The organism is Paenibacillus sp. Soil522, from assembly GCF_001428245.1.
Taxonomy (GTDB): Bacteria; Bacillota; Bacilli; order Paenibacillales; family Paenibacillaceae; genus Pristimantibacillus.
In genome coordinates, this window is record NZ_LMRV01000032.1 from 57,960 (window position 1) to 105,855 (window position 47,896).

The following is a 47,896-nucleotide window of genomic DNA, read 5'->3' on the forward strand; positions in this document are numbered from 1 at the left end:
TCTGACAATTCAGCCAAATCGACCTGCTGCTCGATAAGCGTACCGATCCAGGCGTTAGGCGGCTTTCTTGTCACCAAGGTAACTTCCTCCATCGGGCCTACGCTGCCTGCAGCAATGCGGTCCAGCCCTCCTATGGCAGCTGAAGGGACAATTACTTTTCTCCCGGTTTCACGCGCCTTCCCCGTAATTCGCAACAGCAGTTGCTCGTCCGCTAACGCGCCAACGCTAACCAAGATGAAATCGGCTCCTTGCTCCAGTGTTTTTTCCCCATATTTCATTACCGCCTCATGACCCGCACACTCCACAACAACATCTAGATCTTGGTCATAAAAGACGTCCTCACTTGATGTCATTATATATCCACGGGAACCCGTATCCGGATATTTAGTCTCATCACGGACCAAAATCGCTTTTAATTGAACCACCCCCGCTTCTCCTTGAAGTATAAATTGAGCTACATCCTCACCTATGGTTCCATAACCGATAATTCCAAGCTTTAGCATAAGCGATAAACCCTCCTGAAATGGTTTCAATTTAAGCAGTTAAGTCTCTCTCTATCATAACAAAAGTATTGTATTTGGTATACCATAAGCCAAATACATATGATATACTTGGTTTATTAGAAACGGGAGGGATGCCGAGTGCCATCAGTTACTTTTCAAACATCAGGCAAATCTATTGAAATTGACAAAGATTCCAATCTCCTAAGAATGTCTATCCGATATGAAGGGTCCATACCCTTTAAATGCGGCGGTGGCCTTTGCGGTACTTGCCGTGTGCAAATCATAGACGGGCAAGAGAATTTGAGCAAAATTATGAAGAAAGAGATCGACAGACTGGGTCAAGAAAGGCTGGACCAAGGCTACCGTCTCGCTTGTCAAACCTTCGTCACCGGGGATATTACGATCGCCTGGGGGGAAGAAGATCATAACCGATTGAACAAAATAGCTCAAAGACGAATTAATTCAGCCCAATAATGTACAAGCAGTCCGTACTTTCTGCGGGCTGCTTTTTATTTCTTTATAATTTGCCTTGCCTGCCGGAAAGTAAAAGCGCAAGCTCATATGAGCCTGCGCCTTTACTTTGCATTAATAAACTTTTACAATTTTACTGTCTTGATCAATATCCAATTCATTTATTTCCTTTTCAATCTCCGCGGTCGTTTCAAATTTAGGAAATACCTTGAGCGGAATACTGTTATCCGGGAATACCTCGGAAACGTATTGAATTAATATTCTCGTATCCGGATTAAGAATTTTACAAATTTCAAATGTTGTTTTTTTCTTCCCAAAGAAGTAATAATTATATTCAGCAACTTTCTCCAAATTCGGATTATCCGTTACCGTCTTGTAACGCTCTGTCGTAGATACTAAAATATATTCGCTCATTATCAAGCCCTCCACCCAAGTAGTTAAATTTTAAATAACCGCTTATTCATAACGCACAATCAATTCTACTTCGACAGCGGCCCCTCCGGGTAATGATGCAACGCCAATCGCCGACCGCGAGTGAAGCCCTTTGTCGCCGAACACTTCTATTAACAGGTCGGAAGCACCGTTCAAAACGTACGGAAGTTCGTAAAAATGAGGGTCTGAATTTATAAAACCTTCCATTTTCACAATGTTTGTGATTCGGTTCAAGTCTCCCAATATGAACTTTAATGTGCCCAGATGATTAATAATGCACTGCCTGGCAGCTTGATATCCTTCTTCTTTAGAGAAGTCTTGCCCTACCTTGCCTTTGAATTGAAGCTCTCCATTTACCTTCGGTGTCACTCCGCTTAAGTAAATTAAAGGCGTTATCATTGTATATGGCACGTAGTTTCCGCTAGGATTAGGCGGTGACTCCAGCAGGATGTTCAAATCTTCAAGCTTCGCTTCAGCTTGTCCGAGTATATTCACCAAGAATCATCCTCCAAATGCGCTAGGAGACCGGCTAAAACTGGATCCTATTCCTGACGCAGTTCAATATCTTCTGAAATATATAACTGACACGCTAAGCGAAATCCTTCGTCCAGTTTTTCACCGAGCATTTTGCTCTCTTTCCAATTCGGCTCCTGAAGTTTTTCACCGCCGGAAATGACTTTAACCATACATTTCGTGCACTTACCCATACCGCATCCATACTTCAAATGGGGAAATTTTCTCACTCCGGCTAAAACTACCAAGTTGCTGTTCTCACCGACTTCTTGTTGATAGACTTGGCCATTCTGGTGCAATATTACATTCGGCATATAATAAACCTCCATACAGCAGCATGAACTTAGCAAATAAGACGATCATTCTCTTTCCAGAGCTTCCATATAGGCCTTTTTGGAATTTTCTATATGAATTTTAGTTAAATTCTCAGCAAGCTCCGCTTCCCCGCCCATCACTGCTTGCGCTAAGTCCCGGTGTTCCTCCATCGCTTTGCGCAGACGACCTGGAAGTTCGTATCCGACATTTACGAATGCGCGGATATAATCCGATAATCCGTCCAGCATCTGCGTCAACCTTGGGCTTTTTGCGGCGCGGAAAATGACTTCGTTAATTTCAAAATGAAATTTCCAGTCCGATTGTTCAAAATTGGGTTTGGTTAATGCTTGCTCAATCTCTGAAATAATTTCTTTCAGTTCATTCCGGTGAACCTGCTCCGCTTTCTTCGCGGCCATCTTAACCGCCAAGCTCTCAAGAGCAGAGAGAATCGTGAATATTTCAATAATCTCCTCTGGGGAAAGCCTCGAGACGACTACGCCTTTACGCGGAAGTGTCTTGACGAATCCCTGTGACTCTAGCCGGAATAAAGCTTCACGGATGGGTGTACGGCTGACGTTTAATTGATCCGCCAATTCCCTCTCGATAATCCGGTCTCCAGATTTATAAACTCCTTGAACAATGGCCTGTTTAATATATTTATAAACTTTCTCCCGTATAGGGCTTAACTCTTCCTCTTTCCAAACAACTGGAGTGTCCGGCATATGGTATACCTCCGAATGCGTTTTCTTTTAGTGTAATCGATATATTATTACCAATCAACACATACATAACATGAAGGTATACACACCGGATCATTTCAGTACTAAGACTCCATAAATCATGGTCATTCGTTCTATTTTTTAATATCCGCCTGTGTCATAACTTCGTATCCGCTGCCCAAGTAATTTTGCAGAGCCTTTAACGACGCGGTTCCAACCGCAGTGTCCTGCTCACCATTACCGCCGCTGATGCCCACGCCTCCAACAACTTCCCCATTCACGACAATTGGAAATCCGCCTACAAAAATCGCAAATTTGCCTGGCATCATCACGTGAATCCCGAATGCCTCACCCGTTGTAGTTGCTGGACCTCCCGGTTGATTGAACAGGTGGGTCGAGCGCTTATGTCCGCTCGCGGTAAATGCTTTGGACGTTGCGATCTCGGGGCCCGTGATTCGTCCGCCGTTCATGCGTTCCATCGCAATGACATAACCGCCATCATCAACAATACAAATCGATTCCAATGCTTTTACTTCTTCGGCCGCTTTCTTTGCGGCTTCAATCATCACCTTCGCTTCTTCCAGTTCCAGCTTTAATACCGATTTCATATATGGCCCTCCTAAGTCAAGACGTTATGATTGCAATAAACAATAAATTAAAAGCCATGATAAACTGTTTTAATTTGCGTATAGAAATCGATTGCTGCACGTCCAGACTCGCGGTATGTCGCCGTACTGGACATTTTGACCCCACCGAACGGCGCGTTATACGCGTTACCGGTAGTCGGACGGTTTACTTTCACCATGCCAGTTTCAATATTTTGGATAAACTGTTGAATCCGGTTTGAATCGGAAGTGCATATCGCAGCCGACAATCCGAATTCCACATCATTAGCAATCTCCATCGCTTCTTCAAAGCTTGAAGCGCGAATAACCGAAATGACCGGACCAAAAATTTCTTCCTGTGCGATTCTCATCTTAGGTGTGACACCCACGAATACGGCCGGCCTTACGAAATACCCTTCTGAGTATTCGCCTTCTGTTATTCTTTCACCACCTATTGCCAATTCGGCACCCTCTTCTTTACCTATGGAGACGTAATTGAGTACATTGTGCAATTGGCTTTCGTTGGCGAGCGGACCGACTTCAATTCCTTTACTAAGACCGTTTCCTATGGTTAATAATTTGGTTTTTTCAATAAGCTTGTCAACAAACTCATCATGTACGGAATCCATTACGATGACTCTGCTCGTTCCCGTACAAGCCTGACCGGTTAATTCAAAGCCACCTTTGATTGCCAGTTCAACCGAGTGATCGATGTTCACATCATCCATAACAATCAGCGGGTTTTTACCACCGAGCTCCAGTTGGACACGGGTAGATAAACGAACGGAACGATTAATTTTCTCTCCGGCACCCGTCGAACCTGTGAATGTCACCGCTTTGACAGCCGGGTGAGTAACGAGCGAAACTCCCGTTTTGGAAGAGGATCCTGTCACGAAATTAATAACGCCTGCCGGCAACCCGGCTTGATGAAGCACCTCTACCAGACGATAGGCGATTAGCGGCGTATCTGATGCCGGTTTGAAAACAACGGTGTTGCCGGTAACCAAAGCTGGAGCTATCTTGCGCGCAGGAATGGAAATCGGAAAGTTCCACGGTGTGATAACGGAAATGACGCCTAATGGTTCTTTTCGTGTATATACCAAGGTGGTCGGATCATCGGAAGGAATCGTATCGCCGGTAACGTTTAATCCTTCCGAAGCGTAATAGCGCAGCGTCTGTGCGGAACGTTTCACTTCCAACCTGCTGCTGGCAAGCGTCTTTCCCTCTTCACGGGTAAGTTCTTCAGCGTATTGCTCCAAGCCAGCCTCCAGCAAATCTGCCGCTTTGTATAAGATTTCCGCCCGCTTGGTAGGAGCTACATTTCGCCAGAAATGGAACGCCCGCTCTGCGGACTCCATCGCTTGAACCACATCGGCCTCATTAGAAGCTTGAAATTTTCCTATTATATCGGTGACACAGGCCGGATTCCTGGTGGCGAAAGTCTCGCCGCTTGCCGTTTCGACCCATTCCCCGTTAATTAAGTTTTTGAACGTCTGTACCGCAGTCTCAGTAGCCATTTCGATCTCCTCTTTCTTCATAGGGCTTTTGGCTGCAATTTCGATTGGTTAACCCATACGGAATTGCAACTCGGTAAACCAAATCCCGAGAATAAAGCTTCCCGGGAACGATTTACGCTTCTATGCTTCGACTATTCCAAGCAGAATTCGCGGGAGATGGCTGCGATGTACATTCTGCGCATTTGGGTCGCTTCTTTTACGATCTTAATACAACGTTGTTGATCTTCCGGTGTTTTTGCATATTCCAATACGATCTGGTATCCACGCTCACCGTGAATTTCGTCGGACACGATGTGAAGGTCGAAAAACTCCACTTCTTCATCCGTAAATCCGTAATGATTGCGAAGTGTTGGTGTTTGTCTGCGATAGATTGCCGGTACTTGGGACTCAAGTCCAACAACCAGTGCCGCAGTGGCAAACAGGAAGTTTTCCTTTATCGCCATCCGGTAGCACCAGGATTGCAGGCCGATCGTTTCAGGAAGCAGGTGCTCCATTGATTCAATACGTTCTCTTGTTGTTCCGCAAGCTTCGCCGAAACGGATCAGCAGGTCTGTATGGCGGTCACCGCCTAGCTCTTCCTCCCACATGTTCTGCAATATGAAGTCTCTTGCATCTACATGTGGACAATTTGCATATATAGAAGCCAAATATTCCGCGAATGGACCTACATATGCGTAATGTTGTTCCACCCATCTGGCGAAATGTTCTTTCTTTAATTCACCGTTTGCCCACATTGTCGTGAAAGGAGCTTTAGAAACGGCATTTCCTTCAATAGCTTGCTCAAGTGCGTGGCGGAATTCCTCCTTGTTCATTAAGCGGGACTTCGTTGCGGTTTCTGTCATATTAAAATCTCCTCTCAAAATCAAAAATGTAGTAAACAGATCATTTCACTTTATTTTTGGTATATTGTATACCAAAAAACTTCTTGTCTTATTATGGCCTACATAAAGTCAACCTGTCAACTTACTTTTTCTAATATTAGCAGCAGCAGCGACAATAGCCGTTAATTCAATGGAAATACCTAACGATTGCGGGTTTAATGATGTCTGACGCAAGGAGAATGAAGCCTGAACTTAAGAAAATAGCACCCAATATCTGGACAAACAGCTTGATAGAACGAAAAACGATAACAACAATTACCAAGCAGAGCGCAGACACGATCCACTCGAGCACTCTACTCGGATAAATCTCTGAAATAAGATAGGCCGCTATGACAGTAATAAACAGTGCCTGCTTCATTGGCTTACAACACGTCTCTAACAGCTTGGGTCAAGCGCTCCAATGCCGTCTCAACAATCTCCTCCCCGATTTCACGACTGGCCTTTGTTGCATCGCCGATACATCCGTTGCGGGTCATTTCTTCATAATAATAAAATCCCTGCAGCGGATTGCCTGGTCGAAGCTTTCTCCATCTGCCTTCCTGAATGTCCCCTTTCTCAAGCTTATCTGGCCGGACCAGATGCGGCGCCAAATACATCGCTTCGGAAACCTCACGGTCGCAGCTGTGTCCGTATAGTTTCGATTCGATGCGTTTATCCATCACATCTTTGGCCGATGCCGTTGTTTTGGCATAATATAAGGAAACATTTAATTCCGATGTGAGCATCTCCACCGCCACACCCAATGTGGCCTGGTTACCGCCATGGGAGTTCAGCACTAGAAATTTGTCTACTCCTTGGTGCTTTAACGATTTGATCATGTCACGTAAAATAGCAATGAGCGTTGTCGGCTCCAAAGAAATCGTACCCGGAAAGTTAATATGATGCGGGGAAACCCCCATATTAATTATAGGTGTCAGCATCGCTTCAGGGTACAGTTTTTCGGTCAGCCTTTTGCCCATTTCCTCCGCCAAAACGGCATCGCAGCTTTCCACCATATGTGGGCCGTGCTGCTCATGAGCCCCCAACGGGATTATGGCGATTTTGACGGTTTTGAGGGCCTCTTCTACCTCTGGACAAGTCATTTGTGTTAAAATATACGCAGTAGGCATTGGCTTGAATCCCCCTTCATACGTTATATTGTGTATTGTATACCACGATTGTGTTATCATATAGACCTTAATATGATCTTTTTTTCATCATGCTGCCTTATATCAAACAGAAAGAGGTGCTTAGAAAGATGATGCGAGATATCCATTATCTTGATAAAAAATCTGTCGCTTATTTGTCTGAAGCTTTAATCAATCATTATTTCTCAAAACCGGAGTATACGGAAATTGTAATTGTATGTGTCGGCACCAATCGTTACACGTGGGATGCCCTTGGCCCCATGGTCGGTAGCAGATTATCCGAGCGGTTTGAAGGAAACCGTAATATTCAAATTTACGGAACATTGGAGAATCCCGTACATGCGCTCAATTTGCAAAAGACGATAGCCCATATTTCTAAACTTCACAGCAAGGCTTATATCATTGCCGTGGATGCCTGTCTAGGACAGTTCTATAAGATCGGAACGCTCCAATTGGTAGAGGAGCCGCTTTACCCTGGCAGTAGCTTGGATAAACAACTCCCCCCTATCGGACATATTCATGTGAAAGGGATTATTAATAACCATAGCGCTTTGAACCATAAAGTAATGGAGCATACCAGTCTGACGTTCGTTGGTGAAATGTCTGCGGTCATCAGCAGAATTCTGGTGAAGTCGAGCCAAAAAATTATTTCAGGGCTGGTACCGGTCCCGCAGTTGGATAACGAAGCGTCAAGTCATTTATCGTCTGCGACGTAAACGGCTTGACGCCCCTGATTCAAATCACCAAATTATTACAGCAATAATCGTAGAGACACTCAAGCCGATAATAACAGGAAAGAAGTTTTTACGTGCAAGTTCGATAGCGGACACACCGGCAAACCCGGCAACGGCCACAAGAGAAGACCATGCAATCAAAGTTCCTCCGCCAGACCATACAGATCCCATTTGGCCAATTGCCGCCAATGTAGAAGGCTCCATACCCACAGCAGGAGCCAGCGCGCCTGCTAGGGAGCCGGTTAACGGCAGACCTGAGAATCCCGATCCTTCCAAACCTGCGATCATCCCCATGATTAATAAACCGAAGGAAGTAAGAATTCCGCTTGATGGAATCAAGTTTTGAACCGACATAACAAGATCATAGAGAATAGCTGGAGCAGCGACACCTTCTCCAAGCGAAAGAATGCTTTTGGAGAAATCGGCATTGCCGAGAAAGAAAAATCCGGCAATTGGAATAACCGGTCCCATCGCTTTAAAGGCAAACAGGAAACCCTCAGTCAGATGATCGCTGATTTTGTCCAATGCTTTGACCTTTGAGAAAACAGTACAGGACAGGATTAACAAAATGACTGCCACCCCGCCGATAAAAGCAGCGCCGTCTCCGCCTTCAAATCCGCCCATTCCGGAACCGCCGAATTTACTGGCAGCCATAACAGCCATAACTATCAGCATGGATAGCGGAACAAGAACAGCGAACACCTTGCCCCATCTCACAACCGATGGATTAAGCGTCTCTAAAGCTGCGGCAGCTTCCGGATATTCCACAGTCGTAACGGAATGATTAATGGCTTGTACTTTTTCTTGTGTTTCCACTGGGGCGGTATCGGGTTTCCGGATCGCCTTTCTGTTCATCAGATAAGCTCCGAGAAGGGATACACCGCCTGTAATCAGAGATAATACCATCGCTTTATCTGCTACGGAAGCCGTATCGATTCCCGCACCCTTCGCGCTAAGCATTGGTGCTACTTGCATTACATAGTCAGAGGATAATGCCATCCCCTGCCCGGCAATGGCTATGGCCATTGCCGCCCCCATTGCCGGAAGTCCCGCGCGTATCGCCGCCGGAATCAGAAGCGCTCCTATTAACGGAACGGCTGGCGTCGGCCAGAAGAAGAGCGAAATCACATATGTAACTACCGTCAGTACTAAATAGGCGATGTGTCCATTAACCATTAGCTTTTGGATGGGTTGGATCATCCGTCGGTCTGCGCCGATATCCCGCAGAGAGGAAAGCAGTGCAACCATAAACGTAATAATTAAGAAAATCGTAAACAATTCTTTGGCCGCGGTTAGATTCGCATTGTAAACCGCTTTGAACCCGCTGATCACATCTCCTTTGTAAATCCATCCTATTAAGAAGGTACCAATCAGAGTGGGAATGACTACTCCGCGCTTAAACAGCATTACAATAATGACACTTAATGTTATCAAAGCATACATGTAGTGTGATAAAGTAATCATTCTCATCCCTCATTTTCATATTTTTTTGACCTTCGAGGAAATTGTAGCACATTTCCTCTCATATGAATAGAGTTTTGGTGCATTGTATACAAAAAGTGTTAGTACGGCGTCATGAAATCTAACATCTACTTGCATTTGCGGAATGTGATAAAAATTATACAGTATCAGACATTATACCCTTTTCCAAATCATGATAATAGTTTTAATCGAGTTTATCACCTCATTTCGTTAGTGACACCCTTATTATTCAATAACATTATGTAAGCGATTCCATAAAATGATTATAACTGCGGACAGGTTTATTGTATACTAAATTTTGCGCAAACAGCCTGTATCATATATTTGCATCCTCTAAAGTTAAACCATTTCAAGTGGACGCCTATCTCCAAATTAACCGGTAACTTTTCTACATCAACCTTATTATTATCTCGATAAATCACAGCAAACTGTACACCTTGATCATCTTTCGCTACAGTAATAAATGGCTTAGAAAAATAAGGGAATGGTTGAAGTTCCTTAAGCTCCATCTTTGTTAATTGTTCTTGATAACCTTCATGGATATAAAGTTTATTTCCAGCGGAAGGCTCTTTGCTATGATTTGGTTCATTGTTTGCTCCAAAGCCTGTCACAATGAAACATAGGACAACCACGGAAATTAGAATGAAATAATGTTTCAAAAGTCTATTCCTCCTTTTAAAGTAATAGACGAAAAAACTCCATAACTGTTGCTAAAAATTGCTGTTGGGGGATATAGTCTCCGCTTGATGGACTAACATGATAAGGAATTTGGAGAATGCGGGAGAAAAATTCAGAATAGTCCAACTTCTTCTGGATACATCGCAAATAAACCATTTATAACGGTTTTGCCTTCTCTAAAAAGATAATGATATGATAGTTTTGACTCGTCTCACATCTCGTTACACCCATATGCGGGCTCCTCATTTTTTCAAAAACAGTGAAGGAGGAACAATGATGAAGTGTAAACCTTGTGATGGAACCGGGAAGACAAAATGCACCGACTGTAATGGTGAAGGATTGGGCTACGGACATGGAAAGTGTATGGCCTGTGATGGAAGCGGTTTAATTGAATGCACGCAGTGTGATACAACCGGCAAAGTTAGCCTGTTCCGATGGATGAATCTCAAAAAGGCCGAGTAATCTCTATTATTCCCCTCTATAAAAAAACAGCGAGCGTATGATTGACATACACTCGCTAAGACTATTGATTAGGCCCCGTTATTCGGGGCTTTTGTTGTTTTCCTTAGTCGGCATTATCACACCAATTCCCGGATACCCGTGTTCGCTTTCACTAATATCTCGTCAAACTTGGCATCGTCCCGCTTAGAGGAGCAGTAAGTTCCGATAAACGCCCCCAAGAACCCTAATGGAATCGATATGATCCCCGGATTGGTCAGGCTAATGAGCGGTGTGCCGACGAAGATCGCTTTGCCTGCGACCGGATCCCAAACGTTAGGACTGACCGCTACAAGAGCGAGAGCGCCGATTAAACCGATCAGCATGCCCGTAACCGCTCCGGTTGTGTTAAACCGTTTCCAGAATACCGTAAATACGAGAACGGGCAGGTTGGCGCTGGCGGCCACGGCAAAGGCAAGAGCCACAAGGAACGCGACATTCAGCTTCTGCGCAAACAGAGCAAGCAGGATGGAAATAACGGCAACGCCCACGGAAGCCAGCCGGGCTGCCCGTACCTGCTCCTTCTCCCGTACGTTCCCTTTCCGAATGATATGTCCATAGAAATCGTGAGCGAAGGCGGAGGCGGCGGAGAGCACAAGACCGGCGACAACAGCCAGAATCGTTGCGAACGCCACAGCCGACACAAAGGCGAACAAGAATTCTCCGCCAAGAGCTCTGGCAAGAAGAGGAGCAGCCATATTGCCCGCGGCGTTCGCTTTCACAATCACGTCCTTGCCTACGAAAGCCGCCGCACCGAAGCCGAGAAATAGCGTCATGACGTAGAACAACCCGATGATCCATGTGGCGACGACAACGGATTTTCTTGCGGTAGGCGCGTCTTTAACGGTGAAGAAACGAATCAGAATATGCGGCAGGCCTGCCGTCCCCAGCACGAGAGCCAGGTTAAGAGAAAGAGTATCGAGTCCGTTCGCAAATTTGTTGCCCGGATTCAAGAACGCCTCCTTCAGGGGAGTTGCCGTCCGCATTTGGTCGAACATGTGCCCGATATTGAAATTGAATTTGGCGAAAACAATAAGCGAAATAATGAACGTACCGGCTATAAGCAGCACGCATTTGATGATTTGCACCCAACTCGTCGCCGTCATGCCGCCAAACACAACGTAGACGGTCATAAGCACTCCGACGATTAGCACGGAGGCCGTGTAATCGAGGCCGGGGATAAGAAGCGAGATGAGCGCTCCGGCGCCGACCAGCTGGGCGATCATGTAGAAGATGGAGATGACGATCGAATTGAGCGCTGCGACGCCGCGAATTTTTTTGTTATCGAAACGTGCCGCGATCATATCCGCCATCGTATACTTACCCAGATTCCGCAGCGGCTCCGCTACGAGATACAACACGACCAGATAGGCGACTAGGAACCCGATGCTGTAGAAAAATCCGTCAAAGCCGAACAAAGCGATCATTCCCGCAATCCCGAGGAAGGAAGCCGCTGACATGTAATCCCCGGCAATGGCAAGCCCATTCTGCCAGCCTGTCAATCCCCCGCCGGCGGTGTAAAATTCGTTCGCTGTTTTTGTTTTTTTTGCTGCATAATAGGTAATGACAAGCGTGCCCAGCACGATAATGAGAAACAGAAGAAAAGCCGTGTTCATAGGTCAACCCGCCTTTCTTTCGGCGGCTTGCACCTGATCTTTGATCTCTTCGCAAAGCGCGTCGAAAGTTACGGATTTCCTGGAATAGAGAGAGCATAAAACCCATGTCATAATAAACTGGGTGAACGCAAAGATCCACGCCCAGGAAATCGAGCCGACAGCCCTATTATTCAAGACCTCGGAGAATGACGTCAGGACCGGAAGAGTAAAGTAAAACGCCAGGAAGAACAGGGTCATCGGAATGATAAAACGTTTCTTCTTCGCCATCAGCTTGCGGAAAAGCTCCGAACGGACAATATCGCTGTACGTTAACTGGTTCTTTCTCAACGCGATTCCCTCCATTTGATGAATTGCGCCGATAAACGGTTTCGGTATAAACCACGTTGTAAGCGCTTCACATATTATAGTTTATATATTCCGCCATTGAACGATTTCGGTGCGAAACGTCGGAAATCGCTCCTTACATACCCAAATACCGTCCTGAACGTACACCAATAACGATTAATGCCCCTGCAGCAGCCGGATCATTTCCTTGGACGCTACACGGGAAACCGGTATTCGAGTCCGATTCGGATCTCTTAAAATAGCATTGTAGGCGCCGTTAAACCAAGGCTCAATCTCATAGATATAATCCAGATTGACCAGATAGCTCCGATGAGGACGGAAGAACGAAGGCCCAAGCCTCTCCTCGAGCTCTTGCAGCGTCTGTTTCGCCGCATAAGACCGGCCGTCCGCCATATGAATGCGGGTTACCTTATCCTCTTTAACCGCATAGAGGAACAGCTCCGCCTCCAGCACGACCATACGGGCGCCGTCATCCACAAGAAGCTTGCCGCTCTTGAAGAGGGGGCCCAGCGGCGCTTTCGTCCTCACATCGATTCCGGCTTCAGTCTTTCTCCCGCGGATGCGCTCCAGTGTCCTCCTAAGCCGCTCTTCATCGTAAGGTTTAAGCAGATAATCCACCGCTTCCAATTGAAAAGCCTCAAGCGCATACTGATCGTAGGCAGTCGTAAAGACCAGGAAAGGCCGGAGATCCATCTCAACCAGCCGATGAGCCGCCTGAATACCGTCCATCTCAGGCATTTCGATATCAAGAAAGACAACTTCAGGCTTATGCTTTTGCGCCAACTCCAATACTTCTACCCCGCTGGCGGCCGACGGTACCAGCTCAACGTCCGGATCCTTCGACAGCAGATAGATGAGCTCCTCCCTTGCCAGCCGTTCATCCTCCGCAATCATGATTCGAAGCTTCATTGACTTCTCCCCTCCATTCCCCGTTCCCCGTAAGGGACAACAAACGTTACCCGCGCCCCGCTCTCGTTACGGTTCCCATACGTAAGCGATGCTTCCGGGCCAAGTAAACTGATCAAACGCTGATTGACATTGTGCACGCCTAGGCCGGTGCTCCCGCTTCCGCTCATCGGGACCGTGCCCAGCTTGTCCAGGAGGCCGCCCGGAATTCCCACACCGTTGTCCTCTACGATGATCCGCACCGCATCCCCTTCCCGCTTTAATTCGATTCGAACCCATCCCCCGTTCGTTTTTTTCTTAAGCCCGTGCTGGATGCTGTTCTCAACAAGGGGCTGCAGCGTCGATGGCGGGATCAGAACCATCTCAAGATTCGGCTCCGAAACGCATTCCACCTTCAATTGATCGGCGAACCGAATCCGTATGATCTCCAAATAGGTGTTCAAATGCTCCATCTCCCGATAAAGGGGAACAAGCGGCGACTGGGTCATCGTCAAGTTCATCCGCATGAAATGCCCCAGCTGTACCGTCATATGGCGCGCATGGTCCGGATCGATCCGGATTAAGGTCACAATGGAATTTAACGTGTTAAACAGAAAATGCGGATTAATCTGCGCTTGCAGTACCCGGAGCTCCGCATCCTTCATCAGCGCTTCCAGCTTCTCGCCCATAGCGCTCGTTAACTGGCTGGAGATCAGCTTTCTCAAACCGTATGCAAATTCAACCTCCACCTTGCGGATCTGTTTGGGACTGTGAAAAAAAAGCTTGATTAAACCCGCCGTCCGGCCCGATTGGTCGAACGGTACGATGATGGCTGCTCCCAAATCGGAATGATGAGGCTGAATCTGTTCCCGGTTAGCGGCAATCTGAATCGTACCGGTACGAATCGCCTTTCTCGATAATTCCGTCACAATGGGCTCCCCGGGGACATGCCGTGAAGTGCCGATGCCGGCATGCGCAAGAATCCGTTCCGTGTCCGTTACGCCCACGGCGTCGGCCTGTAATTCCCGCAGCAGAATGGCTGCCGTCTCCCGTGCCGTCTCATAGGTTAGTCCCTGCTTGAGGTGAGGAAGCACCATTTCGGTAATGGTAAACGCCCTTTGGGTTTCGAGCGCCGCTGCCCGCTCCTCTTCTTTGAGAGCAACCTGAATCATCGCGACGAATATAGCGATACCGATGCTGTTCGTAATGACCATTGGAACACCCACCCGATTAACGAGCTCGATAGCCGTCTCCGAGGAGGTCGTGACAATCAATAGGACTCCCATCTGAAGGATAGGGGCAAATACCCCGATGAACATCGCTTTGATCGGGGCGATAATTCGCTCTTCATAGAAAAAACGAGCGACAAATCCCGCCAGAAGGCCGATGAGCGGAGAAGAAAAGGCATAGGAGACGCCGGCAAGTCCCCCCAAAGCATAAGCATGCAGGCCTGTCAGCAATCCCGCTCCGGCACCGACATAAACGCCTCCGAGCAATCCGGCCATTACAATGCCGATGAGCGCGGAATGAGCCATAATCTCATTAGGGGCAAGTGAGGTTACCCAGAACGCGGAACCCGTCTCCTCCGGACTCACAGCGACGCCCGCGTACGTCCCTACAATACCGATCAGGCCGAACAATACGGCAAAAGCGATTCCCGTTCGAAGATTGATATCCCGGTCCAATATATTTCGGAACAGCGGGATGCGGGTCAGTATAAACATAAGGATCAAGAGCATCCCCATTCGCTCGAACAAGACAAGCGTGAGCTGTTCCATAAGCACCCCTCCCGCCAATTAAAAGCCCGTTCATATAAAGCGGAAACAATTTACCATTTTAGGATAAATGGTTATTGTTGTTGGTGCAATCTAATTTCTACATCTGTTCATCCAGCCAATCCAATTCATTTAGTTCACTGTCCATCCGTTCGCCATTCCAATTCATCTTTTGAGCAACCGGGCTGCTTCTTTTCTGGTTTGCAGCTGGACTTCGATATCCGGAGCCTCTTTTGATAGTATGACTGGTTGATTTACGATTCTCGGCACCATTTATTTTTAGATTCGGGACCGGGCTTCTATCTCGTTTTATTATTCCGTCTCTTTGGCGGTGACGGCTGCGGTCCCGATTGAAGCTCGGTTTGCCATCATTCGACAAATAATTGTTAGTATAATACGGGGCTGACTTCCTTATTAGCATGCTGCAACACACCACCCTTACAAAAAATGGAATGCTTCAGCATATTCAAAAATTAAGTTAAATCTACCGACAACTAATAAAATGTATTTATACCTACGGGCCAGACTCAGCACACAATGAGCGGATGTGATGTAACAGGTAACAGATTCGGATTAAGATTCTAACTTCCCGCTTCAATCGTTTTGCGTTGAAGATATACGCCCAATCCCTAAAACCCCACTAGCAAGATCCACCTGACTATGATCAAGCTCAATCTTCACAGGCCCTAGTCGCCGCTGCTCGCGCCACTCTCGCAGATCCTCTTCCGTCTCCAGCTTCAGCTCCGCAATCTCAAGCGCACGGTCGAACACATACTTCGAGGTGTACAGCAGCGTATAAATCCCCCGTCCCCCAGGAACGATTGGCGTCTTCCGCTTCATCCACTCACCGACAATAAACTTCACGTACAGCTTTTCCTCTGTGCCAGGCCTTGCCGGTCGTTCAATAATCTCTTTGCGCCGCACGACCTTCCAGTCCACGATCTTGCCATACCAGTGAATGCCTATTTCTCCACGCGGCTCAAACTTCTTCATCGACTGATACAGCGCCACGTATTCCAGCTGAGTGAGCAGCTTGTGATCGGAAATATTTTCGAGCGGCACATGATAAAACTTAAACTGAAGCGCATCATCAAGCTGCTGCACTTCTCGTAGCGAGCCTACCAGAACATTTTTGCCGATAAGCTTATTTTCATAATAATGCTTCGTTCCCCGTGGACGGGTCGAGCGCTCATAGGCTTTCTCAGGACTGTCCATAATGATCTCATCTAAGAAAGCTTCCATCAACTTCGTAGATTCCGGCAAGAACGGTAGAGCACCCACATTGATCAGCTCAATACTCTTGTAAAATTTATGCTCGCGATACCGCTCCTCGTCATGATAAGGAAACAGCACATATGCCCCGAACATGCTGCGCTCCAGCTCTCTCCCGCTTCCCTCTGCGTACACAATAGCGTCACGGTAACGATGCATCGTGTTAATATCCGACTCCTCCGGTCCCGGAAGCTTGTAATCCCTTCGATAAGGGGTGCCCTCATACGCTGGATTGAGCCGATATTTCGCATCAAAAATATACTTATATTCCGCATCGGAATCATTTTTCTTCAACGTCAATACATTGTCAGGCTTCTGAGAAACTGTCGGCGTATGCTCGCCACTCGGCAAGGTATTGTAGTAAAGCGTAAAAACTTCGCCGTTCTTCTGATTACGGTAGACCATCTTCGCCTTCTGCGTTTTGTCCAGCGTAACAAACACACCGGTGCGGTTCGCCTTAATAATATCCTGCTTCAGCAGCTCATACTTACGGCTCAGCAAGTCATGAATTTTGAGAAAGCACCAGTACTCATATAGCAGCGCCAAGTCCTTCATCGATAATCGGAAAAGATCGCTCTGAATAGACAAGCCCTTCATCAGCATCAGATAGTTCCGATACACTTCTCGGTAACCTGGCGCCATCTGAAGCACAAGAGATACGGACAGCTGCCTCATTTCCTTAACGTTCAAAAAGTCCAGCTTCAGCAGCCTTTGCAGCTGCGATTGCATGTCGTTCAACTTCCGCGCCAGCAGCGGGTCCTGAAGGCGTCCCTTTTCCGTTAGGCGCGCCTTCAAGTCCTTGAGTTTCTTAGCTATACGGAGCAGAACCCAACGAATAAAACGATTCTCGTTCGTATCGTAATCCACATGCCGCTTCGTCTCAATCGCATGGCTCGGGTAATAGTGTTGACCATTCATTGGAATAAAACCAAGCTTATCATCCTGTACGAGCAGCTGCGGACGCTTAGTCAGATAGGCAATGCTCTCCTTGCCCGTCTTCTTCAAGCATCCTGCTTCTACAAATCGGTTCTCCACCAGATGCTTGAAGTGAGGCGAGCTATTGATCCGCTCCACCGCCTGCACGAGCTGAACGAATACATGCTGAAGGATCGTGAAGAACTCGGTCAGACTCTGATGGCGTGTTTCCTTGAGGCCCGTCAAATTGTACGTTTTGCGCAGAAAGTCAAATGACAGGTTATAAATCTGTTGGTTCACGTCAATCAAAATCATTTGGTAATCGTTTTTGTAATCCATTTTGGCAGGAAATATTTCGAGCTGTAGCTGCAAAATAGCTTGTCCGTTCAAACGCAGCTCCAGGTCCGTCAGCCCAACCTCATTCTGAAAGTTCAGAATGCCGGATAATATCCTACTACCCAGCGGCTTCACTGCTTGCCTCAAATAAACATTTTCATGGTAAAAGGTAATCGGAATGTCCTGCTTTTTCTCAATAACAATCTCGTAAGCCTGCGTCTCATAAAAGAGTGGAAAGCTCGGTGTACCCGACTGCCACTCTAATAGCTCCTTAGTCTCTGGATGAAATATATAAATTCTCTCTATTGTAAGAGCAGTCGAGGGTACAGATACTTGCAGTTGTGCCTCAATTAGCTGATTGTCATCCGTTCGATGCAGGTGCAAGGTGTCCACCGTAGGATGGAATGGCTTTCCCTGTATGTACAGATTAAAAAGGTTAGTCTCGATTCGAAGCAGCTCGACATTCTGATTAAGAGAGCCAATAGGAGGTGAAGCCATCTTCCTCTAACCTCCGTAGCATGAAGGCAATTTTTCGAGCGCTCAGCGGGTATTTCACCTTTTCTTCCGGCTCACTTGCACTCCACTTCATATATAAATCGGATGCATCGTCCATCATATCATTGACCGACAAAGCTTTGCCTAACGCTTCTTGCATAAGCAAAAGGAGTACGCGTTTAACTGAGGAGCTGCTGCCTTGGACGCGCGGCAATATTTTCTGCAATAGCTGTAAATCGAACGCAGCATCCTCGCTCATGAGGGAGAACCGTTCGTTATAGATCATATAGAAGCAAACCGCATCCCGTATACGGAATCCAACATGTGAATGGATCTGCTCCAAAATGCCATTTACCTTGACTAACTTCGACGTTACTTTCTTGGCAAGCTCTTGATATTCCCCGTAAGCATCAATGAGCTGCAAATACTCACTACGTAGAAAAGCGTTAGAGGCCTGTGCAGTAGCAGTCTCATCTCTTGCACCCGCTTGATCAGGGAACTGCTCAAGATTGATATAGTTAAATTCAATCGTGTTCGCACGGTCAAGAACCTTTTTGCTAAAAGGATGCGTCGTCTCGTCCATATTCACCGTACCGATTAAATAAACATTTTCCGGGAGTGATAGACTTCCGTAGATCGGTTGGTCTTCGGCAGCCAGAGTGTCCTTGTTAATAAGAGGCATCGTCACAATACGGTCGCCCTGCCACTCCTGCGTTTCAATAATGCTGAGAAGATCGCTAAAATAATGCTCCACCCTAGCTAGGTTCATTTCATCTAAACAGATAAAATATGGCTTGTTCCGATTGCTCTCCTTGGACGCATCAACTAGCACCTCCGCTAACCGTCCAGGACGAAAAGCACCCGATAAATCCTTGTAGCCCAGAAGATCCGACGGATCACTCCAATCCGGTCGCACGGGGATTAACGCAAATTGATGATTATGGCTTAGCGCGCCAAGCGCTTCTGCAAATAGTTTCACTAGCTTGGTCTTTCCCGTTCCGGAGACACCCGCGAGAATGACAAAAGGTTTCGTTTTGAGTGATAAGTATAGGTTCTCAATCAAGTCATCCGGAAAGTGAAAGCCTTTGTTACGAATGTAAGATTTGATGTAACTAAGCCGTTCCGAAACCGTCAATGTATCCAAAGGCTCTACCTCCTCGTCTACTTGGAAAATATACTGATCTCCCGACTTCCTCACATAGTGAAGTTCCTCTAACCAATTCAGCATAAAGCGAGACCTGTTCTCTTGGGTGACAGTTCTCCATTCTTCTTCAAGCCCCATAGCCAAAATAAACACAGTGTTGAAATCGTCTAGCGAGAATGTACCAAGCTCCTCTACTAATGAGATCGCTAGGTTCATTACTTTAGCAAGATTCGTTGCATGTTCACCGTTCGCTTCTCCCAGATACTCTCTGAGTATTTGAACCTGCTGCGGGCTCAATCTCCATTTATTCTGATCAAAAGCTAAATAATATTCTGTTCCTTGAGGAGTTAATGAGTAGTAACCATCCTCTACAGAAATCTGGCCTAGCTCCTGCAAGGCTCTCCCCACATGCTGAATACGTTCTTTAGGGTTCTTAACATCATCCCCCGAAATAAGAACGGTTGCTTGATTGGAGATCAGCTCATCAATAGGTATTGGTCGCGAATCGTTGTTTCCTAAGTAAGAAATAATGCCTTGACCCAAATAAAGATGTGCCATTGTGTATTTAAAAGTAGGAGGTTCTTTTGTAAAATTCCTATTTGCAATTTTAACCCTGTCAGCTCTTGTACTCTTATGTAAAAGCCTAGTATTATCATGATGCAACTGATCCCATATGGGAAAGAAAATATCAAAATAGTGAAACAACTTTTCCTCTAGATTAAAATCTTCGGTAAGCACTTCATGTTTATCAAAATAACGGGTTATTCCAGTCTTTGCTCCTGTTTTATTACTAATATGGGTTAAGTAACTATCAACATCCGGAAATCGATTATCAGTATTTAACCATTCTGCGGTTAAAACAAAATTTTCTTGATGTAGCAACCGCTCAATTATAGATTTATTTTCTTTCAACATGACTATTTTTATAAAAAGTTGTTCTATTGCTCGCATGCTACTTACCCTTTTTTCTTTAACAGTTGCGTCTATCTTTCCGGATGAAGAACCTCCTGACCCAAAACAAAAGGTTACCTCAAGAAGATCTTTTTGAAACACCCATGAGTATTGAAAACTATAGGATTTATCCTCATTGATCGAAATTCCAGACCATAGATATTCCTTAGGTTGGTTGCCATAAGGAGTTGGGCTACCAATTTTCGCCTCAATAACATGATCATTCAATTGATAACGTTTCAAAAATGAATGTGCAAAGCTTGAAGCAATTTTATTATAGTTATTTAGTTGGTTTTCATGCTGTTTACGAAGCTGACTCATTAAGCTTTTCTTATCTTCCATTTTTTTATCGCTTTTTTGAATTGCTTTAACATTAGTTGATATCTGATTATAAGTATCGAATAACTGAGATTCTATTATCACATTTAGACTCATTTCGTTTACGTGTCACCTCTATTATAAAACTGCTTACTTTTTCACCATTCAATTTTAATTCTATTTCTTTTCTTTTGTATAATGTTCCGCTTGAAATCTGGATCATATTACGTTCCCCTCATAATGTTCGGGGGTTAAGGTCATACTGTCCAAGTCTCCTAGGGGCTAAAAAGTTACAACAACGAACGATTCTAGAAAAAATTAGGCAACCTATCCCCGGTTTAATACCGAGAAGCGGTCGCCGCTTAAAAACTATCTTCTCTATTTACACTGTCTACGGGGCTATGACCAATAATGCGCTTTTTTATAGATGAGTTGTCAAATCTTTTGTACAGTACCTGTATAAATAAGTGCCTCAAGATGTCGTTCTAAATTTTCAGGAATGTGACCTCCTTCGACTAGGACTCCGAGTTCCATATTTCTTTCCATTGCAGCCGCAGTAAAATTCGCACTAGTAATAAAAGAAAGTTCTCCATCAGCAACAGCACATTTAGCATGCACTGACCCTACAGATTGACTTATCTTTTTCCAAACATAGATATTTGCTGTTGAGACTGCTTTTTTCATAGCCCCCACAGAATCGAAACTGACTGCTCCTCCGTGTTCAGTAGAGGATTCAAAAATTAAATTAATACTAACTCCTCTTCTCGCTGCATCACATAATTCACGAACAATTGTTTCGACTTTATGGGCGACATAGCTGACAATGTATAGTTTCTTGGTTGAAGACTTAATTACTTGACACAATACCTGCTCAGTATGTCTAACTGGCACTACACCAGTTAATGGGCCTGTCCATACCAATTCTACGGAACTCTTCATATTATGTAAGCTTGAAGTCCAAGATGCACTACGTAGTGCTATAGACAATTCAGTAGGTCCAATATGACTATAATTCTGCCAAGCACGTTCAAATCTCTGAATCAACATATTATCAACGTTAGGACCAAAACTAGATTTTGCTCTGGAAAAATCGTTGAAGGATCCTAAAGAAGCAATTTTCCCTGCAATTGCTTCTATCCGATCTGGGTGAAGCTTCATTCCTAGCTCTGCAACAATTTGAAAAATTTCATTCATCGATTATGCTTCCCTTTTTAAGAATGCAGCTTCACTACACTCTAATGTATTAACAAGGAGAGCTCTATCGAGATATCGATTTCCGCGTTCACAAGAAGTTTCGGCGACAAAAGCACATGCATGACATGATGCAGCATGAAGAGTTCTATCTTGTCTTGGATCATGCTCCGAACACAATGGATCTGATGAGCAAATCTCTGATCTTGCCAATGCTTGATCGATAAGTCGACCAAGGTTTTCTGTTTTCCCCAACTCTACGAGCCCTCCTAATGTGCCGTCAGAGTCGGCCGCTGCAGTATACAATAGAACTCCGGCCATTGACCGTTCCAAATCATCACTAGCATATATCCGTTCTCTAATACTAGCTGCATTATATCCACATTCAAGAGCAAGCTCACGAATTAACAGATGTGCGAAAGTATGTAACATTGCATACCTAATTCCCGGATATCCTTCAACGGGATCTAACTTCCTTGCATTACGCCATCCCTGATGTCCTAGTTCTAAATTTGAATCCCGTTCTTTAACAGCTTCCCTTCTTTCCCAATCCCTTACCTCTTCTTCATTAAACTGTATGAATATACCCTCTCCATGCACTTCACTTGCTGGCGCCCATTCCGGACGACCGCGGCATAAACCCGCCATAGTCGGTCGATCTTCTGTATCTATACTTTCCTCCGGGGCTTCCACCCTTGTATAACCAATTAGTGCATTTACTTCCCTAAGTCTCTCTAATAATAATACATTAGCTATTTTATCCCGATATCTTGCTGGAGGTTCTGTTCTACGGCTTAAGAATTGTGGCCAATCACTTGGAGGAGATGATGATGTTAGTACGCTCCACTCAGGTACCTTAATATCAAGTTCCGAAACATTCTCATCAAGAGCTTGTCCATTTTTCTTATTTTGAATTGATTGCCATACTTCCTGAGGATCATACTCGCTTATACCAGGCAAGCCCCCCCTTCTGGAGAGTATCCTGATGGTTCCCCTTAATTCCTCAAGACTTTCAACGTCGACAAAATCTTCCCAACCATCAACAATAAGTTGATTTAACAGGTTATTTTGAATTGGTATCGCTAGCACTGACAATGTTATAGGAAACCAGCTATTGGTAGCACCAAGCAATACAGCCCTAGGTTCTTCATCACATGATTCGTCGTATGTATCAAGATGGGGATGCCGCCCACGACAAGCTGGTAAATTCTCTTGAGCCTCTTTCCCAAAGGCATGAACTAGGGATCTTGAAGACTCACATGGACCATCACATTTTACCCACAGATTCTCAGTTTGCAACGATGCACCCGTTTCAAAGAACCTTAATGTTCCTCTACAATCTGACGGGCCTCCATGAACAAACCAGCGCCAAGGGAAATCATCAAGATGACCATTCCTACATGCTAACAAAAAGCGAGCCGGTACTGCATCCGATTTTTTACCTTTCTCACAATTTTCATGAATAAAGTGGGTTTGCTCGGGGCGATAAGGATTAGGCTTAATTTTAAATAACCCCGAATCATATTCTGAGAGAAGCCCACATCTTACACATCTTAACCATCGTGGAAAAGGTCTAACAGGTACACCTATCTTCCCTTCAGCAGACATAGGATCCGCATTCTCGTCTCTAAGGAATGGCGGGATACGTAAGCGTTCAACTTGCGGCCCTAGAATGCGTCTTACGGCAGCAAGTAGTCTAGCCTCTTCAATAGGAGCACAATTATCAACATTCCAACGATCTAATCCCATTGTTATGACTGATAAGTTAGGTAAGTCGATTAATGCCCCTGGTCCATAGGTCCATAATAACTGAGAAGGTCGAACTGCTCCAACTCGATAAGTACTCATCTTCTACTTCCTCCTTCACCGGCACTATCGTTTTCTTTTAGCCTCCAATTTGGGGGTTCAGGAAGATTTGCTACATCCATAATTAGTTGAACACCCGGTTCAACCTCTCGTAAAGACATAGGGACTGTTACATTATCCCATGCAAGGACACCTGGTTTCTTCAGAAGAGCGACAAGGTCACCCTGACCGTATTCTGTCTCGTACCCAAGTCGCCGTCCAGGTTTAGCTGCCTCTCTTGCCCAAATGTCAATTCTTTCGGATGACATCTGAAGTGCATTATTCATTGCTTCTTCATTCTTCACCTTCCATGCTCTATTCTTCACTATTTGTTTCACATATTCCGTTTCTGGCTTAGTATGACTATCAAGATATTGGGCACCCACATTCGGGTTTAAGACACTGTGATTCATTCGCAAAAGGCTTACCATGGTTCCTGTCAGTCCCCTATCCAAGGCGCGAGGAGCAAATGGAGTAACTGATTGAGCTTCAACATGTTTATAAAAAGTGGCGTGATAATGTTCAAAAGTTTCATAGTGTGAGAGGTCACGAGGTCGAGACCATGTAAGAACAGTACAAACTAAACCAGGGAATGCACGACCTACCCGGCTGGTAGCCTGAATATATTCAGCCGTACTCTTTGGTTGCCCATTAACAACCATTAAACCTAGACGATTTACATCGACACCAACCGAGAGCATATTAGTCGCGAGTACTATATCTATGGCACGGGTCTCGCCCTTTTCCCATGAGGATTTGAACTTTACTTCTAATTGATCAAGTTTTTTAGGGATCTCTTTACTTGATACTCGCGAAGTAAGCTCATCTACATTCTTTACAGATCTTTGACTTAAGCCCGGCCTTTCAACATCACTCATCTCCACCCGATAGGAACGGGTCTGAACATCGTCTTCAGCAAGCCTGCGCATTCCACCCAATTCCCTAAGAGAATTAAAATATCCGACCACAGTCATATATGGATCGGCAGCTTGACCAAAGTGATTATACAACGATTGTGCAGCAGTAAGCATTGCAACATAAATCCGAATCAATACGGCTGGACGTGAGCTTCCCGGTGAACAGATGCCCATATAACTACGACCAGGCTTCTTTTCTACAGACCTTTGAATAGAAAAAAAATTATCTTCTATATCTAGGCCATGTGGTGGAAAAATTGATACTTCTCGTAGAAATACGTTATTTATCTGTTCAGAAGCTTTTCTTACTGTAGCTGTCGAAGCAATGACTTTGGGCCTTACACTTTTCCCATTAATATCCCAAGTGGATAATTCATCAACAATTGTTTCATAAAGTCCTACCATAGTTCCTAAGGGTCCACTAATAAGATGAAATTCATCTTGAATAATTAAGTCAGGCGGCCGAACTGATAACACATTCTTTACGGACGTAGCTGGTAGGTAACCCTTTTTCTTATGATTTCCATTACAATCAGCATCAGGCCATAGTAGACCATGACGTTGACATTCCTGGGTTACTCTACCAAAGAGCGTACGGACCTCACCTTTCCAGGCCATCATTGCAAACTTATCTACAGTAGCGATTAACATTGAAGGAGGTTGGCGATATATCTCTTCATCCACAACTAAGACTGGAAGACCTAATTTTTTAGATTTCACCTGGCTGAACTCACAACGACCATATTTATCTCCGCAGTAAATTAATGTTCTTCCAATATCAAGATCTACGCGAATATCACGTCCAGACGCAATTTCAGATCCGCACCATGGACAACTAGTAAGTTGAGCAGGAGTTGAGCCACCTCTATATTTTCCGTCACGTTCCCTTTCTATCGCTTCATGGCTTTCCTTTGTAGTGTTAGGGGTTACTTTTTGCCCCACCCACAAACCAATGGTAAAAGGTTGTGCGCCCCACAATTTCGGCTCATTTCTACGCAGTACCTCCATTGCACAAATTAATGCAGTAGCACGTTGAAACTGCTGCAAGGTTAATAGTCGGAGTGTATACCTCATAATGACAGCTAGTCCACGACCCGAATCGAGTCCTCCGAGATTTCCTTGTAATCTGCGTATACCCATGGTAAAGGCAGCTACTCCAAGATAAGCTTCCGTTTTCCCACCCCCTGTTGGAAACCACAACAAATCTGCAAATGCCTCAAGTGGCTCTGTACGATCATGGTGAGTCGGGTCAGCCAAAGCAGGAATTGATAATAATATAAAAGCCAACTGGAATGGACGCCAGGATCGATTTTTACGGATATTGATTTCATTAAGACTCAAATCTTCTCCACGACGCTGTGAGAGTGCATAAATGCTATGAATACGTTGAGTAGCCATTGCTCGATTAGCAAAACGAAACGCTTCTAACGCTTTCGAATTGGATATAAGAACAGCAATGCCCTCTCGCAATCTGTCCAAAATAAGATCGCAGCGATCCATTGCATCTGCTCCAGCTTTTTCGTACCCTATTACCGAATTAGCTATTCGTTCTCTTTGTTCATGAATCCATTTACTGTAATCATTTGTAAGAATATTCAAGGCACTTTCTAGTTCTTTGCTATCTAATTCAGCTAAACGATCCATATCGAGATACCCTGAATCAACCATTTCGCGCATTGCAGATCGATCCTCAGCTTCAAGACCAGGTGTTTCAGTCATAGGAACTGCATAATCAGGTATAACTTTTGTACTGATCTTAATTGCTTGTTCACTATCTCCATCTGCAGTAGTTGCATTCACTGATATACCATGGCCAACAGCAAACTCTACATTATGACGGTATACCATTTCCAATGATTCCCTTTCCTCGTCAAAATCCTCATTTTGAAGGATCGGCCGGCGTCTAAAAATAGCTTGATTCTGAGAGTCTCGTACTAGCAACTCAGGTTGAAATAACCAAGCTTGATCTTGATTTTGTGCTGGACTGATTTGATTGTTTATTAGGAATATAGTAACTAGTCTATCACCACTTTCAAGTGGCTTACTTATCATTCCCTGAATAACAACATTAGGACAATCCATATCAATTTGTAACGGCTTAATACTGATATCATTTAACTCGATAATTTTAGTACCACCTGAAGGTATACGTTTCCACGCACGAAGAGGTTTTCCAGTTTTTCCATTAACCTTATTGCTTTCCGCACGCTCATATCTGCCCCAACTTGCAACAAGTTCAATTTCCTTAACAGACCCATCAACACAGAAGGTAAAACCGATTGATGAAGGTACCAGTGACTGATTAGTTGATGCATCAATTTCGCCATCTGAATCTTCAGTATCAATCCGCCCACTTGTATTGGACAAGTCGTCCGCTTCTTCTATTCGTGTTTCTTGTGGAGCAAGTCTACCTACCAGATAACGGTCTCGGACACTCATGCCAACGATTTCTTCCACTGGACCACCAGCTGGACCAAGTAAGTCATCTATAACAGCACTCTGCAGTAGGTCTCGAATATAAGCCTGCTCATGGATTGTACTACCTGCTATTCTAGGGATAGATGAAAAATCTATGTCATAGGCGTTTTTTAGATTTTTTTCAAAAACAGTCCATTCAAGACGATTAATGGATTCGGATTGTATATCAGACATTCCAATAAATGAATGATTACTTTCCACTTTCAAAATACTATCAAAGAAGAGCGTGGTTTCCCGCAAACTAGATTGTTTACGGTATATTCGTGCGAACGCAACTAATTTTACTTCTTTAGATCTCTCCTCAACTACTAACAACGCGTCTCCCTCATGTATTCCTTGACTTTCGGAAGAACCAACTGTCAAAGTAAGTGTATACCTTTGAATTTCAGCATCGTTCCCTAAACGAATTATCCAAGCGTTGCACTTACCATATTCTCGAGAATGTGGTTCATCCCATTTTATTATCTTTCTACTTTCCTCGCTCATCTTCGAGCCTCCTTCGAAAGATTGAATATCTTATTTTGATTGGTCAATATTGAATAAAGTCAACTGATGTTGATCACTTATTTTTTTTTCTTTTTTAGCACTGATTGATCTGCTTGATTTAGCCTTTCCCCCCCTTGCAACGACTTTACTTATCTCATGATCATAGCAAGCATGATTAAGTTTCAAAATGCGATTAAGCACTTCGTTACGAGTTAACTGTGGAAAACTGTATCGGATACCCTGTTTAGTCTCATGGAAATCATGCTGTATTGATAGATCATACCATCCAAATGAACGAGCAACTGTCACATCCATTTCCCGATGTAATTTCCTCAAGTTTTGGATGTCCTCTGAATTGTCTGCGGGATTATGGAAACGATTATAAATGTCTGTCAAGCCATCACCTGTTGATTCCATAATTACTTTACGATGATCATGGTATTTCTGTCCTACTGACTCTAAATCATGATTTTCGATGTTTAATAAGGGGAAAGTATCAAAATAATCTGATGGCGTATATCTTAAAGTTTCCCCCAAAGTTGAACTACCTCGTCTAACCCATAAGTCATGAAACGAACTTTGGAGGGCTGCAAAATGTGCCCATGAAGTAAAATCAAAAACTACCAGCATTTCACTAAACACCTGCTTGGATGGAACTCTCACGATGGAAACATATTTGGTTACTCTTGCTATTACAAATACTTCAGGAACAGATTTAATTGCCTCATAAAGAGCGGGACGCTTATCTCCATGATGCCACCAATATTTCCGATGGGCTTCTCTTCGTGTTTTATCTCGTTGGGGTTTGACAGTTTGGCGTACTTTTTCTAAAAGTTCTGGCCATTTTTCTTCACATTCATCCAAACTCGCGTTTCGAAAATCTATTGCCCATCTGCTAGCCTTTTGTTCTGGGTGAGTATTGAGGTCTTCCCCACCTAAATACGGTAATAAAACTTGCTGATTCAACTCGCTACACCTTAGGTAGCCTTCGGCCTCTTCATCACTCAGTACAAATCCAATTCCTACTAACACTGACCCCTGATAACTTCTTTTGATATTACCAGGTAGACGTTTAGCCTCTCCCCACCCAACTTGGTCATCCAATATAGAGGATATAACATCAACTTTACGATTATCAAGATACTTTGGACCTTTCCAATTTCCTTTACGTGCCAATACTAGAGAAGCTACAACCGATGCTGTACCGGGCCAAATAAATGAGGATAAAGCAAACCGAATTACCATCTCTTGTTGTTCAATAAAAAAAGTTAGACCTGTACGCGCAGTATCTCCTTGTGCTATCGTCTTAGTTGCCAATAGACCCAGCTCTCCATTGTTGCATGTTATTAATGCCGCTCTTAAAAAAAAGAAAGCACATAAATCAGCATTCATACTTGCGTGTGGCCAACTAATAATTAGCCAGTTCATCATAGTATCACCAATACCATTTCTTAATCGACGCCCACCCATAAATGGGGGGTTTCCAACAATAGCATCAAAACCACCATTTTTTCGTATAAACACCTCTGGAAACTCTAAGGGCCAGTGAAATGGTTTTCTCACTGGATCAATTGCATAAGTTATCTGAGCTTCAGAATTAGCTAACTCTGATATATCTGAATATTCGCTCACCACATGTTCAACATTGATAAGGAGTTCATCCAATGCCTGCTCCAGTAATCGAGAGTTAGAGCCCGACCGTAAAACTTCACTAATCAGAGCATCGGCCACAATCTTAGCAATATTAAGCTTTTTCATTGCTTCACTATTTAACCGTGATATAGCTTCTACATCACGAATATCTATTATTGATATCTCACGCATTTTTCTTCGAATTAGAACTACTTCAGAAATAAGCTTTTCTATTTTTTGGCTGAAAATATTAAGCTGTCGGTGAGAATGTTCCGGATTAAGACTTAATAAAGTCAATTGATCAAGCTTGTATATGCCCATCAAGCTATCACCATGGCGTAAATTATGATCTAAAAAGCCGAAAGGTCGTCCCTTCGACATAGTTACCAACCAAATTGACAGCTTGGATAACTCCACAGCCAATGGGTTGAGATCTACACCATAAATACATTTCTCTGCAACAAATCGTTTTGCGAAAATAAGTCGCTCATCTAAGGATTTGGGCATTGGTTCATAAAAATCTAATTGATTACAAACTTCTCCGTTGATCGTTATAATTTTTCCATTTCTTTCTTCTACTCCCCATGACTCTACAATGCGTTCCGCCAACCAACGACATACTTGAACGAGAAACGCACCAGAACCCATTGCTGGGTCACAAATTTTAAGATTCAACAAATATAATGAAGGCTTTAAGATCCAATCTTCACGTTGCTTACCTTCCGCCGGGCCATTATATACTAATGGCTCTAAGGTATTAGCAACGATGCGCTCTGTTAGTGATTTTGGTGTATAGTGAGTACCAGTTTCACGACGATCTACTCCGATAGTAACTACAAAAGCATTAGCTAGGTACACAATAGGATCATTCCAAGCATCTGTTCGTATCAAGTGTATGAATGGTTGTAATCGTTTTACAAGTGTTACATCGCCTCCACATACCGCAAGCAATCGACTTGTCAGAGCCTCATCAGCCGTTCTATTAAGGGCATTCCGTATAGCGGAATCACTACGTTCTGTGGCCCCCATTATAAGGTTTACAAGTTTCTGCTCCCCTTCAGCTAATTCTAATTCAAGTTTGTACAATGAAACATTAGGATTTTTCACTTTTTGTGAGCCTATTAAACCCAAGGTCACTTCTGGTACTCGTACGACAGTTTGCTCAAGTAAACCTTCATATACATGTCCTATTTGTTCGACATCTAGTGCTCTATAAGATAATTGCAATGCTCCGCCATGTTGCTGCAATATTTGTAATGATTCTAACAAAAGAAGAACTGTTCTGTTATCAATTGGTAAAGGTTTAGCTTCGAAATCAAGCCATTTGGTTCCTTTTGGCCTACCCTCTAAAAAAGGAAATTTATCTGGGTCAAATAAAGAGCCTCCTAGGGCTGGCATTCGAAGGGACTCATGGTCAATTCCTCCAAAGACCATACGAAAAACCGCTAGTAATCGTGCCCAAGCATCGTATCGACGCTCTAACATTTCAGGCCCATGACGGTCGACCTCTTCCACTAATTGACTACGCAAAGTTGAAATTGCATAATGTTGTTCATAGAAGTGATCTCCCAATAACAATAATCCTCTTTCTTCTGCACAGAGCACGAACACCAATCTCATCATAACTGTAAGACCTGCTTCATAGAGCTCAGCCGTTGTAACATTCTGCAATAACTCACGGTTTCGATCTTGATCAGATTTATCTAGACATTGTATTAGTACTTCAACCGCACGACGAACTTGTTCACCTAAGGTGTCCGTCACATCGTCCTGATGTTTTAAGGATTCTTCTAGTAAAGCATCTAAAGTTTCATCCTGAGGACCAAAGCAACGCCGTACTCCTAATAATGACTGGAAGGCCTTCAGCGTTACAGGCTCTTGAAACCAAAGTCGTGAATACCACGAAGCATGACTGGATGTCTCACCTAATGGAGCGTTTATCAACACCCACCGCTCGCCATTGGTAACGAGACCGAGTCTAACACTAGAGTTTCTACATAACAATGTCATTCTCTCAATAAATGAATTTGGCCAACCATCATCGTGCTGAACCGTCTCAAGATTCGTTTCTGGTGACAGGACAGAGATAAATAGCCTTGGATTTTCATCTTGATTACTCTTTACAACCCAATTAGGCATAAATAGTCCAGGAGAGGTTATACTAAAAGGCAAGGATAATTCAGAGTTCGAAATCAAAGAATAACTATCATATTCTAAAAGTTCAGTAATCACTATCCATATCCATTCACTATGAAGCTCGGGTAGCAGCGAATCTCGATCGTCAATAGCATCACACCATTCATCATAAGCAGAACGAAGACGTGCTCTGCTTGACGTTTCTATTGTCTCCATTCCTTGTGGAAATGCTTTTTCTAAGAGAGGAACCGTTAAAAAAGGACCCGATACTTCAATTAGCGACAACCACTCTGTATGTTTACTCACTCTGTTTCATTCCTTCCGAGTTCCGATTCTGGTACAAGAATTATAACCGCTACCGGAAACGTTCGATCAACTAGATTTTTATATCTATCTACTATAGCTACCACTTCACTTTTTCTCTCATTTGGAATACGTTTGAGTCGCTCCTTAAGTGCATCTATATCACGACGAAGCTGATTTCTTTGATCCTCTGGCCAAAGCTGCATCTCAATTTGCTGTGGCCCTTGATCCTTTAATTCGTTTTTTATGCTCTTTTCCAAGTCATCAAGAACCGTTAAAACATCCTTAATTTCTCCATCTTTCCGTCGGTCTAAGGTGCTTTCCAAATACTTTAATCTATCACGTGATCTAGCCTCAACAGTTGCTAGAATAGATTTTTCTTGGCTTTCATATCTTTCTTTTAGCGAGTCAAATAATGATTTGGATGGTTCCACAGCAATCGATTGTTCAATAAACGATTCTAATCTACCCAATTGTGTTATTCTAGAGAATCCACTTCTTCTTAGCTCCCCTCCTGATAACGTTAATTCTTCATGAAGGCGCTCATGATTACCGCCAATGATAACTAGTCGAGACCAGACTGCGACAACTGGTGCGATAAATTCCCTGTCAGAAACTAACCGAAACGATATACGATGGAGTTGCTTAACGTCATCTAATTTCCATAACTCCTCACGTAATAGGCGTAAACTCATCTGGACAAGTTTATGATTCAAATGTGCAAGGACGACATCGTCTCTTCCTTTTGCTACGTTATGGTCAAAGGTTATAGGGCGACGCACACCTGTATGCGGATGGTCAAGCCCTATTGTCGCTCTCCCCCATGATCCAGGTAATATAGGCACCTCAAACGCACTCCCATTAGATATACCCGATAGGGAATATGGTTTAAGTGCTGGTTTTCCCGCAATTTCCAAAGCTATTCCTACTGCTCTTTCAATATTTCCAGGCGAAAGATGATACACCTCTTTTGCCTCCATTAGCCTCGCATGAAGACGACATATCTTTTCTTCCATCCTTCTTTCAGCAGCAACAAAACGACGAGCTTGGGCTGCTTTAGTCTCTGCGATACTTGTATCCATTGAATTACGTCTCCCAAGCATCGCTTCTTCTATTTGTGATGCGATAACAGGACCAACTGTACCTAAGTCCTCCCGAATCCTATCAATTTTAAGAACAGCACGCATTAGATATTCATGGTCACCATTAACCTCACCAACTCTAATTTTTCCATGTAAGCTATCAGATTTAAAACCCTTTCCAACCGGATGCCAGATATATACTTCTTTTCCCTTCTGGCCGTGTCGATCTATTCTACCGTTACGTTGTTCCATAACGTTTGGATTCCACGGAATCTCGATATGAATAAGGTAATTACAGTGATTCTGCAAATCTATGCCCTCAGAAGCAGCATCGGTTGCCAATAAAATACGAACTGGGGATATATGTGGGTCCGCTTGGAAGGCTGCTTTAACAATTTCCCGTTCATCGGGGAGCATGCTCCCGTGCAGAAACATCAGCCTCTCCCCACCATAACCATGAGTAGCTAGAATTTGGTGTAACCATGTATGTGTAGCACGATACTCTGTAAATAATATCACGCGTTTATTATTCAATCGCCCATCTTGCTTAAGATGAGTATCCAACCAACTAAGTATTGCTTTTGCCTTTGAATCCAAACGGTTTTTAAATTTATCAGCCCAGCTAGAAAGGCGATCTAACATTTCCATCTGTGTTACTGTTAAAGGAACTGTAAGCTCACTCGCTACTTCTATCGCCTCATTATAGAGCTGCTCAGCTTGGGCATCATCAGAATATTCTTCTTCAGTGCGCATGATCGCCTTTCGAAGAATACGGTTATCTAATGTTTCTTTAGCAGGCCTTATCCACCCTTTTCTAAGGGTTTCTCTGTGCTTCTCTAGTGTTGTTGCGAAAGCCATAGGAGAAGAAAACAGTCTCTTTTTAAGCAATGTATGAATGAAATCTGTCCCATACTCATAACGAGTTCCACGAACACTACTTGATCTACTAGTCATGTATTCTCCCAGTAGTTGATGAATGTCTCTCTCCTCATCAGAGTAGTCAATTTCTAGACACTCTAGCTTTCGAACAGGGAAAACAGGCTGGCCCTTACTATCTACTATGTCACTTTTAAGACGGCGAACCATTACCCGTTGAAGTTGCTTTTCATCAGGCATTATTGTTTTCGTAAATCGCTGATCGTCTAGTAGTTCAAGTAATGAAGTAAAAGACTCCTGATATCCGTTATGGGGTGTCGCACTCAGAAATAAGTGATGCGAAAAATGTGGTGATATGGTGCGAATTAGTTTTGTCCGTTGGCTCTCAAGTGCATATTGACTTGAAGCCGATGGCGCTATATTATGTGCCTCGTCCACTACCAAAATATCAAATTTGCGTGGATAGGTTATTTGAGAAGAAAGAATGTCTTTGAGCAGACGTAAACCTTCACCGCCTTTCATCCAGTCCATAGACGAAATAAGTCGTGGAAAGGAAGTCCAAGGATTAGAATGGATTCCACGCTCGCGGCGGAGTTGTTTAATATAATCAGTATCAACAATTCGAAACTCAAGACCGAATTTTTCCTGCATTTCAGTTTGCCATTTCACCTGAAGGGAGGCAGGGCAAACAATAAAAACAGTCCGTGCTCGATGACGGACTAGAAGTTCTTGTATTACCAAGCCAGCTTCAATTGTCTTTCCTAAACCTACGTCATCTGCGATTAATAGATTAACACGAGCCATATCAACAGCCCTCACAAGAGGATCTAGTTGATACTCTTCTATAGATATCCCACTACGAAATGGAGCTTGTAGAAAGGACCGATCTGCATTAGTTGCTGCTCCCCACCTTACTGCATCAAGGAAAGCTTCGAGCCTTTCGTTAGTATCCCATCCAGTAATCTGAGGAAGACCCGCCTTTTCCATAACTTTTGCACCAGGTTCTATCTGCCAGATGACTTGAAGGTCTTCTCCAAGAGAATCTTCCTCTAGAGAAGCGAGGGTTACTAAATGCTGTTGCCTACTTAGATCAGTTGAGAATGAAGAGCCTTGAACCTGGCTTACTACCCAATGACGTCGTCTAACTTCAACAAGTTGCCCCGGGTCGGGGACGATTTGACTATATACAAATTGTTTATTATTTTTGCCCACCATTAGACGCGCCTCCGAATACCTTTATTGTAGGCCTCGTTGTATGCTACGTGTGCTAATAAGCTCTTGCCAATAACTTCACCTAGTTTCACGGGAACCGCATTCCCAATCATCCTACCGACTGCTTTAATACTAAAAGTCTCTCCTGGTCCAACAAAACTATAGTCTTCAGGGAAACTTTGGAGAATTGCTCCCTCGCGTAGGGAGATTGCTCTATCTTGTTCCGGATGACCGAATCTGCCATTACCAAAGCCAAAGTATTGTGTAGTTATTGTAGGGGCTGGTCCATCCCATTCCATTCTCCCATAAACACTTGGATAAGTTTTACCGGAGCTTTTCTTATGACAATCAGCTACAAGATCTTTATCCCAATCTCGCCATGTCCCCCCTGGTCGCGATGCTTTAATACGTAACAAATTAGTCTCAGAGAGTGCAGAAGATTGGTGTAAAAGATCACTAGTACAAACCTCACCAGCATCAATATGAGGGAGATTAGATATCGCATCCCGTACGGTTATAGGTTTAACCCCTATCTCAGAAGGACTTAGAAGTTCAATTTCACCAAACTTTGAGGCAAGTAGAACTAATCTCTTACGTTGCTGGGGGAGACCATAATCCGCACAATTTACAATTTGATAACTCACATGATAATTAGCATTCTTTAAGTCTTGCAAAAACTTTATAAAAACATCTTGATCAATTAGACTAGGTACATTCTCCATAGTAACTAATTCTGGAGAAATCTCCCTTATTAATCTCGCAAATTGCATTAGCAGCCACCAACGTTTATCAGACTGATCTGCTTTACGATTGTATGTAGAGAATGTCTGACATGGGGCGCACCCAGCTAGCAACTTAATCCCATTTTTTCTGTACTTTTTTTTCAACTCATCGGATGAAAGATCTTCAACGTTTTTCAGAAGAAACTGAGCTTTATTATTCTGGTTATAGGGATAACTGCAAGCTGGATCAATATCGATTCCTAATCGAACATCAATTCCTGCATTCTCCATGCCCTTTGTTAAGCCACCTGCACCACAGAATAAATCAATGGCGTAAATTTTTCGTTTTGGCATAAGTTTTTTTAAGGAATTTTGTTTACTATCCATACTGTTATTCTCCTTAAGCTTTAATTGACATACATTAAAAAAATACAATCATGATAATTATGAGCCCCTTTGCAGGTAAGGAGCAAAAATCCGAACTATTTATTCTAGAATGACTAACAGACCTGTTCAAAAATCCATCAATATCAGAATAAAATAAAATGCACCAATGCGAAAAAATATAGTAAAAGGGAAGTACTACTACCACCTTAAAACCAATAACTCAAGGTATATTTTCATTGAGTTGTAATTAGAACTGCTACCCTCCCACTACTATAACACACTCATCTTTGACCCTAAACTCATAGATTATAACAATCATGCGGATAGCTTCAATGTGCTTGAGTAGTTAGCTCCACTCTACAAGAATGGTGGTCGTCCTCCCGTTGATCCAAGAGTTTTTCGAATGAACTATTTATACTTTACCTGCCCGAAAATCTCTTCTGGAGAGGCAGAAACTTTGTCTTGAACTTTTTCACTAAACAGTGTTTAACCTGTAACATTTAATTTGCTTTCCTTCAATAACCTATTTGTTGAAGTAATTAATACTTAAATGCTGACTATCGAACACATGAATTTTCACTGTCTTATTAGGCTTGTAATATATAGTAATAAGCAGTTATGACTTAACTATGAATAGAGTAAAGATTCACCTATTTCTATTTTCATATATTCCCATGTACCTCCTTCGAACTATCCGCCTTCTTCTCAAAATACCCATGCAGCCGATACTCGCAAATCTCCCTCGTCCAAGCATAAACCAGCTCTGCGTGCTCCTGTTGAATCTCTAACTGAACCGTAAACTCCCCATTGTCGAACGTAATCTGCCCCTTTGAGCTCCCGCTCCATTTGGTCATAGGCATACGAGCAATATGCGCAGCTACCTTCTGCTCGTCATACTCAGTAAGCCGGAGCGTCTCTTTATCTGAAAAATCGATCCGCCGCCGATACTCCTTCTCCGTCAAATACCGATGAAAGAAAGGAGCTGCCTCCTGCGAAGTAATCGGAGCATTCCAGTCCAAAGCACCTCTCTCCAGCATCGCCAGCAATAGCGCCATTTTGTAACTTTTGTTCATTAGCGTGCTTTCCACTTCCTTAAACCACCGCTCATAGCGCAGATATACGGACTCTTCCGTCTCATCCAGCTCCCCGCACCAGTACAGAAAACCGACGTATGAACCAAATTCCTGACGATACTCCTTGCTGCTCGCTTTGCCTAGTAAATGAAGCTCCATATAGTGAGGCCGGCGGCCGAGTTCTTCCTTATCCTCAAAATATACACTTCGCAGCTTATCCTTACGAGGCTGCTTCTTGCGGGCAAGCTCCTCGAACATATCAATAACGCTCGTCTCCAACTCGATTACGCAGCCTGCTGGTGGGATTGGCGTAACACTTTCTCTTTTTCCAGCGGCTTCATCTCTTGCTTCCGTGTCAAATAAGCTCATTTTAATATCCGCATTTCGATAGTTACCGATCAGATCGATAATCGTACATGTCTGCTTCCCAGTATGAAGCCGGAGCCCTCTTCCCACCTGCTGCGTAAAGATCGTAAGAGATTGCGTCGGCCTTACAAAAAGCAGCGTATCGACAGACGGTATATCGACGCCTTCATTGAACAGATCCACTGTGAAAATAATCTGAAGCTCTTCACTTTCTAACCTTCTAATTGCTTCCTGTCTCGTCATCGAACGAGTATCCGAGTGCAAGCTCAGGCTTGCTACGCCCTGCTTCGAAAAATAGTCTGACAGGAAATTAGCCTGAATAATCGATGAGCAAAATCCAATCGTACGCGTCTGCTTATGGCGAGCCCAAGCCTCATAAATGTTAGAGGCCACCTCTTCACGCAGTTGAACCGCGAGCAGTTCGCCTTCATCATATTTCGTTCCAAGCCAGGTAAGCTGGGAATAATCCGTAGCGTCATATACGCCGAAATAATGAAATGGAGACAGCCAACCCTTTTGAATCGCCTCGATAAAATGCAGCTGATACGCGACGTTCCCATCGCAAATGGCAAATACGTCTTTACCGTCCATACGATCCGGCGTAGCTGTTATGCCTAGCAGAAATTTAGGCTGAAAATAAGACAATACCGTCTGGTACGATTTTGCGGCGGCATGGTGAAATTCATCGATTACGATAAGATCGAAGGCATCAGGATTAAATCGTTCGCGATGCATTTTCGTGCTCAAGGTGTAAATAGACGCGAACACGAAATCCGTTCCGGTTTCTTTGTCAGAGCCATTATATAGTCCAGCCGTTTTGTCTGGCATAATATGCAAGAAGGAGCGCTTCGCTTGGTTCAGAATTTCTTCTCGATGAGCGACGAACAGAACACGCTGAAACCTTTCTTTGGTGAAAAATCCAGCCAAGTACGTTTTACCGAGCCCTGTCGCCATAACAACCATCGCCTTGTCATAGCCTTCCGCATACGTGATATCGAGTGCTTCAAGCGCTCCTTGCTGCGCCGCTCTGGGAGAAATCAAGGCCAACTTCTCATTAGGTGCGGCATCCTCCTGCTTATGATCCTTATGTGGGAGCATGAGCTCCGACTGCTCCATCTCGGATATAGACTGGATAAGCTCTGGATATTTCTGATGATAGGCTTTGTAGGCCGTTTCATAATAGGAAATGGTTGTTTCGTTTAACGGCTGTGTAAATTCGTGATAGAAGTTTTTCATAAAATTGTCTAGCGCATGCCGGAATGTAAATGGTTCGGCCTGAGCGTTTACGGCCAGATTCCATTCCACGCCCATTCGAAAAGCAGACAAAGACAAATTGGACGAGCCCACAATGAACAGCCCTTGTCCATCGCCGTAATCGAATAAGTAGGCTTTTGGATGAAAGGACGTGCCCCGGCTGCGCCATAATCTCGCTTCAATGCTCGGATGAATACTTAGTAATGATCGAAGCGCTTCAGGCTGGGAAACGAACAAGTAATCGCCCGCAAGCAGCTTAACCTCCGCCCCTCTTCCCATCGCTTCTCGCAAGTAAGGCGCAAGCAGTCTTACGCCAGAATCCATGACGAATGAGGTCAAAATGTAGATACCTGAAGCTTTCTGAATGCTTGGAATTAACTCGTCTGCGAGATTTTCCGTAATGAGCTTGATATCAGGCATCTTCCACCTCGATTAGATAGATCCGGTCTTTAAAGCCTCCTCGCTTATCCGCTTTCTCTATGCGTATTCGCTCCAGCTCTTGAACGGACGCTCCGTGTGCTTCAGCAAGAGCATGAATAACCTCTAGCATGTCAGCTAGCTCTTCGATGGCTTCGCTGCTCGATTCAGCAGCCATAAATTCACTCGTTTCCTCCTGCAGCTTCGTGCGAAGTTCAGTTAAATACTCGTCAGCTTTGAGTGTTCTAGTAGTCAAAGACAAGCCTTGCTTCGTAATAATTTCCGGTATCCGATCTCGGACGAGTTTGTTGTATACAGGCATAAGTGTCTCCTTTTCAGTGGCTAATGTTTCTTACTTGGCGTTTGCTTTCAAGTTCTTCGCTTTCTCAATATGCTGAGCTCTAATAACAGGGTCAGTAATATTAGCCGCAGCAATCCTGTCTTTTATAGCCCGAACCTCATCCTCAGTAAAACAAGGGGATGGCTGCTCTATTTTTAGTCTCGCTATTTTCCGCTGTATAAACTCGGTTAGCTCTACATCATAAACAACAAGCTCGTCCGAGCCGATCTTTCTCAGCTCTGGGTCGATACTGAATCTGCATCTCATTGTGAAGGAGATCATTGAGATGTATTTTACATTCATAAGATCAGTGAGAAGCAGCTCTACCGCTTTGATATGACCGTAGTTCTGCATTAACGGATTATATAATTTAAACCGATTGCTAACGCTCCAATACCGATCCGTACGCGTCCCTTTAATCTCTCCCCTGTAATTTTTGGTTTCAATAACAAATAAGGCATAGGGAGAAATAATGAGATGATCTATCTGAGAATAACCCGAGCGCGACTTGGGATTTGGAACAAGTAGATCGTTTAGATGCTGACATTCCTTGGGCAGCTGATCCAATTGAATGTTAATTTTATACTCACCCAATTCCCCAATGCGAGTAGGTTCAACTTTAGGCTTGGATGGCTTTTTTGTTTTGGTTACTGCTGGTTCTAATTTTGCCGGTTTTGAAATGAATAGGGAAAGAAGCTTCTTAAACATTAGGGACTCCTTAAAAATATTTAATTTGTTTTGGTAGAATTCGACAAATTGGGTAAGGAGTCCTGCTTAAATGGCCTATTTAGAGTGAGAATATCGGGGAAGCCTTGTACAATTGTATTTATAAAAATTAATGGACTGCTCGGTCATGAGCAGTCCACTTTTAGCATTAAACAGCGACAAACATCTACTCTAACTTCATTAAAAGTCATTATATCCATCTTATTTGATCATACATATAGGATAAAGTATCGTGAAATCCCCAACCGATTCCGTTCGTATCCGACACTATCGCGCTAATTCGTTCCTCGTATTCATCGAATAGTTCAGCAGTATCATCAAAATTTACCGTCCGAATCACATCTGCATACATCGATTCCATGCTTTCGTAAAACCGCTCGTCGATATCGCCATAGGTAAGGGTAAAAGAAACGCCCATCTCGACGTAGAACAGCTTTAGCTCAAAACTGTATTTCTCGCTGCCCGTCAGTTTTTCGAATTCGGATATTGCCTTCTTCGCTTCCTGCAGCTTCAGCTTTCCGTGACCGCGCTGGGGGAAAAATTCATGTTCGACTTTTTTGCGATATTCATGAAATAGCGACTCCACCGCTTCTTCCCCCAAAATTTTGACGGCGAGAAACCGCTCCATGTCTTTGCTGGCGCCATAGCATTCTTTTACCAGTTCCATCATCTGTTCCTGGCTCATGCGCTTCAAATACTTGTTTAGAGACGTCTTGGTCAGCTTTAGCGGTTTTTTATCCTCGGCTTGCGGTAGAAGTGATTTCGGTATTAGCTTGGTTTTCCGCTGACGAAGCTTGTCATTCACTTCGTCACAGTGAAAAGTCTCAGGATCATATCCTTCTCTCAGCCATTCTTTAAATTCTTTCTGTTCCGGATCATTCGGAGTAGACAGCACTTCCATCATATGCTGATAACCCCACACTCCTCCAACATCCTCCTGCGGACAGCTGCGCTCCCCTCCCAAACAAATTGGAGAGATAACCGCAGAAGCCGACGTATCTATTTTCTCTAACTTAATTGTGTGCCGCCAATTATCGCCAAAATCATAGATGTAGGAGAATTCCGTATTTTCCTTTTGCAAATGCTTGATGACAATTTCTCTCCGCGCATTCAGTACTTCACGTGTTTCCATATCCTCGAATGTCGGGTTAGGCAAACCAATGACTTGTCCACCAATATGAAACTTATACAAATGATAATCCTCCCAGCCCATCATCACTTGTATGATTTTATGAAGCTGATGAAACGTAACCTCCGGATGAAATTGAAATTGACGCCATATGCTCGGAGCAATATCATCCAGTTCAATTTTGCAAATATATATCATCCACGTCATCTCCCTTTAATCCTTGAAATAAAGAATGCCTCAATAAGGAGGCGTTTTAACATTAAAAGCTTTATATTCTCAAAAGCGGCAAACCAAATTCTTCTTGGACAAAATTCATATCACTTCTTCACGCATTTTCTTGATCTCTTCGGTCAATTCTTTTGCTTGTTTCAGGGTTTAAGCACCAGCAGATTCAAGAATATCGTCTCAATAACCTTCCAAACCTAAAGGTATTTGTTTTGCAGTTAGCGTAGGGGTAAACGACAATCGTATGAAAGAATCCAGATAAATTCTTTCTTTCACATCAGGGGGATAGGCCAGTATTCCTGCTATAATCGAGCCCTGCTTGCTGATCATAAATACGCCCAACCTGCCGATCTTCTCGGCTTTTTTGAGCCTGTCGGATCAGATCTGCATCCTCAGAAAGTGCATCTATTTGCTCAGAAACTTCTCGCTCTCGCTTCATATTCAAATAGCCAATAAAATCAAGTACTTCTATAGCATCTTGTTCCGGTATTTGGTCAATCATGCGCTTTAATTCTTCACGATTCACGCTCATAAATAAACACCGCCTTCTAGATACTGTTACCATTATACCACTTTGGAATCAAAATCTAACGGCTCGCATATTTTTCCCTGAGTGTCGTAAAGTGTGATACGTGCAATTGGGAATTCTGCATATTTCCCATCGATTAACGTCGCGTAAATTGCCCGGCTTTTTTTGAACGTTAAAGGGGAGCCCGTGACGGCTCCCCTGAAGTAAAACCATTTATTGGTTGCTTGCGCCCTTGGTTGGAGTGGCATCCATCGCAGCGGACCAAGCACCCCCGTCCGGGTAGCGATAGAAGGATTTGCCGGAGCTGGTAGTTGTGTATTTATACGTGTCGACTACCGTTCCGTCCGGGGCAATCAGATTGGCCTCATCGCCACCGGTATTGTTGAAATAAGAGCTTGTGTTCCATACGTAATACCCTTTTGCAGGGATTGTAGTTCCGGCTGGAATCGTATAAACCGCGGAGCCGCCGGTGCGAATGTCATCGATCTTGTAACCGCCGATATTGACAGCGGAGTCAGTTGCGTTATAAATTTCAACCCACTCTGTCGATGCGTTTGGAAGCAGCTCATTAATGTACAGGCCTGTGGTAGCTGGAGGAGGTGTCGTACCGCCTTGACGAGTGTAGCCTGCAGTGATGGCATCCTGCTCCGTGAAGAAGAATACGCGATTTTCTACCGCTACGTTGTTATAATTAGCAGGATCGACATATTTTTTCGTGAAATAATCGCCTACATACTTGTCCGGCGCTCTGCCGTCGATGCGCAAGCGGAATTCGAACGGTAGCTCGGCGAGCGGATTGCTCGGGTTCCAAATGCCGAGGCCAGCTTGACGGGCCGATTTCACGGCTGCGCTGTAATCCGTAAAATACAGCATATTCGGCCAAATGTAATACGTTACTGCATGTCCTTTGGCTACCATCTCTTTGTTTACATCAAGGCTGCCCTTGAATACGTGCGCCAGCAGTCGGCCATAGCCGTCTTTTTCCTCTACATCCGTAACAATGGTTACCGTCGTTCCCGACGGAAGCAGCTGCTTCAAGTAATTCGAAGCATCGGTAGCGTGCTGGCCTTGATTTGGGCCGTTATAATACATTTCCGGCGTATCGATTCCAAGCATGCGAACACTTGTGGTTCCCAAAATTTGCTCTTTCAGATACACCGTATCTCCGTCGACTACACGATTGATCGTAGCGGAGTACGTTGCGGCGGAAGCCGCTTGCGGCAATACAGGCAGCGCAATACCTACAGCAAAAACGAATGCAATCAACAATGCTGTCCATCGTGTTGTAAACAATCTAGCCATCAATGATTCCTCCTCAACTAGAATGATATCTAATAGAAGCCTTGCTTACAGGCTCTCTCTATTAGAACAAAAGAATATTTTGGAGATATCAATCGGAGATGGAGTTTTTATGAATATGAACAAGCCTTATGGATAAAGGGCCTGAAAGCAGAGGTTGGCTTGTTTTGCTCATCAAGGTTTGTTTGCGGGAGGAAGGCTTTGTGCCGTTGGAAGCGAAGTCTCCTACCATAGCACTTTATTTTCTTCTGACACTAATAACTGCCGTTTTGCTAGGTTTTACTTTAAGTGTATATAAAGAAAAAACTCAGCCCGTTATAGAGCTGAGTTTTACTAGACTCACATCATTTCATTATTTTATGGAAATTTCATACTTAGACCCAGCATCACCAGCGAAAACAATGGTACCTTTCGCAGGCAGCACAACCTTATGATCGCCGCTGATCACGGTGAAGTTCACACATGTGCCTTTCTCGTCGTATACGACAAACGAGCCGTTTGTTGGCATCTTCACCTGTATGGTCTTGCCTACGGCCTTATCCGGTATCGTGTACCACTTGGCATGACCGTTCGCCGGGATGGTTGTCGTCGACTTTTGGCCGGGATAGATCGGCTTCACTGCATCTTCGCGTACAAATAGGCTGCCCGCTGCTTCGAGGTACTCGATTCCATCCTCCGTATAAAAGTTATATCCCGTAATGTCTCGGCCGACTACGGCCGGGATTTGCAAATCGCTAACCGCCGTGTTTGGGCCTGTTATTTTTTTGTCCAACACATAACCGGGCAGTTCCTTAGCCAAATCCAGATTGATAGTGGACATGATCAAGTACGCTACCGATGTATATTTTTCATTGATCAGGTAATATTTCTTGCCGTCACGTTCCTTCCAGGCGGCAGCCACTTCTTCTGATAGGTCATAGGCAGCGAGCTTCTCACCTGAATAATGCGACAAAGCCGTCTGGCCAAGCCCAGGCAGCGAGACATAAAGTCTGGACCATAAGTAGGTACGTCCATTCTCTTCCGTCACGAAGCTGACCTTCGTATTCCCATCCGCACTTATGAACGAACCATCCGCCGTATACATATATTTCTCAGCCGGATAGTCCGGCATTTGCACCATAGATACTGACATTTCGCCGTCTTTGCTGATATCTACTTTGAACAATTGATTCGTCATTCCGTAAATACCCGCATGCTTCAGCAATGTCTCCGGCATATCCGCCTTTACAGGTGTTCCGTACGACTTCTCAGGCTTGAATTCGGCAATCGTCCCTTTCTCTTTCAGCGCATGAAGCAGCATTTCATTTGCCATTAGTTGATTTGTCATACTGGAGCCGCCGGAAGAGAGAACGGCAACAGCCATGTCATGTTCAGGAAGCACAACGAGTGAGGCGTGATAAAGAATCGTGTCTCCGCCTTTCGTAAGCGCCTTAATGCCGTAATCATCGAAAGGGAACAGGTTGACGCTGTCCCAGCCGAGTCCGAAGCCGACAGACGTGTCCGCATCATCGGGCCAAAAGCCTTTCTTATATTCTTCTTGTTCCATCGCTTCTACCGATTTGTCAGAGAGTATTCCTTCAGCTTGTCCTGTGAAGATTTGCGAGAATCGGACCAAATCCTCCGCCGTGGAATATACGCCGCCCGTTCCAATGACGTTGACTGACTCGTTTGGCAATTGTCCCTCATAGGTAGGATAGTAGAGTCCCGCCATTTTGGATGCGTTGAGCTTATCCATTGGTGTCTTCGTATCGGACATTTTCAAAGGATTCGTAAAATGTTGATGGATATAAGAGGTATAGTCCATGCCGCTGACTTCCTCTACCATAATCTCGGCTAATGTAAACCCGTCGTTGCAATAAACCGAATAAGCGCCCGGATCAGCCTTCAAATTTTGCTGGGCCAATTGTTCTATCAATCTATCATGGGCATAGGTATCGTTATCTTCAAACAAAAAAGAGTTGGTCAACGTCGATCCGTTAATACCGGAGGAATGGTTGAGCAGCATGCGCGGCGTAATCTGCTTGTATCGTTCGTCTTTCATCTTAAAGTAGGGGATGTACTTAACGACAGGCGAATCCAGGTCGACTTCCCCCTCATCTACCAGCTTCATCACGGCCGCGGTAACGAACATCTTGCTCGTCGATCCGATGCCGTACATCGTTTCCGCCGTCAGCGGCTTTTTTCCCTTCTCATCATTTCGACCGGATTGACCGGATACGACAATACTGCCATGATCGATAAGTGCATATTGAACGCTTGTCGTACCGTAAGTTTGTGTGAGCAGCAAGGCTTTCTCCGCCGCGGCCTTCCGCGTAGCATCGTAGGCAAGCCCATTGCTCTGGCCTGCAGCCATCGCTCCCGTCGGGACAAGTAACGTTAGCACAAGTGCCGCTGCCACCATCCAAGATCTTCTTTTTCTCATAAGAACCTCCTTAGGGTTTAGTCTGTTTTTAATACGTATAACAAATCCAGAAGTATTCATTTTTGGAAAAAATAAGATGCAGAGCTTGCTGTGCCTCCGTTCACCTCAGCTTCGCTATTTAGCTTATAAGAAAACCAAATCACAAAAAAAAGAACCTCCTTTGACTGGAAGTCCTTTCATTTTCTAAGTGAAGCATTCAATATCGACGGTTGGAAATTCTATCTACTATCTGCTTAGGTTTATTTCGCTCTGTCTCAATCCACATCTTTTACTTGGGCAATATTCTGCTAAAATGGTTCTGTCTGTTCTGGTAAATATCGAATCAAATGCTCTACAATGCCAGTTTGCTCCGCTTCATGTGCGACCTTCGAAGCCTCTTCGACCCATGGGAAGGACCACAAATTTAGCGTAACGTCCGGGTAATGCTGAATAACCTTGGTTTCGCCGTCCATTAATGCCCCTCTCTGAAGGGCTAAACTCATCATCTTGGCCGCAACCTGTCGTTCAACCGGTTCATCCGGGAAGAAATGTCCCTTATCTATCCCATCAATATATTTCAATCCTTTTGCAGTCGCGATCGCATCCTTCGCCCAATGATTCTTCGAGTCGTCGAAGGTCACAAGCGGGACGCTTTCAATTCCTCTAACGCGTAATAGCAAGCTCACAAATTCAGCGCGTGTAATCTTTTCATCCGGTCGGAATTTTCCATTGTCCCCGACCATATAGCCGTGTGCAGCTACCTTGCGAATGTAATCATAGGCCCAATATGTTTCAGGCGTATCGGAGAATGAGACATCCTTCCCGGTTTCCGCCAAATTTAAAATTCGAACCAACGTTGCGGCAGTTTCAGCGCGGGTTTGATACGCTTTTGGATGAAAATTACCATCCGGATAACCATGATAGAACGGCTGATGGACTTCAGTTCCTAATTCTACCTTCGTTTTTCCGCTCTCGTACAGTACGGTTGCAACTGTTCCCGTTTGACAAGAAACCTCGTAAGCCATATTTGACTCTTGTTTCTGATCCGCTTTTACCTTTAAGTTGAAATGAATGACGTCTGCGCCGTTGCCCGGCATGTCTTTCAAATTCCATGTTATTGTGCTGTTAAGGTCATTCCATTCGAAATCACTGGTTTCGTCAAGCGTCAATCCGTTCGGGACCTTAACCTTGATCCATGCCTTCGACATGATGTTATTTTGCACATTGTGATAAAGAATGTGATACGAAATTTTCCCGCCTGATGGCACCTTTTTTTGATCGGCGACGATTTGGCAAGCTAGATCGGCTGAAATGGCAAAAGACTGACGTGGTAACATCAACAGCATACTAAGTGTCAACAGTACCGCAAGTACAGCATAAGAACTTTTTTTCACCTCTAAACCTCCACCCTTTAATAATGAGTATAATTATGCCGAGCAGGAGTTAATTATGTATGACCTTAAAGCGCATTCATGTATTCATTCAACTCATAAGTACCACACTTCCTATATTCACCAAATCAATAAAAGAACCTCCTTTTGACTAGGAAGTCTTTTTCATTTTCTAAAATATTCCTCGTTATATATCCTTAATAAAATGTATCTATACCTATGGGCAGCTCCGTGCAACCAAGAAAATTTTCGATCTAGAGGCAGACCAGGTCGTTTTTGTGTACGTTAATCCGCCGAGGAATGTTCTTGTTAGGTTTGGGTACGCTACTGGTGGAGGTGTACACCAAATGAGAAAAATCTTGGTACTGCTCATGCTGTTCCCATTGGTTATTGGAATTTCGACGACGGAAATTTACGGCGAATCGTATGAAAAGCAAGGGGAAGTGGAACAACAGGGTACGATAGAGCCTTATAAACGCGGTGGAATTCGTTCGCCCAGACGGAGCTATAATCCCGGAATCGGCACCCCCGGCCGCACGACTCCAACGAGACCGGATAATGCGGCTCGCAATCCGGCTCCTGCGAGGACGACACCTGCGCCTCGAACCGGTTTTGGCGGATTTTTGGGCGGAATGTTCGGGGGATTGGCACTGGGGACAATCATGGGATCGCTATTCAATCCATTCGCCGGGTTTTCGCTCGGTTTTCCATTGCTTTCGCTGCTTAGCATCGTTTTATGGTTCATCGTTATTTTTGCCGTCGTTCGGATGTTTCGCAGGCGTAAAGTCTGACGGACTGTAGAGGCGTTAAATGGTCGAGCAGACTTGCAACCTTTCAATTAGCTGAAGCCTAAAATCGAGTAGGAGGGGGCGGCTAGCCCCCGACCTCTCACACCACCGTACATACCGTTCGGTATACGGCGGTTCACGAAATATTCCGTAATTCGTTGTAT

General features: G+C 44.2%; 35 protein-coding genes (1 of these 35 running past the window's edge). 3 read left to right on the top strand and 32 right to left on the bottom strand.

Features of this window, described 5'->3' with window-relative positions; translation table 11 throughout:
- Positions 1 to 503, bottom strand: partial view of an aspartate dehydrogenase gene (gene nadX, locus ASG81_RS08725; RefSeq protein WP_056632038.1) — the 5' portion only. 304 nt of this gene lie to the left of the window's left edge; the window shows 503 of its 807 coding nt (coding positions 1-503); its start codon is at positions 501 to 503; its stop codon lies off the left edge, out of view.
- Positions 504 to 641: 138 nt separating this feature from the next.
- Here nadX and ASG81_RS08730 point away from each other — a divergent pair, with 138 nt between their 5' ends.
- Positions 642 to 977: a 2Fe-2S iron-sulfur cluster-binding protein gene (locus ASG81_RS08730; protein ID WP_056632042.1), complete on the top strand. Its 336-nt coding sequence runs from the start codon at positions 642 to 644 to the stop codon at positions 975 to 977.
- A 111-nt stretch (positions 978 to 1,088) separates the two neighbouring features.
- On the opposite strand, the gene ASG81_RS08735 is transcribed toward ASG81_RS08730, so the two are convergent.
- The 8 genes from ASG81_RS08735 to ASG81_RS08775 all read right to left on the bottom strand — a co-directional run bounded on the left by ASG81_RS08735 (position 1,089) and on the right by ASG81_RS08775 (position 7,065).
- Entirely contained in the window at positions 1,089 to 1,388 is a 300-nt protein-coding gene (locus tag ASG81_RS08735; RefSeq protein ID WP_056632045.1) for a hypothetical protein, read from the bottom strand.
- Positions 1,389 to 1,430: 42 nt separating this feature from the next.
- Positions 1,431 to 1,901 (bottom strand): RidA family protein, encoded by a 471-nt coding sequence (locus ASG81_RS08740; RefSeq protein WP_235548789.1) that lies wholly within the window; start codon positions 1,899 to 1,901, stop codon positions 1,431 to 1,433.
- A gap of 47 nt (positions 1,902 to 1,948) precedes the next feature.
- Positions 1,949 to 2,233, bottom strand: a complete 285-nt coding sequence (locus ASG81_RS08745) for a 2Fe-2S iron-sulfur cluster-binding protein (RefSeq protein WP_056632048.1) — start codon at positions 2,231 to 2,233, stop codon at positions 1,949 to 1,951.
- Between the two features lie 45 nt (positions 2,234 to 2,278).
- Positions 2,279 to 2,956 (bottom strand): GntR family transcriptional regulator, encoded by a 678-nt coding sequence (locus ASG81_RS08750; protein WP_056632051.1) that lies wholly within the window; start codon positions 2,954 to 2,956, stop codon positions 2,279 to 2,281.
- A 131-nt stretch (positions 2,957 to 3,087) separates the two neighbouring features.
- Positions 3,088 to 3,561 (bottom strand): GlcG/HbpS family heme-binding protein, encoded by a 474-nt coding sequence (locus ASG81_RS08755; RefSeq protein ID WP_056632057.1) that lies wholly within the window; start codon positions 3,559 to 3,561, stop codon positions 3,088 to 3,090.
- 47 nt (positions 3,562 to 3,608) lie between these two features.
- Positions 3,609 to 5,075 (bottom strand): aldehyde dehydrogenase family protein, encoded by a 1,467-nt coding sequence (locus ASG81_RS08760; protein ID WP_056632061.1) that lies wholly within the window; start codon positions 5,073 to 5,075, stop codon positions 3,609 to 3,611.
- Between the two features lie 131 nt (positions 5,076 to 5,206).
- Positions 5,207 to 5,917: a TenA family transcriptional regulator gene (locus ASG81_RS08765; RefSeq protein ID WP_056632064.1), complete on the bottom strand. Its 711-nt coding sequence runs from the start codon at positions 5,915 to 5,917 to the stop codon at positions 5,207 to 5,209.
- Positions 5,918 to 6,318: 401 nt separating this feature from the next.
- Positions 6,319 to 7,065 carry a creatininase family protein gene (locus tag ASG81_RS08775; RefSeq protein WP_056632069.1) on the bottom strand — a complete coding sequence of 249 codons (747 nt, stop codon included), beginning with the start codon at positions 7,063 to 7,065 and terminating at the stop codon, positions 6,319 to 6,321.
- Positions 7,066 to 7,193: 128 nt separating this feature from the next.
- Between ASG81_RS08775 and yyaC the strand changes: the two genes are divergently transcribed.
- Positions 7,194 to 7,799, top strand: a complete 606-nt coding sequence (yyaC, locus tag ASG81_RS08780; protein WP_056632072.1) for a spore protease YyaC — start codon at positions 7,194 to 7,196, stop codon at positions 7,797 to 7,799.
- A 24-nt stretch (positions 7,800 to 7,823) separates the two neighbouring features.
- Here the strand turns inward: yyaC and ASG81_RS08785 are convergent, their stop codons facing one another.
- The 23 genes from ASG81_RS08785 to ASG81_RS08900 all read right to left on the bottom strand — a co-directional run bounded on the left by ASG81_RS08785 (position 7,824) and on the right by ASG81_RS08900 (position 46,947).
- Entirely contained in the window at positions 7,824 to 9,287 is a 1,464-nt protein-coding gene (locus ASG81_RS08785) for a hypothetical protein (RefSeq protein WP_056632075.1), read from the bottom strand.
- 293 nt (positions 9,288 to 9,580) lie between these two features.
- On the bottom strand, positions 9,581 to 9,958 hold the full coding sequence (locus tag ASG81_RS08790; protein WP_056632079.1) for a hypothetical protein: 378 nt from the start codon (positions 9,956 to 9,958) through the stop codon (positions 9,581 to 9,583).
- 597 nt (positions 9,959 to 10,555) lie between these two features.
- A complete protein-coding gene (locus tag ASG81_RS08800) occupies positions 10,556 to 12,091 on the bottom strand; it encodes a solute symporter family protein (RefSeq protein ID WP_056632086.1) in 1,536 nt (511 codons plus the stop codon).
- Positions 12,092 to 12,094: 3 nt separating this feature from the next.
- Entirely contained in the window at positions 12,095 to 12,433 is a 339-nt protein-coding gene (locus ASG81_RS08805; RefSeq protein ID WP_056632089.1) for a DUF485 domain-containing protein, read from the bottom strand.
- Between the two features lie 159 nt (positions 12,434 to 12,592).
- A complete protein-coding gene (locus tag ASG81_RS08810; protein ID WP_056632092.1) occupies positions 12,593 to 13,345 on the bottom strand; it encodes a LytR/AlgR family response regulator transcription factor in 753 nt (250 codons plus the stop codon).
- Positions 13,342 to 15,099, bottom strand: a complete 1,758-nt coding sequence (locus ASG81_RS08815) for a LytS/YhcK type 5TM receptor domain-containing protein (protein ID WP_056632096.1) — start codon at positions 15,097 to 15,099, stop codon at positions 13,342 to 13,344. The genes ASG81_RS08810 and ASG81_RS08815 overlap by 4 nt, the downstream gene beginning before the upstream one ends.
- Before the next feature lie 97 nt (positions 15,100 to 15,196).
- Positions 15,197 to 15,517 (bottom strand): hypothetical protein, encoded by a 321-nt coding sequence (locus ASG81_RS08820; RefSeq protein WP_056632100.1) that lies wholly within the window; start codon positions 15,515 to 15,517, stop codon positions 15,197 to 15,199.
- A gap of 173 nt (positions 15,518 to 15,690) precedes the next feature.
- Complete coding sequence (locus tag ASG81_RS08825; protein ID WP_056632103.1) at positions 15,691 to 18,117, bottom strand: restriction endonuclease-like protein; 2,427 nt, start codon at positions 18,115 to 18,117, stop codon at positions 15,691 to 15,693.
- Positions 18,089 to 20,644: an McrB family protein gene (locus ASG81_RS29690; protein WP_235548785.1), complete on the bottom strand. Its 2,556-nt coding sequence runs from the start codon at positions 20,642 to 20,644 to the stop codon at positions 18,089 to 18,091. The genes ASG81_RS08825 and ASG81_RS29690 overlap by 29 nt, the downstream gene beginning before the upstream one ends.
- Before the next feature lie 318 nt (positions 20,645 to 20,962).
- Positions 20,963 to 21,721 (bottom strand): DISARM system phospholipase D-like protein DrmC, encoded by a 759-nt coding sequence (gene drmC, locus ASG81_RS08835; protein WP_056632106.1) that lies wholly within the window; start codon positions 21,719 to 21,721, stop codon positions 20,963 to 20,965.
- A 3-nt stretch (positions 21,722 to 21,724) separates the two neighbouring features.
- Entirely contained in the window at positions 21,725 to 23,566 is a 1,842-nt protein-coding gene (gene drmB, locus ASG81_RS08840; protein WP_056632108.1) for a DUF1998 domain-containing protein, read from the bottom strand.
- Complete coding sequence (drmA, locus tag ASG81_RS08845; RefSeq protein ID WP_081417208.1) at positions 23,563 to 27,444, bottom strand: DISARM system helicase DrmA; 3,882 nt, start codon at positions 27,442 to 27,444, stop codon at positions 23,563 to 23,565. The genes drmB and drmA overlap by 4 nt, the downstream gene beginning before the upstream one ends.
- A gap of 30 nt (positions 27,445 to 27,474) precedes the next feature.
- Positions 27,475 to 31,518 carry an Eco57I restriction-modification methylase domain-containing protein gene (locus ASG81_RS08850; RefSeq protein WP_056632111.1) on the bottom strand — a complete coding sequence of 1,348 codons (4,044 nt, stop codon included), beginning with the start codon at positions 31,516 to 31,518 and terminating at the stop codon, positions 27,475 to 27,477.
- Positions 31,515 to 34,688: a DISARM system SNF2-like helicase DrmD gene (gene drmD, locus ASG81_RS08855; protein ID WP_056632112.1), complete on the bottom strand. Its 3,174-nt coding sequence runs from the start codon at positions 34,686 to 34,688 to the stop codon at positions 31,515 to 31,517. The genes ASG81_RS08850 and drmD overlap by 4 nt, the downstream gene beginning before the upstream one ends.
- Entirely contained in the window at positions 34,688 to 35,794 is a 1,107-nt protein-coding gene (locus tag ASG81_RS08860) for a DNA cytosine methyltransferase (RefSeq protein WP_056632116.1), read from the bottom strand. Before ASG81_RS08860 ends, drmD begins: the two co-directional genes overlap by 1 nt.
- Positions 35,795 to 36,456: 662 nt before the next feature.
- Positions 36,457 to 38,907, bottom strand: coding sequence for a DEAD/DEAH box helicase family protein (locus ASG81_RS08865; protein WP_056632119.1), 2,451 nt, complete (start codon positions 38,905 to 38,907; stop codon positions 36,457 to 36,459).
- A complete protein-coding gene (locus ASG81_RS08870) occupies positions 38,900 to 39,226 on the bottom strand; it encodes a nucleoside triphosphate pyrophosphohydrolase (RefSeq protein WP_056632122.1) in 327 nt (108 codons plus the stop codon). The genes ASG81_RS08865 and ASG81_RS08870 overlap by 8 nt, the downstream gene beginning before the upstream one ends.
- A 30-nt stretch (positions 39,227 to 39,256) precedes the next feature.
- A complete protein-coding gene (locus ASG81_RS08875; RefSeq protein WP_056632126.1) occupies positions 39,257 to 39,952 on the bottom strand; it encodes a nuclease-related domain-containing protein in 696 nt (231 codons plus the stop codon).
- A 208-nt stretch (positions 39,953 to 40,160) separates the two neighbouring features.
- Positions 40,161 to 41,297 (bottom strand): DUF6155 family protein, encoded by a 1,137-nt coding sequence (locus ASG81_RS08880; protein WP_056632129.1) that lies wholly within the window; start codon positions 41,295 to 41,297, stop codon positions 40,161 to 40,163.
- Between the two features lie 304 nt (positions 41,298 to 41,601).
- Complete coding sequence (locus ASG81_RS08885; RefSeq protein ID WP_056632133.1) at positions 41,602 to 41,856, bottom strand: hypothetical protein; 255 nt, start codon at positions 41,854 to 41,856, stop codon at positions 41,602 to 41,604.
- 210 nt (positions 41,857 to 42,066) lie between these two features.
- Positions 42,067 to 43,155: a lamin tail domain-containing protein gene (locus ASG81_RS08890; RefSeq protein WP_056632136.1), complete on the bottom strand. Its 1,089-nt coding sequence runs from the start codon at positions 43,153 to 43,155 to the stop codon at positions 42,067 to 42,069.
- A 349-nt stretch (positions 43,156 to 43,504) separates the two neighbouring features.
- On the bottom strand, positions 43,505 to 45,574 hold the full coding sequence (locus ASG81_RS08895) for a serine hydrolase domain-containing protein (RefSeq protein WP_056632139.1): 2,070 nt from the start codon (positions 45,572 to 45,574) through the stop codon (positions 43,505 to 43,507).
- Positions 45,575 to 45,861: 287 nt separating this feature from the next.
- On the bottom strand, positions 45,862 to 46,947 hold the full coding sequence (locus tag ASG81_RS08900; RefSeq protein ID WP_056632141.1) for an S-layer homology domain-containing protein: 1,086 nt from the start codon (positions 46,945 to 46,947) through the stop codon (positions 45,862 to 45,864).
- A 344-nt stretch (positions 46,948 to 47,291) separates the two neighbouring features.
- Here ASG81_RS08900 and ASG81_RS08905 point away from each other — a divergent pair, with 344 nt between their 5' ends.
- Complete coding sequence (locus ASG81_RS08905) at positions 47,292 to 47,735, top strand: hypothetical protein (RefSeq protein WP_056632144.1); 444 nt, start codon at positions 47,292 to 47,294, stop codon at positions 47,733 to 47,735.
- The last annotated feature ends 161 nt before the right edge of the window (positions 47,736 to 47,896 follow it).

What these genes read in the sequence shown, in the direction of transcription:
- ASG81_RS08805 (WP_056632089.1), bottom strand. Translation starts at nt 12,433, where the DNA reads ATGGAGGGAATCGCGTTGAGAAAGAACCAGTTAACGTACAGCGATATT.
- ASG81_RS08810 (WP_056632092.1), bottom strand. Translation starts at nt 13,345, where the DNA reads ATGAAGCTTCGAATCATGATTGCGGAGGATGAACGGCTGGCAAGGGAG.
- drmD (WP_056632112.1), bottom strand. Translation starts at nt 34,688, where the DNA reads ATGGTGGGCAAAAATAATAAACAATTTGTATATAGTCAAATCGTCCCC.
- ASG81_RS08880 (WP_056632129.1), bottom strand. Translation starts at nt 41,297, where the DNA reads ATGATATATATTTGCAAAATTGAACTGGATGATATTGCTCCGAGCATA.
- ASG81_RS08815 (WP_056632096.1), bottom strand. Translation starts at nt 15,099, where the DNA reads ATGGAACAGCTCACGCTTGTCTTGTTCGAGCGAATGGGGATGCTCTTG.
- ASG81_RS08860 (WP_056632116.1), bottom strand. Translation starts at nt 35,794, where the DNA reads ATGGATAGTAAACAAAATTCCTTAAAAAAACTTATGCCAAAACGAAAA.
- ASG81_RS08735 (WP_056632045.1), bottom strand. Translation starts at nt 1,388, where the DNA reads ATGAGCGAATATATTTTAGTATCTACGACAGAGCGTTACAAGACGGTA.
- ASG81_RS08905 (WP_056632144.1), top strand. Translation starts at nt 47,292, where the DNA reads ATGAGAAAAATCTTGGTACTGCTCATGCTGTTCCCATTGGTTATTGGA.
- ASG81_RS08750 (WP_056632051.1), bottom strand. Translation starts at nt 2,956, where the DNA reads ATGCCGGACACTCCAGTTGTTTGGAAAGAGGAAGAGTTAAGCCCTATA.
- ASG81_RS08890 (WP_056632136.1), bottom strand. Translation starts at nt 43,155, where the DNA reads ATGGCTAGATTGTTTACAACACGATGGACAGCATTGTTGATTGCATTC.
- ASG81_RS08870 (WP_056632122.1), bottom strand. Translation starts at nt 39,226, where the DNA reads ATGCCTGTATACAACAAACTCGTCCGAGATCGGATACCGGAAATTATT.
- ASG81_RS08825 (WP_056632103.1), bottom strand. Translation starts at nt 18,117, where the DNA reads ATGGCTTCACCTCCTATTGGCTCTCTTAATCAGAATGTCGAGCTGCTT.
- drmC (WP_056632106.1), bottom strand. Translation starts at nt 21,721, where the DNA reads ATGAATGAAATTTTTCAAATTGTTGCAGAGCTAGGAATGAAGCTTCAC.
- ASG81_RS08895 (WP_056632139.1), bottom strand. Translation starts at nt 45,574, where the DNA reads ATGAGAAAAAGAAGATCTTGGATGGTGGCAGCGGCACTTGTGCTAACG.
- yyaC (WP_056632072.1), top strand. Translation starts at nt 7,194, where the DNA reads ATGATGCGAGATATCCATTATCTTGATAAAAAATCTGTCGCTTATTTG.
- ASG81_RS08775 (WP_056632069.1), bottom strand. Translation starts at nt 7,065, where the DNA reads ATGCCTACTGCGTATATTTTAACACAAATGACTTGTCCAGAGGTAGAA.
- ASG81_RS08785 (WP_056632075.1), bottom strand. Translation starts at nt 9,287, where the DNA reads ATGAGAATGATTACTTTATCACACTACATGTATGCTTTGATAACATTA.
- ASG81_RS08820 (WP_056632100.1), bottom strand. Translation starts at nt 15,517, where the DNA reads ATGCTAATAAGGAAGTCAGCCCCGTATTATACTAACAATTATTTGTCG.
- ASG81_RS08885 (WP_056632133.1), bottom strand. Translation starts at nt 41,856, where the DNA reads ATGAGCGTGAATCGTGAAGAATTAAAGCGCATGATTGACCAAATACCG.
- ASG81_RS08875 (WP_056632126.1), bottom strand. Translation starts at nt 39,952, where the DNA reads ATGTTTAAGAAGCTTCTTTCCCTATTCATTTCAAAACCGGCAAAATTA.
- ASG81_RS08800 (WP_056632086.1), bottom strand. Translation starts at nt 12,091, where the DNA reads ATGAACACGGCTTTTCTTCTGTTTCTCATTATCGTGCTGGGCACGCTT.
- ASG81_RS08760 (WP_056632061.1), bottom strand. Translation starts at nt 5,075, where the DNA reads ATGGCTACTGAGACTGCGGTACAGACGTTCAAAAACTTAATTAACGGG.
- ASG81_RS08755 (WP_056632057.1), bottom strand. Translation starts at nt 3,561, where the DNA reads ATGAAATCGGTATTAAAGCTGGAACTGGAAGAAGCGAAGGTGATGATT.
- drmA (WP_081417208.1), bottom strand. Translation starts at nt 27,444, where the DNA reads ATGAGCGAGGAAAGTAGAAAGATAATAAAATGGGATGAACCACATTCT.
- ASG81_RS08765 (WP_056632064.1), bottom strand. Translation starts at nt 5,917, where the DNA reads ATGACAGAAACCGCAACGAAGTCCCGCTTAATGAACAAGGAGGAATTC.
- ASG81_RS08865 (WP_056632119.1), bottom strand. Translation starts at nt 38,907, where the DNA reads ATGCCTGATATCAAGCTCATTACGGAAAATCTCGCAGACGAGTTAATT.
- ASG81_RS08745 (WP_056632048.1), bottom strand. Translation starts at nt 2,233, where the DNA reads ATGCCGAATGTAATATTGCACCAGAATGGCCAAGTCTATCAACAAGAA.
- drmB (WP_056632108.1), bottom strand. Translation starts at nt 23,566, where the DNA reads ATGAGTACTTATCGAGTTGGAGCAGTTCGACCTTCTCAGTTATTATGG.
- ASG81_RS29690 (WP_235548785.1), bottom strand. Translation starts at nt 20,644, where the DNA reads ATGAGTCTAAATGTGATAATAGAATCTCAGTTATTCGATACTTATAAT.